Here is a 57,671-nt window from a genome sequence, read left to right as displayed (position 1 = left end):
GAAGCCCGACCAGGCCACGGCGAAGTTCGGCGCCATGGAGTTGGTATAAATGACGGTGGCCACGGCGTTGGCGGTGTCGTGGAAACCGTTGACGAATTCGAAGCCAAGGGCAATCAGCAGCGCTACGCCCAACAGCAGGAACGGCGTCCAGGTGGTCACCACGGTGCCGAGTTCGTTCATGTCGTGCATCAGGCTGTAGGCGGTAAACAGCAAACCGCTGCCCAGTACGGCGAAAAACACCACCAGGGTGATGACGCTCGGCTTGCGGTTGAGTTGCGGTCTTGAACTGGGGGCGATGGTACTCGATGAGTCCATGACCAGGGTCTGGTTTGTCATGATGAAATCCGATTCAGTGAGCGGTGGAAGGGAGAGGCTCGGTGCCGGGCGTCCCTGCCTGGCTGGCCTTAATAGACCCGGGGCACGATGAGCTCCGGTGGCGTCGGACTGCGGGAGTAGTCTTGTTGTCGCACCCGCTGCGGCAGTTCGATGGCCGGCAGTTCCACCTCTTCATAGGGCATTTGCCCAAGCAGGTGATGGATGCAGTTGAGCCGGGCTTTTTTCTTGTCGTCGGCGTGCACCACCCACCAGGGGGCCTCGCTGATGTGCGTGCGTTCGAGCATGATTTCCTTGGCCTTGGTATAGGCCTCCCAGCGCCGACGGGACTCCAGGTCCATGGGGCTGAGCTTCCATTGCTTGAGCGGGTCATGGATGCGACTGAGAAAGCGCAGGTGCTGTTCCTGGTCGGAAATGGAGAACCAGTACTTGATCAACTGGATGCCGGAGCGGGCGAGCATCCGCTCGAATTCCGGCACGGTACGGAAGAACTCTTCGTACTGGTCGGCGGTGCAGAACCCCATGACTTGTTCGACGCCGGCGCGGTTGTACCAGCTGCGGTCGAACAGCACGATTTCACCTGCCGCCGGCAGATGCGAAACGTAGCGCTGGAAATACCATTGAGTCCGTTCGCGGTCGTTGGGAGCGGGCAGGGCGGCGACGCGGCAGACCCGCGGATTGAGTCGCTGGGTGATGCGCTTGATCACGCCACCCTTGCCGGCGGCGTCGCGTCCTTCGAACAGGATCACGACCTTGTGCCCGGTCTTGACCACCCAGCTTTGCAGCTTCACCAATTCGCCTTGCAGGCGGAACAGTTCGCTGAAATACCGTCGGCGGATTTCCTTCTCGCTGCTATCCGGGGCGTGTTCATCGAACAAGGCGTTCAGGTCATACCCGTCTTCGGATAACTCCAGCTCCAGTTCTTCGTCACTGTGATCGAGCAGTTCGCGGTGGATGCGCTGTACCAAGGTGTCCTGGGTTGAAAACATGATGGAAAACTCGGTCGTGGAGGCGCCATCCACGCTAGTTGCATTTTGTTACATAGTAGTGACGGTCATCTGTGCTTCATGGGCCCGTCGTAGGCTAAAACAGGGAGTGTCATCCAGGTGTCATCGACGCCATGGCAGGATCCTCGCAAACCATCGTGGGAAGTCCGGCAGCGCTTGTGCCTGCTGGCAGATGAATCAAGGAACACCGCTATGAAAGGCGACGCCCCCCTGTTCGCGGCCATTGACCTGGGCTCTAACGCCTTCCGCTTGATGATCGGCCAGTCGGTCAAGCGCAATCGACAGTTGGTGATCCAGGAAGTGAAGACCCTGCGTGAGCCGGTCCGATTGGCCGAGGGCCTGCAGGCCGGGGCTTTGGACGAGCTGGCGCTGGATCGGGGCTGGCAGGCGCTCGCCCGATTCGGCAAGAAACTGCGTGGCTTTGAAGCTGGAAGGGTGCGGGCGGTGGCGACCAGTGCCGTACGCGAAGCGGCGAATGCCCAACTGTTCCTGGCCAGTGCCGAGCGGCACCTGGGGTTTCGGATCGACGTGCTGTCCGGGCATGAAGAAGCCCGGCTGGTGTATGCCGGTGTTGCCCATACGGTGCCCGGTGTCGAGCACACGCGGCTGGTGGTGGACATCGGCGGCGGCTCGACCGAACTGATCCTGGGGCAGGGCGCTCAACCGCTGCTGACGGAAAGCATTGCCATCGGCAGTGGCACCTTTGGTGCGCGTTACTTTCGGGGCGGATGCATCACCGCCCAGGCGCTATTGGAGGCGGAGCGAGTGGCTGTGCTGCAGTTTGAAAAAGTCGCGGCAGGTTATCGCGCCCAGGGCTGGCAGCAGGCGATCGGTTCTTCCGGTACGGCGCGGATGTTGGCCAAAGTGCTCAAGGCCAATGGTTTCAACGATGCTGGGCAAGGCGGCATTACCTACGGTGGATTGTTGCGTCTGTCGCTGCGGTTGCTGGAAGTCGGCCATGTCGACCAGCTCAGGCTGGCCGGCTTGCAAAGCCATCGCCTGGGCATCCTGCCCGGTGGCCTGGCGATCATGCTGGCGGCATTCAAGGTCTTTGGTATCTCGCAGATGATTGCTTCCGAGCCGGGCCTGAGGTTCGGCGTTCTGCATGGCCTGATGCATCAGCACTGATCACGGACGGTTGTTGCCCATTGCCGTCCATCAGCAACGGCTCGATTTCGAGCATCGACGCCTCTTCGGCGACCCCTTCTTTATCCGATCATCCTGCATTTCATCGCCTGGGCAGTCGGTACGTCCGGTTATCGCAAAGCGTGGGCCTGGATCAGGGTGATTGCGTGAACGGGGCTTTTCGCTCTTTCGATATGCAGTGAGTGAAGGCACAATGCGCATCCTTTTTTGGCTCGCCTTGCCCGGAGGCCTCGAAAATGATCAAAACGCCGTACTACCTCATCGACAAACAAAAGCTGCTGGCGAACATGCAGAAGATCGCCTATGTGCGTGAGCAGTCCGGGGCCAAGGCCTTGCTGGCGCTCAAGTGCTTCGCCACCTGGTCGGTGTTCGACCTGATGCAGCAGTACATGGACGGCACCACGTCGTCGTCGCTCTATGAGCTCAAGCTCGGCCGGCAGAAGTTCGCTGGCGAGACCCATGCCTACAGCGTCGCCTGGGCTGACGATGAGATCGAGGAGATGCTCGCCAACTGCGACAAGATCATCTTCAACTCCATCGGCCAGTTGCAGCGCTACACCGAGGCGTCGGCCGGCAAGGTCCGCGGCCTGCGGGTCAATCCGCAAGTGAGCAGCTCCGATTACCTGCTGGCCGACCCGGCGCGACCGTTCAGCCGCTTGGGCGAATGGGATCCGGTGAAAATCGAGCAAGTCATCGAGCATATCTCCGGCTTCATGTTCCACAACAACTGCGAGAACGGCGATTTCGGTTTGTTCGACCAGATGCTGGGCACTATCGAAGAGCGCTTTGGTCACTTGCTGCATAAGGTCGAGTGGGTCAGCCTCGGTGGTGGCATTCACTTCACCGGCGAGGGCTACGCCCTGGACGCCTTCTGCGCACGGCTCAAGGCCTTCTCGCAAAAATATGGCGTGCAGGTCTACCTGGAGCCGGGCGAGGCCGCGATCACCCAGAGTGCATCGCTGGAAGTCACCGTGCTCGACACGCTCTACAACGGCAAGCACCTGGCCGTGGTGGACAGCTCCATCGAGGCGCACATGCTCGATCTGCTGATCTATCGCCTGGACGCCAAGCTGGCACCGAGCGAGGGCGAACACACCTACATGGTGTGCGGCAAGTCCTGCCTGGCCGGAGACATTTTCGGCGAGTACCAATTCGATCGTCCGCTGTCCATCGGCGATCGGCTGTCGTTCATCGACGCAGCGGGCTACACCATGGTCAAGAAAAACTGGTTCAACGGCCTGAAAATGCCGTCCATCGTAGTGAAGCAGCTCGACGGCAGCGTCGAGGTGGTTCGCGAGTTTGTCTACGACGACTATCTGTCCAGCCTGTCTTGAGCTGGCGGAAGGAGAAATGAAGAAATTGAAGAAGAACGTACTTATCATTGGTGCAGGAGGTGTCGCCAAGGTGGTGGCCCACAAGTGCGCGCAGCACAACGACGAACTCGGTCGTATTGCTATCGCGTCGCGCAACATCTCCAAATGCCAGGCCATCATCGACAGCGTCAAGGCCAAGGGTAGCCTCAAGCAACCCGCCGACATCAAGGCCTTTGCACTGAACGCTCTGGATGTCGAAGCGACCAAGTCGCTGATTCGCGAAACCGAGTCGCAGATCGTCATCAACGTCGGCTCTGCCTTTCTCAACATGTCGGTGCTGCGTGCCTGCATCGATACCGGCGTGGCCTACCTGGACACCGCCATCCACGAAGAACCGGGCAAGGTCTGCGAAACGCCGCCCTGGTACGGCAACTACGAGTGGAACCACCTCCAGGAGTGCCAGGAAAAGAACGTCACCGCCATTCTCGGTGTGGGCTTCGACCCGGGTGTGGTCAATGCCTATGCGGCACTGGCGCAGCAACAGCATTTCGACCGCATTGATTCGATCGATATTCTCGACGTCAATGCCGGCTCCCATGGCAAATATTTCGCCACCAATTTCGACCCGGAAATCAATTTCCGCGAATTTACCGGACAGGTGTGGAGCTGGCAGGACAGCCAGTGGACCAGCAACACCATGTTCGAGGTCAAGCGCACCGACGACCTGCCGGTCGTGGGCTCGCAGAACCTGTACCTGACCGGCCACGACGAAGTGCACTCGCTGTCGAAGAACCTCGACGTGCCCAACGTGCGTTTCTGGATGAGTTTCGGCGAGCACTACATCAACGTGTTCACCGTACTGAAGAACCTCGGCCTGCTCTCCGAGCAACCGGTCAAGACTGCTGAAGGCCTGGAAGTCGTGCCGCTGAAAGTGGTCAAGGCCGTGCTGCCTGATCCGAGTTCGCTGGCGCCGGGCTACACCGGCAAGACCTGCATCGGCGACCTGGTCAAGGGCGTCAAGGATGGCCAGCCGCGCGAGATGTTCATCTACAACGTGGCCGACCACGAGGACGCCTACGCCGAAACTGACAGCCAGGGTATTTCCTATACCGCAGGCGTGCCACCCGTGGCCGCAGCCTTGCTGGTAGCCCGTGGCGAGTGGGATGTGCAGCGCATGGTCAACGTCGAGGAGCTGCCTGCCGAGGCGTTCCTCGAGGCGCTGGATGTGATGGGCTTGCCGACGCGCATCAAGGACGAACATGGAGACCGTCCCTGGAACCAGAACGCCTGAAGGACGCCAGGCAGGTTCCGTTCCGACTCCCCGATAGGAACTGCAGAATCCCTCTGAATTCTGCAGGCGATTGAACCAGGAGACTCACCGTCGCGTGAATACCTGGCAATCCGTGGAAGTCTTGAAGAAATGCTCCGTATCGAAAGGTACGGAGCATTTTTCGTTTAGGGTCCCCATCAAAATGAACCCTGTGGCGAGGGAGCTTGCTCCCGCTGGGGCGCGCAGCGGCCCTGAAGCTTGGCCCTGTGGCGTTTCAGGCAGACCGCATTGAGCTTTTTGGGGCTGCTGCGCAGCCCAGCGGGAGCAAGCTCCCTCGCCACGGAGTTGTGTTTGGCTGCGGAAGGAGTGAATCATTCAACTCCCCCGCATGAACCAAACTGTGGCGAGGGGATTTAGCGAAACGTCGCGCCGCCCCGCTGGGGCGCGCAGCGGCCCTGAAGCTTGGCCCTGTGCGTTCCAGGCAGACCGCATTGAGCTTTTTGGGGCTGCTGCGCCGCCCAGCGGGGATGAATCCCCTCGCCACAAAAACCTTTCGGATTTCCCCATCTATCTGTTCTCTCGGACGCATCTGTGTCGCTTTTTGTGGCGAGGGAGCTTGCTCCCGCTGGGCTGCGCAGCGGCCCCAACACAAGACCGCTCAAGCAGAAATCCTCGCCATGAACCATCACTCGACCTTACGATTGCGCTTCAGCCCCGGGAGAAGCAATCAGTGACACCATTCAGGATTCGCGAGCTGGAGAATACCGACGTCGAAGCGTTGCTGGCCTTCGAGATCCAAAACCGTGAATGGTTCGAGTCGCATATCGACGCCCGCGCCCCAGCCTTTTATTCACGGACGGGCGTCACCGATCACATTGAAAGCTATCTGGCCGATTTTGCCGAGGGCGCCTGGCACCCGTTTGTGATCGAAGATTCCAGCGGGAGAATCATCGGGCGAGCGAACCTGAAAAGCATCCACTCACCACTCGGTTGCGCCGAGGTGGGCTATCGCATTGATCAACGTGTTTGTGGGCAGGGGCTGGCAACGCAGGCCCTGAAACACCTGATCGAGGCGGCACGGATGCGTTGGGAGCTTACGCAACTGGTGGCTTATGTCTATGAGAGCAACGTCGGCTCAAGGAAGGTCCTTGAACGGTGCGGGTTTGTGCCTGACGCGCTGTGGGGTAGCGAGGAAATCGAAGGTGGAGGCCGCTTTGTGCTGTCGATCTAGAAATTTGATTCGCGCAGGGCAGTGTTAGGTCAGCGTGATGATAAATCGACGCCCGGCCAAGGCCAGGCGCCAATCCATCTAGCGCTTACATCCAGTACCGCAAACCGAGCATCAAGGACTGGGCGTTGTATTCGGTTTCCACATCAGCCGGGGGCAGGCCCTGGATCTTGCCGAAGTTCGCTTCGCCGGTCTTGAAGTAGCGATAATCCAGGGACATGGACCAATGCTCGCTGAGCTCGTAAGCGACGCCGGCGCCGAGTTGCCAGGCCGTGACGGTATCGCGATGGGTGCCGCCGAACTCGACGCCGCCCGCTTCCAGGCCCTTGATGGTCAGCACCGCGTAGCCCAGGCCACCGCCTACATAAGGTGTGAAGCGGCTGAAGGGGGCAGGCAGGTTCGAGATGTCATACCAGAGGTTGGCCATGAGGCTGCTGGCTTCCTCTTCGCCTTTGCCCTCGATGCTGCTTCCGCCCTCGTAGATCCGGTTATTGAACTGGTCCATGGTGTTGCGGCGGTAGCTCAGCTCCAACTCGGGTCGTAGCCCGACCGGGAACCGCCAGCCCATTGCCAGCCCGGTGGCGTAGCCCGAGTGCAGCGGTTGATTGTATTCCATCTCGACGAATTCGTTGTTGTTCTGGGTCAGGTCCTGATTAGAGACCCAGTTCAGGCCACCCATGCCACTGACATAGGGGCCGAGGTTGTCGGCGAAACTCGATGCTGGGGCAATGGCCCCCAGGCCAACGATTGCCATGAGCAGATACTGGGTGTCTTTCTGTAGGTTCATGCTAGATCCGAAATGTACTGTTATCGATAAGTAAGCAAAGCGAGTCCGGGAAGGCGCGTTCTGCACGCGTGCTTCCGGGAGGCATTCACACGAGGTGCAAAGGCGTCGCGGTTTTCTCGTGTCCTGGGGCGCCGATGGCCCGTTGTTCAGCCAGCTTGCACAGGTTGTCCAGTGCCGTGGTCATCGCTGCGGTCAACGCTTTGCGCAGCAGTGCGCGATACAGGAAACTCAACGGCCCGGAAATTTTCGCGCTATGGATGACATGGGTTTCATCGGGAGAAATCCTGCGCATCTGATGATCGAATTCGAGGTCGATCCACAGCAGCCGTGCACTGTTGCGATAGCTTTCGTGCAGGCTCACGGCTTCCAGTTTCAGTGGCATGTTCAAACCGTTCTTGAGGACACATTTGCCGTGTGTCCCCGCCTGGAAAGGACCATCGAGTTGACACCGGCGAACGTCGGTATCCCATAGCGGCGCTTCTGCAAAATTGCTCCAGATCTTCCAGATTTCAGAAGGGGGCGATTTGACTATGACTTGCACTTTGACATCGTTCACGGCGACACCTTGGTTGTGGGGGGCACGGTCATGCTGGAGGGCAGATCCATTCAATGCTCAGGCCGCCGGTGCGGATTGACTCAGCACCTGGGCGGTAATGCTCGCTTGACCGATTTTTTCGCCCCGGTTGAACAGGTCGATATAGATGCGGTTGGTCTTGAAGGCCTGGAGCGCCGCATCAAAGCCGGCTTGCGGCGCCAATGACAGCGGGCTGTTCCTGGGGATGGGGCGATCCAGGGTGAAGCTCAAGGCCAGCAGATTCATCGGGGTATTGAGTGGAATCCGCAGATGGCTGTGGGCGATCTGCATGTAGCACTGGCGAGCGACTTCGAGGAAATACACCATCGAATAGTGCTCGGGATCACCGGCCTGGAAGAAGTGTTCCTGCGGCAGTTTCAACGTGTCCACGCTCAGGCCCTGGGCGACGCTGCTCATCTCGCTGACGATGACGTTCTCCTCCCTGGCCTTGTGCAACAGGGCCTTGTTACGGCAGGGCGTGGCGGTGAATTCGCTGGCTGGCAATGTCTCGAACGCCGAGCTGTAGCCCATCCCCAGGACGCAGGTGCACATCACTTTTCCACCTTGCATGACCTTGGCATTGAACACCTGGTGATCCTGGCCTTGCTCGACATGCAGATCGATCACGCCCTGCTTCTGCACGTATTGCTGGAACTTGATCGTCAGGCTCTTGATGTAGGCGACCCGTCCGCTCAGAGGCGGCATCGCCAGTTCGATCAGTTGCAGCACGCCCTCGAGCAGCAAAATGCCCGGGACGTGATCCAGGGGATGATCGAAGAAGTACGGGTGCGCTTCATCCACCACGAGCTGGGCGTACAGCGACTGTGGGCTGCGCTGGGCGTTGGCGATCACGATATGTTCCGCGCTGCGCTGCCAGTGCGTCGGGCGCTGGGTTGTGTCGCCACGGTGCAGGGCGAACAGGCTTTCCATGGCGCGAACTCGCACGCGAAGCCCGGAGAGCAAGGTGCTGGTGAGCATGTCGCTGAGTTGCTGCACGTCGACGCCATCGTTCTGCGGTTCGCGAACCACGCTGACAGGCCGGGCTGGCGTGATGACCTGCTGCAGTTCGTGGGATGACGAATGGGCAAAGCGCAACATGAAGGGATGCTTGATGGGCGAGCTGGCTTCGGCCGCCGCCGGGCTCCATTGGCGAAGCTTTTCGGTAAACAGCCACATCACCGTCTTGCCGGCGTCGCGCACCTCGATCACTGAATGGGTCGCGCCCTTCAACATCACCGCCAACAGGGTCTCGATGCCACTGGCTTCAGCCAGGAAGCCGGTCATCTCCTGCAGTGATCCGCTGGCAGGCGTCGCAGCAGGCTGCAACTCACAGACGTCAACGTTCGAATAGTCGCTCGGCGCTTTGCCCAGCCGTTGGCAAGCTTCTTCCAACGAGCCGGCAGCGTGGGCGAGGACCGCCGCGCGGATCACCAGCAGGGGTTTGTCAGCGGCATCCGGTTGATAGCGACGCAGCGCGATCAGCCCCAATCCTTCACCTTGCGTGATTGTGCTGCTCCGGGCGCGCTCGACCTCGATTTCACCGCTGACAAAACGCCCTGCGCCGAGCAGCAGCGTGGTGATGCCGTCGTTGAACCATTGCGGCGAGGCCAGCAAGGTTTGCCAGAACAGTCCGGCCGTGCCGACCAGGGTCTGATGGAAACCCTTGAAGTCAAAAATCTGCGCCGGGTAGCCGGACAACATGTTCGGCAGCATGGTTGCCACGTCCGTCACCTCGACGCCCGGTGCCGTACCTTGCGCCCGGGAGTAGAAGGTGTGGGCGCTGCTGTAGGCATTGCTGAAGCGCTCGCCGCCCATGTTGCAGCACATGACCATCGCTGTGCCGGGCGAACCGGCCACGCCTGGCAAGCGTCGCAGCAGATGATTGACGCGATCGGTGATCAACAGCTTGAACGGGTCGACATGAGCCAATGGCTTGGGACCCATGCCAAAGCCATCGATATCGATGACGTGGTCTTGTGCGAGGAATTTGCCCAGCAACGGTTGGCCGGGCGCCGGGGTGTAATCAACGAAGCGCCCATAAGGGAACATGACCGAGGGGGCGGCGGGTTGATCGAGTTGCTGCTGGAATGACTGCAAGGAACGGTGGCTGCCCAGCGCTGCTTCAGCCTCGACAATGGCAAGGTCGAGCATGACCACGCCACTGGCGCTCGCCGGGGGCGTGGCAGGGCGGTCGGCGGGAATGTATTCGTCCACCACCAGGTGCGCGTTGGCGCCGCCGAAACCAAAGCTGGAGATGCCAATGCGGATTGCAGACTGACGCTGCTCCAGCGGGTGTACCTGCTGGGTGGCGAGTCGCAGGCAGGTCTCGTCGACCTTCGTGCTGGGGCTGTAACCGGGCTGCGGGGGGATGCCTTTATGGCGCAGTATCATCAACGCCTTGGCGAGCGAAGCACCACCGGCAGCGGCCAGGGGATGGCCGATGACCGACTTGATCGAACCGATGGTGATTTTCTTGCCGTCCGGACGATGGGGGGCAAAGAAGCTGTTCAGCGAGGCCAGCTCCGTTGCGTCCCCCAGCGGTGTACCGGTGCCGTGGGTCTCGATGTAGTCCACGTCCCGTGGGTCGAGGCCGCGATAGGCACGTTGGTAGGCCGAGTACTGGGCCTGTTTGCCTGGCGCGAACACCGAGCCTTCGGCGCCGTCGGCGGACATGCCCAAGGCGCGCAGCACGCCCAGGGGACGGCGCTGCGCCGTCAGGGCCTGGGCAACCGGTTCGACCAGAAAGGCCACCGCACATTCGCCCGGCACGATGCCGTCGGCGTCCTGGCCGAACGCTTCCATCCGCGCGCGGGCGGAAAAAGCCGTCAATTGCGAGAAACCCAGAAACAGCGCGGGTGGCAGCACGGTGTTGAGGGCCATGACAATCGCGTTGTCCGCCTGGCCACTGTTGACCAGCGCCTGGGCCATATCCAGGGCATAGGGGAACGAGCTGCATGCGGTGTCTACCGATAACGCCGGCCCGCCCAAGGCAAAGGCCGCCGCCAGTTCCGCTACTTGTTCGCCCGGTGTAAAACCCTGCGGTGTGTCGGTTTTTCCGGACATGCCGGTGACGAAATAGCTCTCGTCACTCCAGGAGGTCGCGACCACCAGCGCGGTGCGCTCCCTGTTCAGCGCCGAGCCTTGTCCAGCGAGTTGGGTGAGCAGCGCCTGGAGCACTTTCTTGCCGATGGCGACCTGTCGTCCTTCGTGCCGTGATGGGGTCGAGGCGTCGTCGGTCAGGCAAAAAGCGCTGTCCAGGTAGATGCGATCCTTTTCCCCGGTCGTGCTTGAATAGATCGACGCCTTGTCCAGTTCCCAGCGTGCCGGCATGGATTCGATCGGTGCGATCTGCCCTTGCGAGAGCAACTGCCAAAGCGCATCCGTGGACGGCGCCCCCGGAAACTCGCCCGCCATCGCGCTGAAGCAAAAATCGCCCGTTGTTGTGACTGCGCCACTCATACCCTGTCTCCCTGATCGCAAAAAAAGCTGGGTGACCTGTTCGATCACCCGGATTCCATTCCTGTCGCTCGTTACCGGTCAGCTCAGCCTGGCGAGCAACGACAGGGCATCTTGGGGCGTGCGACGGGACATCAGCGCTTCACCGGCAAACTCGCTGGCAGAGCACTGTTGCGCCATGGATTGGCAGAGCGCTTCTCGGGCAAAGCCGTTGAGGCCCAGTTGTGCGAACGGCGTCTGGATATCGATTGACTGCGCGGTGTCCGGGATCAACGGAGACAGGGCGTTGAGCAGCAGGTTCTCTTCCTGCCCTTGAGTGTCCGTCGTGGCCGGTGAAGGCTCGTCGCCAGGCACCGCCTGCGGCTGGGGATCTGCCAGGGCGGCTTGAATCAGGGCGATGGTTGCCTGCGGGAACTTGGCGTTGGCCAGTTCGGAACTGTGGGCCTTGAGCTGAGGCCACATGGCGACTACCGACTCCAGGAAGTCCAGCTGCACCAGCGAATCCAGGCCCAGGCTTTCATAGCTTTGTGTCGGGTCGATCTGCTCGACCGTAAAGCCGGTGATGGTCGCCAATTGCTCGAATACCCACGCTTGGACGTCCACCGCTGGCGCCTGCGGATCGGCTTCAAGCCGCGCCAGCAAAGCGGTTGGGGTAGGGGCATCGAAGAGCTGCGAGGTCAGGTCTTTCTTTTCCGGGAAGTGCTGGGCCAGGGATTCGAAAATATCGACCAGCCCCAGCGAATCGATCCCCAGGCTCTCGAAGCTCTGATCGAAGTCGATCTGTTGTGCCTGGAAGCCGGTGACCTTGCTGATTTCCGCACGCAACCATTGCCCGTAGCTGAGTGCATTTGTCTCTTCGACGGCTGCGGCGGCTTCGACGACAGGCGTCGGCGCCAGTATGGTCGGGTTCGAATGAACCGGTTCCAGCACGGGAACACTCTTGTTGACGGCAGCTTCGGTCCCATTGGCATAAACGCCTTCAAGGACTTGTTGATGAGCATTGAAATAATGCGCAGTGACCGTTTCAGCCTGTTCCAGGAGTCGCAGTAATATCGACTCTTTGGCGATATTGGATTCGCACAGTGAATCAATGATCTTTTCGGAAAGAGAGAAATAGCTATGGGCTATTCTCCCATTGGACACAATGAATTCCTGTACAACATCGTTAAGTTGCAAGCGCATAAAGTTCTCCTAACCAAGTCGGTCGACATTTCTTTAAGTAAGAAAGATCAAAAATCATGGCCCAGGGCCGGGCCTTGTTTATATCAAATCATCAAACTGGCAGTAGCCATGGAGCGACTTAAAGTTGGAGTTCCACTGCTTCGGTCTCGCAAGACATTGTTTTTCTGGCGCCCTTGAGTAACCCGGACCTTACATTCAGATACGTCATCAGCGTTATTGCATCGGCGCCGAGGAAAGCGATATAGCCGTCAGGGCGAATCAGCATCATCGTGCCTTCCTTGGCGTGATAACGCTTATGCAGTCGCCAATCGGGGTCCAGCAACGTCGAGTGCCAAGCCGGCAGGCCGGCGCTGCTCAGGGCGTCGATCACGCAGTAGGCCTTGATGCCTGGGTAGTCCTTTTCCACCGACTTGGCCAGCGTGTAGTAGCCTGGCAACAACGGCGAAAACTGATCGGCCGCGCTGAAAATCAACAGCGTGAATGTCCCGTGGAACAAGTCGATCAAGCGTTTTGCTGGCATCCCTTGCAGTTGCCACAGTTCGACATCGGGCGCCAGTTGCCCGGCGCGAGGCGGTGCGTTCTGGAACTCGGGTTTTTTCCCTTTCTTGCTCCAGTTCTTGCGCTGCTTCTTCGTCAGCGATTCTTGAATGTAGTCACTTTTCTCATAGTGATATTGATGACCGGAAATCATCGATGGCAGTTTGCGCTGGGCCTTTTTGCGGTTGCTCAACAGCGGCAGGACGTTGTCGCGAAGCCACACCAGGGCGCGACGCTGGACTGTAATCAGCCCCGTCAGCCGGTGTGCGGTGTTCTCGACTTCCAGGGCAACCGGGTAGCGCTCTTCGTTGTAGCTGTCGAGCAAGGACGGATTCGCCAGGCCCTGATCGACATAGGCCATTTTCCAGGCCAGGTTGTAGGCCTCGGAAACCCCCAGGTTCATCCATTGGCCACCGATGGGGCTGCCGATATGCGCCGAGTCCCCCAGCAGAAACACGGAGCCTTGTTGCATCGATTGCACGCGGCGATGCTGGAAGGAGGCGATGGTGGTCGATGAAATGTTGGACAGCGTCATCTTTTGCCCGCGCCCTTCGCACAAGCGCTGGAAGTTTTCCAGGCTCAAGGATGGGCGCTCGCCTTCTGGCGGCAGGTTGTAGGGCATTTCGATGAACAACCGATAACGCGATTGAGCACTGATCGGTGCAACGGCTACATAACCGTCCTGCGCACCCAGGAAGAATGCGCCCTCATCCTTGCTTCCGGACCACTCGATATCGGCATCGGCGAGCATGAAGAAGCGGTCGTAGGACGAGCCTTCGAAGGTCATGCCCAGGCGTTTTCTGATGTTGCTGCGAGCACCGTCGCACGCGGCCACCCAACGACTGGTGAAGTGTTCGTCGGTGCCGTCGGCATGCTTGAGCGTCATGCTCACCGAGCCCGGCAGGTTTTCGATGTCCACCAGTTCGGTATTCCACTCCACCTCGGCACCCAGCGCCTTGAGCCGCTCCAGGAGAATTTTCTCCGTTTGCGGCTGTGGCAGGCTCAGCAGCAGGGGATAGGGCGCGTCCAGGTAGGAGAAGTTGTAGTTCAGTACCCGCTTGGCATTCGACTGCACCGAAAACTGGTTGATCGTGAAGCCGTCGCTGATGGCTTGCTCGGCAACGCCCAGGTCCCGAAAGATTTCCAGGGTCCGGGAATGGATGGCCATCGCCTTGGTCGCCGTCGAGGGACCGGCGTTCCTTTCAATGATGCGGAACGACACGCCCCATTTCTTCAACAGGATTGCCAGGGACAGGCCAACAGGACCGGCACCGACGATCATGACGGTCGGGGCGCTGCCAGGTCGCTTGAAATGCTTGGGGGCCAACGTGCTCAGAGTGTTCATCGATCAGTACCAGTTTCTGTAGAAGGGAGAGTTGGCAATGCTGAGCAGGGCATCGTCGCCTGATGAATCGCCGTAGGCATAAATGTAAAAATCATCAAGGTTGCTCAAGCAGCCCTTGAGCCGCGTGACTTTCTCTCGCTCTACACAGTTGGTACCGGATATTCCGCCGGTCAGCTTGTTCTTTGCCGTTGCCAGGCGTGTGCCGCACACATAGTCAAAACCTGCGGCCTGGCCCCAGGGGATCAGGTAGTTCTCCGGCGAATTGCTCACCAGTGCGGTGACGTGCCCCATGGACTGATGCCATTGCAGCCGCCGCATCGCCTCGGGCCTGAGCCAGAGCGGCAGCAGCTCGCTGATGAAATACTTGGCGTGCTCGCGCTCTTGCTCCACCGACAGGCCGCCCAGGTAGCAGGCAATGAACGCCAGCCGTGCTTGCATCAGCGGGGTGATGCCGATGATCACGCTGAGCATCTTGGGCAGCAGGGGAATGATCCGCAGCCAGAACGAGCGGGTGCCCACGATAAAGCGCATGTAGCGCCAGAACGTGTGCCGGTCGGTCAATGTGCCGTCGAAGTCGAAAACGGCCAGGACCGGTTGTGTGCTATTAGCGTGCATGTGCCTTTTCCTTGAGAGAAGTAATCTCGATGGTCTTGGGCAGCTTGAAGCCCGATAAGTAGCGCGAAAGCAGGGTGGACAGCGCGTTCTGGGTCAGCTCACCGGTCCCTTCGACGCACAGGTGCAGCACGTTGACTTCCTTGTGGTCCGGGACGATATAAGCCTTGGCGCGCACCACGTCGGGGTGCTTGAGGGCGACGGATTCGATTTCCACCAGGTCGACCATCTGCGCCTTGATCTTCGAGATTCGCAGGCGTTGGCAATAGAAAAACACATGCCCATCGTCGTCCTGCCAGACCAGGTCACCGCTGTGGAACCAACCATCGCGGAAGAACCGCGCATTGGTGTCCTCGGCATCGTTATAGCCGTCGATCACCATCGAGCCGCGTATCAGCAATTCGCCGATACGCCCAGGCGCTACGTCCTGGCCCTGGGCATCGACGATGCGCAGTTCCACACCGCTGATCGGCTGGCCCATGGCGCCACGGTGGACCGTGCCAATCGAACTCTGGACGATCACGGGCATGCTTTCGGTCAATCCATAGCCCTGCAGCACCGGATTGCAGCCCAGCAACTTCCCCAGTTTCTCGGCTTCATCGGCCGGCAGATGGCTGCCACCCGAGTAAATCATCAGTTGCGGATGCAGCGGCAACAGCGCGCCTTTGCGCTTGGCCAGGCGTGTATTGAAGTAGCGAATGACGTCGGGCACCAGGCAGGCGAAGGTGACCTGATGCTCGGACAGGACTTCAGCCAGGTCTCGATTGAGCAGGGTGTTGGTCATCAGCAGGGTGGCGCCAATGCTCAAGGGAAACACCATCATCACGGACAGGCCGAAGATGGCATACAGCGGCAGCGTCACCAGATGAACGGATCCAACGCCTTGCAGATGAAAGTGCTCATGCAGCCCGTCGCTTGATTGCGTCAGGTCGAGATAACGGTGGGAAACCGCCAGGGGCCGGCCGATGCCACGATAGGTGAATTGTACCGAGACGATCGGATTGCCCTCGGGCAACACCAAGGGTTCGATCTGGCAAGGCAGTTGAGAGAGGGTCGTTGCGTTGGCGGGCAGGGACGATGACGGCTCGCTCCCACCGTCCAGCACCAGGGAGTGCCTGACACCGTTGTCAGCCTGGAATACCTCACTGTGTTGCACCCATAGCGCTTCGGTTGTGACCACGAGCGTCGGCCTGGCGAGGCTGACGACATTGGCCATTTCGAAGGGGGTCAACTTGTAGTTGAGGATGACCGGAATGGCACCTCGCCCGATGATCGCCAAGTAGTAAGCGATGAATGCCACCCCATTGGGCAGCACCAGCGCTACTTTGTCGCCAGGCAATACACCAAGCGCTGTAAGAGCGCCATTGCATTGTTCAGCCTTGATGTGCAACTCTCGGTAAGTAACGGTATCTTCTTCCGTGTCCAGATGCCGAATAGCAACTTGCTCGGGGAACGATTCCGAAAAACCGACAAAACGATGCAGAAAACCTTCTTTATATGAAAGGCTTTTCATTTACCAACCTCTCTCAATCCTTGGATGTATGGCTAGTCAAAAAAAGTACTACAGAGGCAGGCTATATATGAATTGTTTCAATTAAGCATCTGTGTAGTTGTTAATCCGATACCAGTCCAGGGTATCGGTCAGGGTTTCAGCAACAGGGCGGAACTTGCACTCCAACTCCCGTGAACTTTTGTTATGGCTGAAATGAGTACGGCCTTGTTCCTGCTCCATGAGCTTGACCGTGGAGGTACTGATGAGCACCGGTTTTTTGGTGATCCGGTAGTAACCTTCATAGATAAGCGCGATGACTCGCAGCATGAACAGAGGTACTTTTCGCTCTGGGGCTTTTATGCCACTGACGCTGGACAGCGCCTGGAAAATGCTCTTCATGTCCATGTGATTGCCGGCCGCCAGGTAGCGCTCGCCGGACCTGCCACGGGTGATGGCTGCGATTTGATGCTCGGCCACATCCCGGGCATCGACAACGGAAAAGCTGCCGGGAAGTACACCGGGCAATTTTTGTCCGACAAAGTCGAGCAGGAACTGTCCTGAGGAAGTAGGGCCGATATCGCCGGGGCCGAACATCCACCCGGGCAGGACCATGGCGATAAACATGTCCGGGTGCTGGGCCAGGAATTGCTGGACCTTCTGTTCGGACAATATTTTGCTCAAGTAGTAATCGTCAGCCTCCAGTTCACTGCGAGACATGGTTTCATCGATTACTTGATCCCGATTGCCCTTCAATACGGCAATGGAAGAGGTGTGGACTGCACGACGGATACCGGCGTCATAAGCGGCTTGCAACAAGCGCTCGGTGCCGGTCACGTTGGTGTCATACAGTTTTTGCCAATGTTTCCCGCCTTTGTAACTGTCGCGGAAATAGGCCGCCGTATGAAACAGGGCATCACAGCCTTGCAGGGCGTGGGCGAAGGCCTCGACATTGAGCATGTCGCCTTCGACAAACTCCACGGGCAGGCTGCCGAACTGTTTCCTGGCTTTCTCTACGGAACGAACCAACGCTTTTACTTTGATGTTCCGCTTTAACAGCGCACGAACGACATTATTCCCGAGCAGGCCAGTAGCGCCTGTAACGAAGGCATATTCCATTAAAATCCCGCTCCTGTGAGGTGACCTGGCATTGCATCGAGAGTGGTGTCACTGACTCGATGCGCTGATCAGGCGTTGGGCTCCACCAACGGCGCAAGTAAAAACCATTCGGTATCTGAAAATCAAGTGGTATTTCGTCGGATCGACGAGCTGATGGCTCTGAATCGGGCTTCGCGCACGTTTTTTCAGGCTCCGGTGCATGGTCGAGGGCAGGAAAATTTCCGGTTTGGCCGCTCAAAGGGACGGCAAGGACTCATCAAAGAGAGCGAAACGAAGACTGTGATTCACTCCTGTCCCGGCAAAAACTGTGGCCGGCAGCCCATCTAGGGTGCCTTTGCGGCTGTTCCAACTACATGGCACATACATGGCATTTTTTGAAAGTTAAAATGTAAATGATTGAACAGGGCGCGTATAAGATATGATGGCGAAAACGGGTTCCGTACAGTGAGTAATCGATTCGTTGCATTCAGTTACACATAGCTATCTTGTTTGGCCAAAGGAGCCGAGGGCGTGATTAAAAAGAGACTAGGTCGAGAAGAGAGCCAGCAAGTAACAAGAGACAAATTGTTCGACACAGCCACTGAGCTGATGATCCGAAAGGGCTTTCATGCCGCCAGCGTCAACGTTATCGCCGAAGAGGCGGGCTTTTCCAAAGGCGCCTTTTTCTCAAATTTTTCAAGTAAATCGGACTTGCTGCTGCAATTGACTCAACGCTTCAAGCGAGTTGAGATCGACCGACTGAGTACGACCCTGGCATCGGGATATTCGGCGGAGCAGTTGAGCCACGGCTTGAATGCCTATATCGATACGCTGAAGAACAATACCCGCTGTGCGATCCTCGATGCCGAGTTGCAATTGATCGCCTTGCGCGATGAAGAATTCTCGCCGCATTACTACGACTTGCATGAGGAAAACAGCGAGGCCTTGGGCAAGTTGATTACCATCATATTCAATCACGCTGGCAAGAAGCCGCCGCTGGCCTACGCCGCGCTTGCCAAGACCTTCACCGCCCTGGCGGAAGGCCTGATATTGCAAGGGCATAAAGACCCGGCTATTGAAATCAAGCTGGTGTTGAACTCGCTCATCCAGACTGCAGAACCCCTGTAGTCCTCCGCTCTCCTTGCTGATAGGCCCGCGACGGGTGTCCAGCATCTGGTTCGCTAATACCGCTGCCTGGATCGACGGTCCCATGAATCGATATTGACCGTACAACCGTCATCGCGAGCAAGCTCGCTCCCACAATGGTCCAGCGCTGAATGCAACGTTCATAACCCCCCCCCAGATCCCCTGTGGGAGCGAGCTTGCTCGCGAAAGCGGTGGGTCAGCTTGCATCAATATTGACTGTGCCACCGTCATCGCGAGCAAGCTCGCTCCCACAATGGTCCAGCGCTGAATTCAATGTTCATAAACACCCCGGATCCCCTGTGGGAGCGAGCCTGCTCGCGATTGCGGTGGTCCAGCTGGCAGCGATGTTGGGTTAGGGCCAAACCTGATTTTTTTAACTGCTCGGATTCGATTTGAAAACACCGCTGAGAATGAAGGCATAGCGTTCCGGGCGGATGAAAAACGTCGTGCGGTCGCAGCAGCGGCCGTCGGCAAAATAGGACGTGCGCTCCATGACCAGCAGCGCGGCGCCGCGTTTGACCTGCAACGCACTGGCCAGGCTTTTGTCGGCTTCCTGCGCACGGATCGCCAGGTCGGCACGGGTGACCGCCAGGCCGGTGATCGACTCGAGAATGGAGTAGATCGGCTGATGTTCGACTTCAGCCCAGGCCACGCTGGCCAGCGCTGCCGGTAAGTGGCTGCGTCCCAACGCGATGGGTTCGTCATCGACGAAGTGCAGCCGCTCCAGGAGCAGGCAGTCGTCTGCTTCCTCAAACAAACCCCGCAGGGTCTCTGGAACGGGCTGCAGGGCATGGCTGACCACCTGCATGCTCGGTTGCAGCCCTTGCAGCAACAACGCCTCATGAAAACTGCGCAACGCATCCAGGCCGTGGCGTACCTGCTTGGCCGCCACGAAGGTGCCTTTGCCTTGTTTGCGCTCCACCACGCCGTCGTCGCTGAGCTTGCCCACCGCCAGGCGAACCGTGACGCGGCTCACCCCGAACCGTTCGCCCAACTGTGCCTCGGACGGCAGCTTGCCGCTGGGTTCGTAGTCGCCACGTTGGATTTCCTCCAACAACTGATGAGCGATCTGTTCGTAGAGCGAGGTGGTGCTGTCGCGAAGAATGGACGTGGACACAGTCAGCTTCCATGGCCTTGAGCGGGGCAGGGTGCCTTCACTTCTAAGGTTATAAAAATAGGTTATTGGGACTACTTGTATTAATACGTATTATGTCAGGCATTCCCATTGTAAACGACCTGACGACACTTGCCATGCTCAAAACCTTTCCTTACGCACAGCCGCAAGCCGATGCCCTGAGGGTCGATGACATCAGCTTCAGTTACCCCAATGGGCACCCCGTGTTTTCCGCTTTCAGCCTGAATGCCAAGCCTGGCGAGTTCGTCGCGATCCTGGGGCCATCGGGTTGTGGCAAAACCACCTTGCTGAACTTGTTGTCGGGGTTCGTGCAACCGCAAAGCGGCCGTATCACGATCAACCAGACAGCGGTACGTCCGGAGCGTTCGGAATTGGGCTATGTGTTCCAGGCACCGCAACTGTTTCCCTGGTTGAGCGCGTTGGAAAACGTCCGTTTCGGTCTGCGGATGAGTGCCCGCACCGACGCATCCCAGCAGCGCGCCCAGGCGTTGCAGTACCTGCGCCTGGTCGGTCTGGAGAATGCGGCGCATCGGCTGCCGCACCAGCTGTCCGGCGGCATGCAACAGCGCGTTTCCCTGGCCAGGACCCTGGCACTGGAGCCTAGCGTGTTGCTGATGGACGAACCGTTCGCCGCGCTCGATGCGATCAGCCGCAACAGCATGAACGAAGAGACGTTGCGCATCTGGGCCGAACTGGGCCAGACGGTGTTGTTCATCACCCACGACATCGACGAAGCGGTGTTCCTGGCCGATCGGGTCGTTGTGCTCAACATCGCGCCGGGCGGTATTCATAGCGAGCTGGAGATCCACCTGCCGCGCCCCCGCAGCAACCTGCAAACCCGCCGCCTGCCGGCCTTCCTGGATTACCGCAATGAACTGATGACGCGCATTGCCCAGGTGATGGACGCGTCCCAGGCCATTGCTCACCCCACCCCTCGACTTGAGCTGACAGCATGATCAAACGTTCGCTGCTTGCCTTTACATTGTCTGCTGCCACGTTGGCAGGCAGCGCATTCACCGTGGCGGGCGAGGAGAAACCCTTGCGTGTGGGGTACGTCTTCGCCATGGCCAACGCCCCGGCGCTGATCGCCGACAAACAGGGTTACTACCGCGAGGAAGGCTTGAACATCGACCTCAAGGCGTTGGGCGATGGCCCGGTGATCCAGCAGGCACTGGCCGCCGGTGAACTGGATGTGGCCTACGTCGGTACGCCGCCGGTGTACCAGTGGTTTTCCCGCGGTCTGCAAAGCCGGATCCTGGCGAAGGTCAACTACGGTCAGGCTGCAGTGATTGTCGACGCCAAGAGTCCGATCACCAGCCTGGATGCGCTCAAGGGGAAGAAACTGGCCGGGGTCAAGAAGGGCAGCGGCATGGATGTGCTGCTGCGCGGTTATGTCCTGAAGGAGAAGGCCGGGCTCGATCCTGACAAGGACCTGGACATCATCGACATGCCGCCGGGCAACATGAACGCGGCCCTGGAACGCGGTGTCGTCGACGCGGCATTTTCCTGGGAGCCCTTCGTCAGCCAATCGGTGTTGCGTGGCTCGAGCCGGATCCTGCTGGACGTCAACCAGGCGCTGCCCCAGTACCCGTGGTACGTGGTGATCGCCCTGCCGAAAACCTTGCAGGAGCGCCCGGATGATGTGGTGAAGCTGCTGCGGGCCCATCGCAAGGCCATCGCCTTCCTCAATGAGCATCCCGCCGAGTCCAACCGGCTCATCGCCGAGGCCTTCAAGCTTGAAGCGGTGCAAGGCACTGACGGCAAGACCATCGCCCCGGACGCCATCGTCGCCCAGGCCCGTACCCGGCTGGGCTGGTCGGCGGATTTGCAGGCGTCGGACATCCAGTTCATCCAACGTCTGATGGATTACTCCCACGACCTGGGCTTTATCGAGACCACGCTCAAGACTGATCAGATCGTGGATACCTCCTACCTGGAAAAAGCCGCGCACTGAGTCCGTCATGTCCTTGCCAAAACCGAATTGGGGATGGGCGTCGCTGCCATTCCTGCTGTTGATCTGGATCGCCCTGGCGAGCCGCTTTCCCACCTACATCCTGCCGCAGCCCTGGGACGTTGCCCGCGAGGCGGTGCGCTGGCTGGGCGACCGTTCGCTGTGGCAGCACCTGCAGGCCAGTGTGCTTGAAGAGGTGGGCGGCTTTTGCGCGGCGGTGATCGTTGCGATTGCCCTGGGCACTGGCGCTGGCCTGTCCTCGCGTTTTCGCGACTTTATCTCGCCGCTCAACAGCCTGTTCATGGCCATCCCGCCGATTGCCTGGGCGCCGCTGATCATGATCATTTTCGGCCTGGGTTATGTGTCCATCGTGCTGGTGATTTTCATTGCTGCGATGTTCCCCATGGCGGTGACCATCCAGGAGGGCGTGCAGAGTATTCGCGGCGGTGAAGTCCGCGCGGCACGCACCTTGGGTGCCAACGCCTGGCAACTGTTGGCCCACGTCTACCTGCCGGCCTCGTTGCCGTTCGTGACCGCCGCCTTGCGCATTGGCTTCAGCCAGGGCTGGCGGGCACTGGTCGCGGCGGAAATGATCGGCGCCTCCCAGGGCATCGGCTGGATGGTCTCCACGGGCGGCCAGATCGGCAACAGCAGCCAGGTGCTGCTGGGCATTGTCGTGATCGGCCTGATTGCCTGGCTGATGGAGAGCTTTGTATTCCGGCGCATCGAGCGTCACTACCAGAAATGGCGCGTGCAATAAGCGCTGCCTGCTTGTCTTCGTCCCCCTTTCAAACCTTCAGTGGACCACTGCACGAGGTGTCATGTGAGTAACGTTTTCGATCCCCGCGAAGCCGGGCATTACATCGCCCCGCAAGGCCTGTACGAGCGCAACAAGAAACGTCCGTTCCTGGGCAGCGTCCACTGTGACCGTGACACGCTGGTCGCCGGGCAGTGGGATGAGATCACCCTGGTCTACGAGGTCGGTGGCAGCGGCCTGGCCGACGGTGCCTGGCTCAAGCTGGCCTTCAAGTTCTACTCCGACTGGGCCTTGTTCCAGACCTCGAACCCGGCTGGCCCCAACTACGTCAGCGCCGAATACCAGGCCGGTGAACGGGTGCCCGGCCAGAGCCAGGCCACGGTGCAGCACTTGAAAGTGCGCTTCGACCAGAAGGGCCATGAACGGCCGTTCCAGAAAGCGATCATCATCGACATCATCGACGGTTACCTGAACCCCGGCGACAAAGTCATCATTCGTCTGGGCGACCGACGCCAGGGCGGGGCGGGGACGCGGGTGCAGAGTTTCGTCGAGAAGGACTTCCGTTTCCGTCTGTTCATCGACCCGTTGGGCAGCTCGAAATTTGCCGAGGTGCCGGGTGATCCCTTGCTGGACATCGTGCCGGGACCGGCGCGGAGCGTGCAGTTGATCGTGCCTCGATTGGTCAGTGCCGGTGAGGCGTTCGATGTCCTGTTGCGGGTGGACGATGCCTGGGGCAACACCTGCCGAAACTTGCCGCTCAACGGTGTCTTGACCCTTGTGGATCCTGAAGGCAACGAGCGCCAACAGCTGTTCACGTTGGCGACCGAAGGTTGGGCCACGGCCCGGCTCGAGGGGCTTGATCTTGGGGCCGTGGGCGAGTGGCGTTTGTCCGCCAAGGTGGCAGAGCCTTTTGTCGACGGCGCCCAGGCCTTTGTTACCGTCGACCCGGCCGGTACAGCGTTGCGCCCGCTCTACGCCGACCTGCATGTGCATTCCGATGACACGGTGGGCACCAACGACACCCTCTATAACCTCAGCTACGGTCGTGATGTCGCCGGGCTCGATGTACTCGGCTACACCGCCAACGACTTCAATATCACCGAGCAACGCTGGGACCAGGCGGTCAAGTTGATCCACGAGCTCAACGAGCCGGGTCGATTTGTTTGTTATCCCGGCACCGAATGGTGCGGCAATTCTTGCGCCGGCGGCGACCGCAACGTGGTGTTCCTGCATGACCGCAAGCCCGAGTTCCCCTTCGACAACCAGGGGCGGCTGGTGCGTTCCTTCGAATGGAACGAGTTCACCGCCGGCACCATCAAGCCGGGCGCCTGGCCGGTGGACGAGTTGTACGCCGCCTATGCCAAGGACCCCGAAGGGCATCTGATGATGCCCCACGTCGGCGGACGCCGTTGCAACCTCGACTGGCATCACCCGGAGCTCGAGCGGCTGATCGAGGTCGGTTCGGCCTGGGGCCAGTTCCATTGGGTCTACGCCGAAGCGCTGCAGCGTGGTTATCGGGTGGGCGCCGCGGCGAACAGCGATGAACACCAGGGCCGCTGCGGTGGCGGCGTGCCGGCCACGGCGGTGTTCGGTTCCCGTGGCGGGCTGACCGGCGTTGTCGCCGAGGCTTTCGACCGCGCCAGTGTTGGCAAGGCCTTGCGCGCCCGCCGCACGTTTGCCACGACAGGCGAACGTTCGTTCGCCAGCTTGCGTCAGGGCAGGCACTTCATGGGTGAAGTCTTCACTGCTGATTCGAATGCAACCTTGGACTATCGACTGCTGGGCGAGGCGGGCTGGGAGCAGGTCGATCTGTTCGATGGCGACAAGCTGATCTGGTCGCGCAACCTGCATCAGGAACTGGGTTTTTGCACGCAACGCATTCGCTTGCGCCTGGGGGGCGCACGGATCAAGGACCGTTATCGCGGCGCCTACTGGACCGGCGAAATCCGCATCACGGGCGCGGTCATCAATGGCTTCCGCGCGTTGGGCCTCGACCATCCCGAGCAGACCGTATGGCGCAAGGATGCGACGGTCCTGGCGTTTCGCACCGACACCAACGGCGATACCGACAGCATCGAAATCGACCTGTCGCAACTGGCCGGCGCGACGTTGCAGGTCCACAGCCGTATCGACAATTACGTCAAGGTCGGCGACCCGTCCGAACCGCAACCTTACGTACACGCGCCGACGGTGTTGATGGCGCTGTCCGGCGAACAGTTGCTGGCGCAATCGCAAGTGGTCGAAGAGTTGCCGGGCGCGGAGTTGAAGGTGTCCCTGGAACGGGTGACCGCCGCAGCGCTGCCCCGTGAGTTGCAGGGGACAATCGAACTGGCCCGGTTGGGTCTTGAGCCAGGTCGTGAACACCCGTTGTTCATCTGCGCCCGCCAGCGGGATCAATCACGGGTCTGGACCTCGGCACTGTTCCTGACTCTGTAGGAGCTGTGTTGAGCTGTGTAGGAGCTGTCGAGTGCAACGAGGCTGCGATCTTTCCCCAGCCACTTGAATCTCAAGCGAAAGATCAAGATCAAAAGATCGCAGGCTTCGCCAGCTCCTACAGGGCCCAGCGGGGGCGACCCCTGGCCACGTTTCGCGCAAAACCCCGACAGTCCCAGCAAGCCTGGGGAAGCCCGGCAATCGCCGTTGCTGCCCCCGGCCGGTGTTTTTGTCAGAGCTGCACTCGACGAAGTCTGCCGCGTAACGGCACCGCGCTTCCATCTGGCGTAGGCAGTGGCCGCCCGACCAGCCCCATGCCTTCGCTGACCAGTACCGCGTCCGGTAACAGGCACAGGTTGGAAGGGGTATCCAGGTCGCGGGCGAGCACGGTGACCTGGGCTGTTTGCAAGTCGCAGCTCAGCAGCCGCCCACTGAACCGGGTAAAGCCGCCATGCAGGGGTTCGCCGTTCCAGTCGGGGAGTAGCGGTTGTTGCAGGCGCTCACAGAGTTCCAGCACCAGCAGCTGGCCGTTGGGGCGCAGCGCCAGCCCGGTGGGCAGTTGCAGGCCGCGAATCAGGATGTCGATCCTGGCGCTGGCAGGCCAGACCCGGATCACCTGGCCGGCCTTCTCGGCGAAGTCGATGCCCTTGCGGCTCGGGTCGCCGTGCAGCTCGCCCGAGAACAGGCTGATCAGCACGGCGTCTGTCGCCGGTTCGTACACCAAGGTCACGGGAACGGCCTCCTGGCCTTGATCCAGTTCGGGCAGTTGGGCCAGCACGCGCTCTTCCTGGCCTGTGACGAACTCCACCAACTGATTGGTATCGGGCTTGACGGCCAGCCAACTGCGGCGGGTCGGGTGGTAGCACAGCGCATTCAGGTTGCCACGGCTATGAAAGACCGGTTCGGGCGGTGTGAATTGCAGGTCCAGCAGTTTGGAACCGGCGACGTAATCGGTCTGGCTGACCAGACAGCGTCCATCACCACAGGCGATGTCCGACACCCCCATGATTTCATCGCGCAGCATGCGCGCCTGCATGTTCATGGCGCGAAACCCTTGCGCCAGGGTTTCGCGGGGCAGGTAGGTGCCGGGCCGCTGCGGATCCGGTCGCAGTCGACTGATACGACCGCTGAAGGGTTGGTCGGGCAACCCCGAGCCTGCTTCGGTCAGCAGCAGGCTGCCATCGGCTTGCAGGCAAAGGCCGCGAGGGTTCAGCAAGTCCTCGGCGACCAGGGTGCTGGGGCGCAGGCTTTCCCCAGGGTGTGCGGGGATCTGAAGGGGAACGGGCATAGGCTCTCTCCGTGAATGAGAAGGGGATACGGTCATTGCGGCGGCTGCCACGGTTCACCGGTGAGATAGGCCCGCAGCAACGCCCGTTGGCAGGGCGACATCGAGCGCACCACGGGCATGAACAGCGTGGTGCCTTTGTAGACGTCCGAGGTGCGGGCGAGGATGGGGTTCTTGGCGCCCATGACGGCGTCGGGCTGATTCAGCGGGATATAGCGCGACATGGCGGGGAACGCGAGGTAGTGAAAACGCAGCACGTTGGGGTACATCAGCGGCCAGGTGATGGTGGTGCCCTGGGGAATGCCGAAGTCGGTCTGGGCGTACTTGCGAAAGTTGGTGAAGTAAGCGCTGCTGTCGAGGCCATTGGCCGTGCAGGTCAGGGCGACGAAACCGGCCTGGGGGGCGCTGCCCGGCTTGACGGTGACGGGGAAGCTGACTGAAAGCTGGCCGGCGCTGACCGTCAGCGAGTCAGGGTAGTCGAGGAAGTCCCAGTACTGCGGTTCTTTGTACGTGGGAGGATCAGCTGCCGGGATTGCCTGCAGGCCGATTTCGGTCGTACTGGGGACCGCCCCGCCCAGGTACCTGACCTGCAGGGTGATCGACAGGCCGTTGGGGTAGTCCTCCAGGTAGACGTTGCGCTGGTCGGCATAGATCCGATAGGTCGACTCGGTGGCTTGCAACGTGGTACCGGCGACCTTGCCCGGTGCGTTGATCGCCAAGGCAGAGGTGCGTACTGCCTGTAGCTGGTCGGCGGTCAGGGGCAGGTCGACGATGCCGCCATACACGTAGTAGTCGAATAAAAAGCGGCTGGTCGGCTCCAGGGTCGTCAGGGTGGTGGCGCCGGCGCTGATGGTCACGGTGCCGTAATCGGCGTTGGGGCCGATCGGGCTGGTGATGTCGTCCCTGACGGCGCGGAAGGTTTCCTTCGGAATGACGTTCACCATGTCGATGCTCAGGTAACCGGTGTTGTCCAGGTCGGCATAGCCGGCATTGCCGGTACTCTGGTTGACCAGTTGCCGGCCCGGCTGGCAGTTCAGCGGCTCGTCGGCGAAGGCCGGGGCCAGTGTGCCGATGACCCGGCCGATGCTCGGGTTGGGCGTGTACTTGCCGGCGGCGTAGTCGGCGTCCAGTTGTTCGGTGGTCATCGTCGGGCACATTTCGAACATGACGAAACGCAGGACGATGCCTGTCGCGCCCGGTGCCTGGATGATCGAGCGCAGGCCGCTGCTGTTCTGGTTCCAACTGACAACGCTGCTCAAGGGGAAGGTCAGTTGAAACGTGCCGCTGGCGTGGAAAGAACCCGGCGCGTCCATTTTTTTCGGCAGCAGCACACGTCCCGCCACGTCGAAACTGCTGCACACGGTGTTGCTGCGGATCAGCAATTGGATGTTGTCGTTGCCACCGATTTGCAGGCCGCCGACGAAGATTTGGGTGGTCGTCGAGGCGGTGGGGTCCAGGTCCACCATCATCGGGCCGGAAACGGGTCCCTGGCCGGTCACCGGGTCCACCGAACCGAGCAAATAGACGGCCTGGCCCACCAGGTCGCCGGTGGTGTTGATGCTGCCGGGGATGCCCTGGGAGCTGATCAGGGCGTTCTGCATGTCGACGACATGCTGCCCGTAGTGATTCCAGCCACCGGCGGTGTAGTAGTCGCCGGTGGGGGCATTGATCATGTTGTTCAACTGGTCGTCGGAGTAGGACTCGGCGCTCGGTGCCAGGGTCGAGGTGGTCAGGTCGAAGAGCGGCCAGTCATCGTTGCCATCGTAAGGAATGGTCGGGGAGTTGTTCGGCAGGCTGACGTCTGTGCGGATACCGCCCCAGAAGTTCAGCCGTGGTCCGTTCAGGATACTCATGAGTTATTCCTCGTCCTTGATGGTTTTGCCGACAGGCGAATTGGCGAATTTGAACAGGTAGGAGTAGTCGGATTTGTAGGGACTCTTGACCGGTGTCGCCATGGAGTGGCAATTCATGCAACTGCTGTTGGGCTGGATGTAGCTTTCCATGGTCACGTTGGCCGAAAGGGCGGGGGTCGGCTGGCCCAGCGGGTTGCTGGGGTTGTCCGGCATCAGCGGGCGTTGGGTGGTGATGAGTTGGTAGTACTTCAATACGCTGCGTTGCAGGTCCGGGTCGCTGCGGTAACGGGCGTTGACCTCGTTGGTGATCTCGGCGATCGGCGTGAAGCGGTTCAACGGGTTCGGGGTCTGGAAGGTGGTGCCAGGCTTGGGCACGCAGACCAGGTGCGCGCCCTGGGTCTGCCAGTCGCAGGGCGACTGGTTGAGCGTGGCTGCCGGAGCGCTGGCGTTGAAGTAGGAATAGGCCGTGCCGGAGGTCGGCTGGTCGACCCATACACCGTTCACCCGTGTTTTGGGCGGAACGTTGTCGATCTGCTCGAAGGTCGACCAGATCCACTGCGAATAGCCGTTCACCTTGGTGATGACGTGCAGCCCCACCAGGCCCAGGTAGGCCTCGGTGACGCCGGTGCGCTGGCCTTGGTCGTCGAACGTGGCCACGCGCGCAAGCATGGTCAGGTAGTGGCTGGCATTGTCATTGGGGGTGAGGATGCGCCAGCTCGATTTGACCTCGATGACCCCATAGGGAAAGTTGATGTTGTTGGCTTTGGAAACCACATCGGCGTTATAGAACTGGTTGGCGACGATGTAGTTGTAGGAGGTCTCGTTGGCCGAGATATCGTAGTAGGTCGGGTTGCCGGCCTGGTCGATCAGCCAACCGCCGACGGCCTGGTCGACGGCATTCACCTGGGAGCTGTTCTTCAGCGCGGCGATGTTGATGATGCCCAGGCTCTTGGCAAGCTGCGGGGTGTTCCAGGGGCCTGGATCGGCCCCCCGTGGCAGGAAGGTTTCTTCCACGGTCTTGTAGGTCTGCCAAACGGTGTAGCCGGGGTCCCCCGGCTGTTTGCTGCAGTCGGGATCACCGCGCTGCCCCGCCTGGGCGGGCCAGTTCACGGCGATGAACAGCTGCCAGCTGTATTGATCGAACAGGTCCTGGCTGGCGTTGGCCGCTGGCGCGGTGCTGGGGGGCTGGCAATTCAGGCTGGTGGCCTGCGCCTGTCGCAAGGCTTGCTCCTGGGATTGCTCCAAGGCCTGGGCTGGAAGGTTCGCCAAGCCCAGTAGTACCACGGTGAGGCGGATTGAAATGTTCATGGCGATCCTTCGTCATTGGTCAGGGTTTGCGCTGCATGAGTTTGTTCCACTGCGCCTTTTGCCCGTTACTCTGTGAAGCCGGTGGCTCGAACAATTGGCAGGGCGGTGGGTTCGCCGGGCACATCGCGGCCACTTGCGCCCAGGTCTGGGCAGGGTCCGGTTTGGCGATGCGGAAGTTGATGTAGTTCTGGCTGACGATGGGGGCATTGGCGACGCTGGTGTCACCGGAGAAAAAGAACGATTGGGGCTGCCGGTAGGGCGGTTGCCCCGGCATCTTTTTGTAGAAGGCATAGCCGAACAGGATCGGACCCTGCGGCGATTGAAGGTCCAGCGCGTAGGCCTGCACGCTACCGTCGAGGTTCTTGCTGCGCTCGGCGCTGTAGGGCAGATGCTGGATGAAGTCTTGCCGCGGCGGATGATTCATCGGCGAAAACATGCAGCAGGCCGGCATGTCCTTGGGGCGATCCTGCGGGTAGGTCAGGAAGTAGGCCTTGTTGCCCAGGGACACGAAGGAGCAGGTGTAGTTGTTGTTCTTGATCGGGAAGATCGGCAGGCAGTACTTCTCATAGTGCTCCATCATCGCACCGAAACCGTCGCCATCGGCCGGGATATAGGCCGTGTCGTAGTAGCTGGTTCCTCGAGAGACGGTGTAGTCCGCCGGGGTCAGGGTGGAGGGCGGATTGCTGTAGGGCGGCGGGTTTTTTTCATAATTGTGCATCACCCGGTACATGGTCCAATCGCTGATCCAGAACGCCGGGAAAAACGGATCGGAAGGCTCGCCTGGGAGGCGTTTGGCGATGCAGTTGCCGTTCTGTTCGTCGCAGCCCTCGGTGTTGTGCACGCCCATGGTGAAGTACACGGCACCGCTGTCCTGGGCGAACAGAGGCGGGCTGAACAGCAGGATCAACAGCAACAACCGGTTCAAGAGACTGGTTTTCATAGGTCATTCCTTTGAAAAGTACCGGGTGACACTGTGGGAGCCTGTGGGAGCTGAGCTTGCTCGCGATGAACGATAACGCGGTCATTCGAAAGACCGAGGTGCCTTCATCGCGAACAAGCTCAGCTCCCACACAAGCTCGCTCCCACAGTGCTTTATCCTCCTTGGGTGAACAGCGTTACGGTCAGAGGTTGTCGTAATCGCTCATCTTGAGTTGTTGTGGCGGATAGTTGCGCTTCACCAGCTTCTGGGCCCACAGCTCCAATACCGCGCGGCGGCTCTGGGACATGTCACGGGTGATGGGCATCGAGAGCGTGCTTTCCTCCTGGTAGGGCTTGCTGATCAGCACAATCAACTGGTCGATGGCGCCCTCGACGCGCGCCTGGGAGTTGAGCGGCATGTACTTGTTCATGATGGGGTACAGGTAATAGAAGGTCTGCAGGATGCGTGGGTAGAGGAAGCCCTCCCACAGCTGCGTGGCGGCGTTCTGATCCTTGTAGACAGTGTTCCAGTAGTTGATGAAGTCCCTTTGCAGCTGCATGTCCAAGGGCAGGACGCGGAGCGGGGCGAGGAAGTCGATGTAGGCTTGGGGCAGCGGGAAGCTGAAGGGAATGACCGGATCGCTGTCGCCTTCCTTGACGAAAAAGCGCAAGGTCGGAAAGCCCGGGGCCACAGCCCTGAAGCTCACCTGGGCGATGCCGTTGGCGTCGGTGGTGGTGGTGACATAAGAGTAATCCACCGGCGTGGCGTGGACATCGTCGCTCAGGGTTCCGGTGGCGTAGACGCCGGCATCGAATGCCAGGCAAGGGTGCAAGTCGATCGTGACCGGTTTGCCGTCGCCCTGCAGGAATTGCTGATAACCGATCGGGTCTCCACTGGACAGGTCAGTATTGCGCAGCGCGGTCAGTCGGCGGCCGCTGCCTTCGGCCAGATAGTTTTGTACGGGCGGCGCGTTATTGAAATTCGGCAGATTGGCCTTGTTCAGGTTGGGGTCGTCTGGGTGGTCGAAGAACAGCGTGAAATTGGCCGCGTTGCTGGAGGCCAGGTAGTAGTCACTGGTGGTCACCATGTAGGGGTTGCCATATTCCGCCACCCACAGCGTGGTATTGGCCGCCGGCTGACCATTTTTCTGCACCATGATGGTCAGTGTCTTGTGGTCGCCCACGTCGATGAAACTGCCGCTCTCCACCACTTCGGCGGTCCAGGTCTGTTGGGTGGCGGCGATCACCGGTGTCGGGGCGGCTGTGGGCTTCAGTCGCAGCTCCAATGGATGACCTGGTTGTAGTTTCGTCAGGTCCGCGTCGCTGAGGGGGAAGTCCTGCAGGCCGGAGCGTTTGTCGAAGGCTGCCTGGTTATATCGGTCGAAACCGAAGTCCACGACCGGCGTGAATTGATCACCCTCGCGTACACCCAGTTGATAGTCGCCGGCCTGGAATTTTTCGGCGGTCAGGATGGGGGCATCGGGCTCTACCGGATAGAACGGGAACGTGTTGGCCAGATCCAGCGACAGGGTGTTGCCGGTAATCTGCACCGAAGTCACGCCCAGTGTGGCGTTTTGGGGAGCCCCGCCTGGTTGAACAACAGATACGGCCTTCGCGGGCACCAGGCGCAGGCCGGCGGGGGCGGTCGGGTATTCGTCGGCGAACCAGAGGCCCAGGGTCGCGGCGGTGCGGCTGTAGGCGGGGTTGAAGAAAATGCCGGAAACGTTGTCCAGGCCTTTCTGATACATCGCTTGCAGACGAGCCGTATCCGAGGGGGCATTGGAACGGGTGTTGACGTACGGGAAGTCGTTGAAAACACCGTTCCTGTCGTAGCAGGTCAGGTAGGTGGAGAACCTGAACATCAGGCCCTTCGCCCCTTGCAGCTTCATCTGCTGCTGGAGGTTACTCAGCAGCGCCGAATCGCCGATGACCCATTCCAGGTTTTCCTGGGGAAAGCAGGACTGCCAGGTGGTGGTGACATACACCAGGCCACCGAAGGCGCCCCAATTGAAATTCAGGAACCGGTCCATCATCCGATACTGGCGATTGAGGGTCAGGCCACAGGTGGTATCCCCCAGCATCAGCTTGTCGAAGTACAACGCGGTGAAGGTGTTCTGCCACGGGCTGACGTCCACGAAGCGCGCGGCAGTCGGAGCGTTGCTGCCAAAGGGATTGCCGAGCAGCTGGTAGTCCCTGCCAACCAACGCATCCTCGGTGATGTAGGTGTTGGCCTGCAGCTCGCCGCCAATGATCGTCGAGCGAGTACCTTTGTAGCTCACCGTGCCGCAGGCGTTGTCGCCAAACAGATCCCATTCGGCGGGCATGTACGGGTAGGTTTTCGGGTTGGCATTGGTCGGTACCTGCAGCATATAGGCCGGCAGCTCGGCCATTGTCAGGGGCTTGATGGCCCAGGGCATCAGTAGGGTGGGGGCGTTCGCGGCGTTGATGTCGAAGTGGCTCATGAACGGCCAGTTGATGTCCGCGTTGACCGCGTCATACAGCGGATACACGTCATTGTTATTGGCCGTTGGCGGGTTCCAGAACATATGGCCGTTGAGGTAGATACGGGGGAAATTCAATACGCTCATGTCATGCTCCTTAGCGTTGCCACTGGGCGCGTTTCAGCGACCAGACAAAGTCCAGTTTTTTGTAGCCATCGAATGCCGAGGGCGGCAGCGGGGTGGTGGGATAGACGATGCCGCCCCCCTGGTTCAGAGCGAAATTGAAGTAGCCTTTGTCGTTCGAGTAAGCGGCGGTGCCGTGGCAGGCCAGGCAGGACGAGGTGTTCTGGAACGCCGATTCCAGTTGTGAGTTGGCCAGTACCTGGGTGATGGGTTGGAACTCGACCCCGATCAACTCGTACTTCGACAGGTTCCGATTGTTGGCCTGGAAGCTGGCATTCACCGGCTTGGCGGCCGGGGTCGGCCCCGTGGTGTTGGTCATCGGCGCAGGCGGGGCGGCATTGGTGACGGTGTATTTACTGTTGTTGATGTTTTCGAAGGTGGTCCAGACCCAGTCGGCATTCAGTTTGTTGACGACATGCAGGCCGCTCAATGCCACATAGCCGACCTGGTAAGTACCGTCGTCCTGCCGGTAGTAGGCCTGGGCAATGTAGTAGCCGTCGTTCACCAGGGTTTGTCGGTAGGTCGTGTCCGTGCCGATCCACAGCCACGCGGCTTTCAACTCCCAGGCGGTGGGGGGGAAGTCCAGGTCGTTGGCCAGGGCGGCCTGGCCATTCATGTTGTAGACCTGCTTCTTCACGACGTAATCGAACGTGTCCTTGCCCATCAGCAACTGAAAGCGTACCGGGTGGCCTTGTTGGGGATCGGGCACGGCACCGCCCATTTGCAGGATCAGGCCATCGACCTGTTGGGTGGCATTGATGTTATGGAAGGATCGGGACAGGTCCATGCCTTGTGCCTTGGCTTGCGTCACCACCGCGTCCGGGAGCGGCGCGGAGCTGTCATAGGTGCCCGGTGGAGCGCCGTTGGGCAGGTAGACCTGGTCCGAGGGCTTCATCATCTCCCACACGAGATTGCTGCTTTGCGCGGTACTGGGTTGGTTCAAGCAGACGAACCAGTTCCAGGCCATGGTCTCGGGGCTCTGGGCAAACGCGGTCCGAGTCTGGTTGATGTCTGCTCCAAACTGCAGGAAGTTGCTGCAATCGAAGTTGTTGGTGTTCTGTGCCTGGGCCAAACCGGCCAGGGCACTGAGAACAGTTATGGAAATGGCTCGCCGCATGGAAGCTCCTTGGCATTCGCCGTATCGGCATGAGGGCGCCCCTGGAAGTGTTCCAGGAGCAGTTGCTTCACCGCCGTGGCCGCAAGGTGCTGTGGCAACGACAGATCACAATTGGTGATGAGCAGCGGGCCGGTCTTCTCGCTCGCGGGCAGCCGTCCGTGGCTGCCGCGGACCAGGCGGGTGTCCAGCGGAATCAGGTCCATGTAGTAGCGAAAGCCGAGCTTTTTCTGGAGCAGGCGGCGCGCCACTTTCAATTTCGGGAAGCGAATGGCCGGGTCGATGAACAGCTCGAGCGGGTCGTAACCTGGCTTGCGATGAATGTCCACGGTGCGGGCAAAGTCGGGAGCCTTGCGCTCGTCGAACCAGTAGTAGTAATCGAACCAGTAACCGGGCGCGGCCACGGCCACCAGCTCGCCGCTGCGCGGATGGTCCAGTTGCCAGGCCTGTTGTTCGGTTTTATCCAGTACCTGTTCGATGCCGGCCTGGCGTTGCAACAGCGCCTTGACGCGGGGGATGTCGCGCGCTTGCTTCACGTAGATGTGCGCGACCTGATGATCGGCCACGGCAAACGCTGCACTGGCGCCGGGATCGAGCAACTCCCAGGTCAGCGATTGGCGTACCTGCAACAAGCCCTCGGCACGTAACAACCGGTTGATGGAAACGGATTGGGTGACGGCTTCGATCCCGTATTCGGACAGCAGCATCACCGCAGCGCCTTGGGCTTGGGCAAAGTCCAGCAGACGCCCGACTTCGCTGTCGATGGCCCGTACCTCGTCGGCAATCGCCGGGTGATCGGGCCCCAGGCGTTGCAGGCTGTAGTCGAGGTGGGGCAGGTAGATCAATTGCAGGTCGGGACGGTTGAGCTGGAATTCGGCGATGGCACAATCGACGATCCAGCGACTTGAGGCGATGCCGGCCGCCGGTCCCCAGAAGCTCGGAAAGGGAAACTCGCCAATCTGCTGTTCGATACGCTCATGCAACGAGGCCGGTGCCGAATACAGGCCGAACATCTTGCGGCCATCAGCCGGGTAATGCGGCCGTGGGGTAATGGCGGCGTCCACGTCGGCATACATGTTGTACCACCAGAACAACTGGCTGCAACGAAACCCGGGGTACTGACGCTTGAGGGTCTGCCAGACCTTTTCCCCCTGGATCAGTGCATTGGGTTGCAGCCAGAAACGTACCTCGGCCTGATCGCGAAAATACCAGCCGTTGCCGACGATGCCGTGTTCCGATGGTGGTTGTCCGGTGAGGATCGAGGCCTGCACGGTCGAGGTGACCGCCGGGAACACCGGCTGCAGCGTGGCCATCTTGGCCGTTTTCAACAGGGCATTGATGCAGGGCGTCGCGGCACCCAACAGCGCGGGCGTCAGGCCGACCACGTTGATCAGCAGCAGCGGCTGGCGCGCAGGATCAGAGCGCATGGGCATGGGCCTCCAGCGCTTGAGGTTGCAGCAAGCGGCGCTGTAGCAACTGATCCTCGACCCAATGCAACTCCGCCGCGATGCCCTGGAGTTGGGCGTGCTCGGTCGTGGGCCGCAATTGGCTGGGCAGGACGCCCCAGCTGTAGGTTTCCACTTCCAGTACGGGGCGAAAATCCTCGTGGTCGGCCAAAAAGTCGAACGTCTGCGACAGGGCAACCTGGCTGCCGCTGAGTTCGGGCAGCAGCAACTGCTCGCTGAACAGCGGAATGTGGAAGTGAATCCTCAGTTCGGGATGAGAGACGCGGTTCTGCTCACAATCATCCAGGGCCGCGGGGAGGTCGGCCCAGGCCGATAGCTGATCGTGCCCAGCGCGGGCCTTCACTTGATGCAGGTAGGTGGGCTCGGCAAAACCGCTCAATGTCTTGAGCACCTGTTCGCGCCGATGCTCGTCCTCAGGCAGGCGACAAATCAGCGCATTGGATAACTGGATCTTGCCGATGGGGACCCGGGCCTGACGCAATCGGTCCAGTGATTGATAGCAGTCTTCGAACATCACGGCCTGGTGGCAAACGTCAAAGCACAGCGCCAGGTGTTCATGGTGCGGGTCCGTGGCTTGCCAGTGGCGGAAGAAGGCGATGGCCTGGTCGGTTTTTTCCAGCACGCAATCGGGCTCCATCTCCAGGCAGACCACGATCTTCTTGCCCGTTTCCCGTTGCAGCCGGGCCAGCCCGGCAGTGAGCTCGCGCAGTTGCTGCTCGGCACATTGCTGTAGCGTCGGGCTCCAGTGGGCGGCATAGCCCAGCGGCAGGCTGGAGATCACCCCCTGGGCACAGTCCGCTGGCAAGGCCTGGGCGAGAAATCGAGCCAGGTCCAGGCTGTACGCCAGCCGCTGCGGATCGGCCCAGCTGGGCAGGTAGACGTCGGCTTTCACCGCGCCCTGGTGAAATTGGCCATAGGGAAACCCATTGAGTGAGGTCAGGCGTAGCCCGCTGCGTTGCAGCAGGTCGAGGAAATCCGCACGGGTCGGCGCTTGTTGGAGTTCGGCGGCGGCGAGGGCGCTGATCCACAATCCACTGTCCTGCGTGTCGAGCCCGCGCAGTGTGCGTACGGTGTGGAAATGCCGTTCGACGGAAGCGCGCAGCCCACCTAGGTCATGGGTCGGGTGCACGTTGCTGCAATAGCCGATCTGCGTGGCCGTCCAACCCGTGCGGGCACTCATTTGATCACCGGTTCCTGGCCGCGCAGGGCGGAGTTTTCCTGCCACTGCCGTCGCTGATCGATGGGCAGGGGCGTGCTGACCAGGGCTTTGTCCAACTGGCCGCTCTGGGCAAAAAAGTCCACCGGGTTGTGGAACAGCACTTGTTCGACCTGGGCTTCACTGAAACCTGCGGCCAACATTGCCTGGCCGGTCTTGGGCACCTTGAGCGGGTCGCTGATGCCCCAGTCGGCGGCGCTGTTGACCACCATTTTTTCCGTGCCGTACTGCTGCAGCAGCGCGACCATGCGCTGTTCCGACATCTTGGTGTTGGGGTAGATGGAGTGGCCGCGCCAGCAGTCGCTGTCCAGCACCAGGGGCAGGGTCAGTTCGTTGAGGTGGTCAATGATCACCAGGTGTTCGGCAATACCGACCTCGCGAATGACCGCGAGCGTGCGTTTGGTGCCGCCGATCTTGTCACGGTGCGGCGTGTGTACCAGCACCGGCAGATTGAATTGCTTGGCCAGCTCCAGTTGCGCGGCGAGAAAGCGATCCTCTTCCGGGGTGATGTCGTCGTAGCCGATTTCACCCACCGCCACCACGCCGTCTTTCACCAGGTAGCGCGGCAGAATCTCCAGCACCTCATTGGCCACCGACAGGTCATTGGCCTCCTTGGGGTTCAGGCCAATGGTGCAGAAATGATGGATGCCAAACATGCTGGCGCGAAAACGCTCCCAGCCCAACAACGTGTCGAAGTAGTCGATGAAACTGCCGACACTGGTCCTGGCCTGGCCCTGCCAGAAGGCCGGCTCGATCACCCCGGTAATGCCGGCGGCCGCCATGTTCTGGTAATCGTCGGTGGTGCGGCTGACCATGTGGATATGCGGGTCGAAGTACTTGAGCATGGTGAATCCTCGTCAAAAAAAGGGGGCGGTGGGGAATCAGTTCGGCGAAACGCCGCCCAGGTGCTCGTGCCATTGCGCCGGCAAGCGTCGTTGCTGGCCCAGGCCGGCCAGGCGCTGGCGTTGCGCCGGGCTCAGCAGGGCGAAGGCAATCACGTGGGGCAGTCCGGCGGACACCGTTCGTTCGGCGGCGAGTTGTTCGTCCAGCAGGTCGAGGGCCAACTGGTTGAGGGTGACGCTGTGTCGTTGGGCCAGGCCGATCAGGCGTCGTACGTCGAGGCCCATGCCCAGCGCTTTCAACACCAGTTGGTTGAAGGCCTGTTCGTTGTAGTGATGCGACGGGTAGGCAGTGTCCAGGGCGAGGGCGGCGAACACCTGGCTGTTGCTGGTGCGCCCGGCCTGGCGTGCAAGCTCCACGCACGCCCCGCGGCTATCGAGCCAATCAAGGGCTTTCAAGGTGGCGACCTTTTCCTGGTCGTCGCCCCACAGGAACAACTGGTGCAGCAGGGTGACTTGCCCGGCGGCGGGCTGCTGTTCCAGCACCTGGGCCAGCAGCAACGCCCGTGCCATTTGGACGTTACTCCAGCCGTCGATATCGGGCAGTGCTCGCTCCTTGAGGTTGCGCTTGCACTGGCTGCTCAAGAGCGCCGAGGTATTGGCGTCCGGGTGTTGGGCAAGTTGCTCCTGTGCCTGGCGCCACCATTGCCGCTCGGGTTCTTCGAGCTGACGAATGAAATTTTGCCGTTGTTCGTTCAGGCAGTCGTGGCGCAGGTCGAGGGCCGCCGATGCCGCTGCAGTAACGTCCGTGTTCATGTGGGTTTGATCCAGCGCTGGAAATGAGGAAGCAGGAAAAACACCAGGACACATAACAGGCTGCCCAAGGGCTGGTTAGCCACGGCCAGCACCAGGGCATCGAACAGCGGCAGGGCTGCCAGGCCAGCGCCGATAAAGGCGCGGACCTGCCGTTGCCGAGGGTTGGCCAGGTTGTGCCAGTAATGCCAGCCCAACCAGCCAAGCCATAACAGCAGCACCGGCCAGAACCAGGCGCTGCCTGCGTAGATCGCCAAGGCCAGTGGGCTCAGCATCAGGAGCAGGGGGAGACGGCTGATCAGTTGGTTGCGGTGTTCCTGGCGGGCCAGGTAGGTCAGGCCGCTGATGTAGACACCGAGCAAAATGGCGCAGAGCCAGATCGGTCCCGGTGGCAGCGCCAGGCTGGCCGCTGCGGTGAGGTAGAGCGCCGAGCGGCAGGCCCCCATCAGCCAGACGCTGTGGGCGTATTTCTTGTGCAGCAGGTTGTAACCGAGAATGCAGCCCACCAACAGGGTGGCGCTTCCCAGCAGCCAGTGCGGCTGCTCGATCATCCGGCTCAGGCCCAGCAGCGAGGCCGCGGCCAGCAGCAGCAACAACGCAGTGGCCAGTCGCACTTGCTGGCGGCTGACCAGGCCCAGGGTAATGGGGCGGGGGTTGTGGTGTTGCTGGTCCCAGTCGGCGTCCAACAGGTCATTCAACAACATGCCGGCCAGGTACAGCAGCGACAGTGCCGCCAGCAGCAGGAGCCACACCAGGGAAGACGGCGGTGCCAGGGCCCCGGCGCTGCTGGCGAGCAGGGCGGCGGCCAAGGTGTTGGTCCATACCGTGGGCAGGTTGGAGACACGGCCGAGGGTCAGCCAGGTCTTGAGGTTCGGCGCCGTCTGGTTCATTGCGCACAGCTCTGGTTCAGGGGCAGGGCAAGCTCGACCTGGGTTGCCAGCCGCTGCAACGCCTGCTCCATTCGCGCGGTATCGATTTCATGCAAGTCCACCGACTCGCCGATCCGGCTGAGCATGGGAATGGAGAGTTGCCCGCCCAGATGCTGGCGGAACTCCTCCAACCCCAGCAAAACCTGCGAGCGCCCCAGTGGATCTTTCAAGGTCAGTTCCGGCGGGTTCAGGCAGAAGCCGAGCTTGAGCAGCAGGTTCAGCACCCGTTCGGTGTCGCTGTCGCTCAACAACCCCAGGGCATTGGCATAAAGCCCATCCAGGGCCATGCCCACCGCGACGGCTTCACCATGGCGCAGTCGATGCTGACTGAGATTTTCCAGTTTGTGAGCGGCCCAGTGGCCGTAGTCCAAGGGCCGCCCGTTACCGCGTTCGAAGGGGTCGCCGGCACCGGTGATGTGCGCCAGATGCAATTCGGCGCAGCGACGGATCGCATAGCGGCTGGCCCCATGTTCGAAGTGGGCGAGGGCGTCGGCCTGTTGCTCCATCCACTGGAAGAACGCCTGGTCCTTGATCAGCGCCACCTTGACCGCCTCGGCCAGCCCGGCGATCTGGTCGCGTCGGGTCAGGCTGGTCAGCAATTGAAAGTCGTTGATGACTGCGGTGGCGGGATAGAAGGCGCCCAGCAGGTTCTTCTGGCCGAAGGCGTTGATGCCGTTTTTTACACCGATGCCGGCGTCGTTTTGGGCGAGCACGGTGCTGGGGATGCGAATCAGGCGAATGCCGCGGTGGAAGGTGGCGCAGGCGTAGCCCACCGCATCCAGCACCGCGCCGCCACCGAGGGCCAGCACATGGCAATGCCGGTCCAGGCCATGTTTCAGCATGTCGGTGTACAGCCGCTGCAACACCTGTGAATCCTTGCTCGACTCGCCGGCCGGGACCGCGATCGGCGGCGCTTGCAGATGCAGGTCTGGAAAATGGCTGGCGAAGTAGGCGTTGATCTGTTCCAGCAGGTGCGGGGCGCTGTGCAGCAGTTGTTCATCGGCGAATATCAATACCGTGACCGGGCCCCTGTGGCCGGCTATGAGCTGACGGTGCAGGCAGGGATTGAGCGGGTCGAATACATGATCGGTGAACACCACCGGGTAGTCGTAGCTGACCTTGAAGCGCCCGTGCAACGGTTGCTCCGCGTCGTGCCGGCGAAGGCTCTTGAACAGGCTGTACCCAGCGATGAACAGCCCGGGCAATACCGTGCTGGCGAGCAGGGTCACCAACAGCGCGTTCTGCTCGACGAGAAAGGTGCCAATGGCGCTGTAGGCCAATGCGAGGCCGGCGTTGGCCAGGGTGGTGACCAGGATGAACGCGCGCAGCGGGTAGCGTTGCATACCGGCGGCGACGACCGACGTTTCCGCCAATACCGGGACCCCGCGCAGGCAGATCAACGACAGTGTGCCCAACCGGTACGCCAGTTGCCCCGGCTGGCGCTGATGCAGGCCGAGGCGGCCGGACAACAGACGCAAATAGCCGGCTCCCAGGGCATAGCCCAGCCCGGCGCCCAGGCACAGACCGACGAAAATCACCAGGTAACCCCCCACGCTGCCGAGCATGGCCACGGCCAGCAGCGCGACCATGCTCGACGGCACTGGCAGCACCACGTCCAGCGCCAGCAGGGCGATCAGCAGCAACGCCAGGTAGAGTTTCTGCGCGGGCGTCGAGGGCTGGTACAGGTTGAGATGGGTCAGGAAGTCCTGGATCTGTTGTTCGAACAACAGGAAGCTGGCGATCACCAGGGCTGAAAAGCAAACCAATGACAGCCAGAAATGTCCGGCTGCTCCTTTTTGCGAGAGCAAACGATACCCACGGCCATGCTTCATCAAGCATCCCTCTTGTTGTTATTGACTGATTCCGTGTCAGTAATTGAAAGCAACGCCAAGTGTGTGTTTTAGGCCAATAGACGCTCTCGCCCGAGGGGCTGTTATGGGTGGTGGGTGATGTGGTCGGAGACAGGTTTGAATCTAGACGGCCCGGGTGTTTTTGCAAGGCGATCTGATGGCAATTTGATTTAGGGTGCCACTTCGCGTTTCAGGTACCCGTACCCGCGGCTTGTCCCGCCCGTTCAGGGCCTCGAGTACCCGCGCAACTGCGCCGGACTGACGCCAAGGCGTTGCTTGAACAGCGTGGTCATGTGCGCCTGGGAGTTGAAGCCGCAAGTGTGGGCGATATCGGTCAGGCGGGCGGTTGAATCGCGCATCAGCGCCCGTGCCTTGGCCAGGCGCCGGTCGATCAGGTAGCTGTGTGGGCTCTTGCCGGTGGCATTCTTGAATGCCCGCATGAAATACCCTTCGGACAAGCCAAGCAGGCCGGCCATTTCCTTGACCCCCAGCGGACCGTCGAGACCGGCATCGATGAACTCGTCGAGCAGGCGCATTCGCCCGCCGGTGATGGACCCTTGTACGGGAGCCGAAAACGTCTTGTGCGCCTTCACCCGTTCAGCCAATCCCAGCGTCCAGGCCTCCCAGTCATCCTCTGCGGTGGCATGCAGCAATGCGCTGCGCATTCTCAGGGCGAGGGTGATGGCCTGCGGGTCCATACGATTGTTGAACGCCTGTTCCCCCGGCAACGCCATACCGTCGGTGCGCACGACCCGCAGGTATTCACCGCCCCTGGGGGATTCGGAGAACACGTCGCATTCGGCGGGGACGAATGCCAGGCCGTTGGGGATCGCTTCGAAGGGCTGTACGCGGTCGCTGCCGATGGCGTGCAGGCCGCGCTGGCTGTCGAAGGCAAAGCCGATCGCCGACTGGGTGGCGACATAGCGGGTGGCGTAGGCGCAGCCGGGCAGCAATTCGATCGCCCACGGTCCTGCCTCGATGCGACGGACCGGTTCGGACTGGGGCGGCTGTTGGCGGTTTCGAGGGTTCATGAACAGCATAGTAGTGAAGAGAGGACCAGAAAGTCAGGTCAGTTTTCTGAAAGCCCGTCGGTGGTGCCCTGATTAGACTGGGCAAAACCCGGAGGCCCATCATGCACACACTGACTCGCGACGATATCGAACAAGCTGCCCGTCACTTATACGAAGTCATGCCCGCCACCGCCCAGTACGCCTGGCCCTTGTTGGCTGAACGGCTGGGTTGCACGGTGTGGGTCAAGCACGAGAATCACACCCCGACGGGGGCCTTCAAGGTACGCGGCGGCCTGACCTTCGTGCGCTGGCTCAAGCGCGAGCATCCCGAGGCAAAAGGCATCGTCACGGCGACTCGCGGCAACCACGGCCAGAGCCTGGCGTTGGCGGCCACTGCCTTGGGTTTGAAGGCGTTGATCGTCGTGCCGCACGGTAACTCGGCGGAGAAGAACAACGCCATGCGCGGTTTTGGCGGTGAGGTGGTCGAATATGGCCGCGATTTCGATGAGGCCCGTGAAGAGGCCGCTCGCCTGGCCCAAGCGCATGGCCTCTTCCTGGTGCCGCCGTTCCATCCCGAGTTGGTCAAGGGCGTGGCGACCTATGGGCTTGAGCTGTTCAACGCGGTGCCGGACCTGGACACCGTCTATGTGCCGATAGGCTGTGGCTCGGGGATCTGCGCGGTCATCGCCGCCCGCGATGCCTTGGGCCTGAAGACCCACGTGGTGGGCGTGGTGTCCACCGAGGCCGTCGCGGCGAAGTTGTCGTTTGAAGCGGGCAGGCTATGCGAGACCGCTTCGGCGAATACCTTTGCCGACGGCCTGGCGGTGCGCAGACCCGTTCCCGAGGCCTTTGCCATCTATGGGGCCGGGGCGGCGCGAATCGTAGCGGTCAGCGATGCTGAAATTGCCGGGGCCATGCGGGCGTATTACACCGACACCCATAACCTCGCTGAAGGTGCCGGCGCGGCCGCCTTGGCAGCGCTGATGCAGGAGCGTGAAGCGATGCGGGGGAAAAGGGTGGCGGTGATTCTGTCCGGTGGGAATATCGACCGGCCGGTGTACGCGAATCTGATTGGCTGAATCCAGGCTTGCCGTTGTGGCAGGCGTTTCCATGCGACAAGTTTAGATCGATTATTTCTTACGGTTATTTATATAGGTTTGGATGGCATATCCATGACCGGAGAATCGAAGCTGTCGTGGGGGAAGCGTCTGCAATGAAAGCGCAGGGCATGCAGCAGCAGACGACTCTGCGCGCGTCACTCCGGTAAGCCTGCTTGAACGTTCATTCCTGCTGTTCGACCGTCATCTTGTCGGGCCGGGGCCAATCCTTAGAATCCGCCCCATCAGCCTCTTCCGACTCTCGAACCTACAGGGAACACCACCATGATGAATGCCATGCAGATGCCGATGAACGCCAACATGCCGATGATGCCAATGATGGGCATGCCGATGATGATGGCGACCATGACCTGCGAAATGATGGATGACGGCATGCTGTGCAAAATGATGCCCGCTGCCGGCATGGACATGGCCATGTTCAAGAACAGCGCCGACATGATGCAGATGATGATGAACTGCGGCATGCCGATGATGATGCATTGCGGCAACATGAGCATGATGTGCATGTCCCCGGCGAGCATGGCCATGCCGATGGCGAGCATGATGATGCCAATGCCGATGATGGGCATGCCGATGCCGTCGATGAAGTGTGTGATGGAATGTACGGTGATGGCTGACTGCATGATGTGCAAAGTCATGCCGATGGCCGGCATGAACATGGACATGATGAAAAGCTGCTGCGCCTTGATGATGAAGATGATGAACGACTGCAGCATGCCGATGATGATGAGCTGCAACGGTATGCCGATGATGTGCTGCACCTGCTGATTCGTTGCTACGGTCAGTGGGGAAGCCTGGCAGTGCGGTGATGTTGTTTACTTTGTCGTTAGTGGGGATTTTGGTATTCCGTTCTGAGGTTTTTTTCAGGCGGTGTGTATATCCGTTTCTTCGGTAACGGCCACTGACGGTTCCGCTCTTACAGCGGCTCACTTTTGAGAAGCGCAAAAGTAAGCAAAACGCTACATGCCCCACCACTTGGCACCTCGCCTAGGCTCGGTGTGCCCTCACTCCGGCATTGCTCCGTGGGCCGCCGCGAAGGGCCATCCATGGCCCAGCGCGGCTACCTCGGCATCCATGCCGAGGTGCCCACTGCGCAACGCCTGCGTTCGGCCATCGTGGTTAACGGGGCGCCCGAGATCAACGTCCACCCCGAGGCGGCCTTATAGCCGACCTGGCTCTCCCGGTCATACCCCGTCAGTTCTGTGGGAGCAAAGCTTGCTCGCGATGAGGCCGGCACATTCAACATCTTCATTGACTGTGACACCGCCATCGCGAGCAGGCTCGCTCCCACATTCAACCCTCGGTGGACACAAAATTTATATCCAACACAGGATCCCTGTGGGAGCGAGCCTGCTCGCGAAGAGGCCGGCCCATCCAATATCTTCATCGATTGTGACACCGCCTTCGCGAGCAAGCCCGCTCCCACAGGAGGAACGCGGTCACCCAGAGCCAGGTCGGCTATCAGGCCGCCTCGCGGTGGACGTTGATCTGGGGCGCCCCGTTAACCACGATGGCTGAACGAAGGTGTTGCGCAGTGGGCACCTCGGCATGGATGCCGAGGTAGCCGCGCTGGGCCATGGATGGCCCTTCGCGGCGGCCCACGGAGCAATACCTTCGTTCAGGCATGCCGAGCCTAAGCGAGGCACCGAGTGGTGGGGCAAAGCGCTTTTGGTTACTTTTGGCTGGTCCGGCTCCCGGCTCTTCCAAAAGTGACCCGCTGTAAGAGCGGAACCGTCAGTGGCCGTTACCGCAGCAACGGATATACACACCACCCTGCCTTTCAGTCCAGGCGTTCCGGATAGGTAACCACCAGATACGCCACCGCTTCACTGTCAGCCGGGTTGCGATAGCGGTGAGGCTGGTCGGCATAGAACAGAATCGAATCGCCCGTGGAGAGCAGGTAGCGCTCGTCGTTGACGCTGATCTCCAGCACACCTTGGGACACCACCAGGTTTTCCTGGACGCCGGGCCCGTGCCCTTCGGACTGGTCCTCGCCCAAGGGGCTCAGGCGCAGCTCGTAGAATTCCGACTGGCGTGCCACATCGAACGGAAACAAGGCGCGGCTGACGAACGCACCATTGGCGCTGACCAGGCGTTTGCTCTGGCTGGCCGACAGCACGGCCACCCCTTCGAAAGCCCGGTGTTCCAGAAACGCGGCCACCGACACCTTCAAGCCCTTGGCGATTTTGCACAGCACCTTGATCGACGGCACGCTGCGTCCGGATTCGATCTGCGCCAGCATGGCCCGGCTTACCCCGCACTGGCGGGCGAGGGCGTCGAGGGACAGGTGTCGCTTGCCGCGCAGGCGTTGCAGGTTCTGCGCAACCCGTTCGCAGATAGGATCCTCATCCAAGGCTTCCAGGTGATTGAGGTCCACTTCGGGTTCATCGGTACTCGCCAAAAAGCGCGAGGGTTCCTGGGCGCTCACGCCTGGTACGTCCTGGTCGGCTCGGACGCCTGGATCCACTGGAACGCCTGGTAACCGGCATTACGCGCGTACATTTCCCACATGGCCCGGGCCAGCTGCTGGGCCTGCTTGCGTTTGCGGAATTGGACGAAGTCGATAACGTTGTCAGTCGGTTTCATAAGGCACTTCACTGTCGTGACCAATGGGACGGGATGAGCTGAGAGTACGTGGTTATGTTTATAACTATAAATACTAATTGTTTATTTATTAATGCTTTTGTGTTCTTAGCGAGACGCCTGATCAAATCACGTGGGCGCGGTGCAATTCGGTCAGGGCCAGCGCCTTGAGTCGGGCCAGCAACGGGTCGCGCCGGTCACGCGGGTGGTCCAGTTGCACCGCCAATTCTTGGCGAATGCGGCTGGGGCGGTTATCCATCACCAACACCCGGTCGCTCAGGTACAGCGCCTCGTCGACATCATGTGTCACCAGCAACAGGGCGATGGCGTGCCGCTCGGCCAGTTGCAGCAACAGGTCCTGCAGTTTCATCCGGGTGAAGGCATCCACGGCGCTGAAGGGCTCGTCCAGCAACAGCACCTGTGGTCGCGAGTACAGGCCGCGGGCCATCGCCACCCGTTGCGCCATACCGCCGGACAACGCCTTGGGCAAGGCATCGGCAAAACCCGTGAGGCCGACTTCCTCGATCAACTGCGCGACCCAGGCCTGGTCGTAATGGTCGTCATCGCTGAAGCCTATGTTCTGCTGCACCGTCAGCCAGGGCATCAACCGCGGTTCCTGGAACACAAAGGCCAATTGTTCGGTGTGGCTGAGCAGTTGCCCTTCAAAGTCCTTTTCCAGGCCGGCGACGATGCGTAGCAAGGTGCTTTTGCCGCAGCCGCTGGGGCCCAACAGGCTCACGGTTTCCCGTGGCTGCAATTGCAGGTGGATGTGATTGAGTACGGTGGTGGCGGCGAAGGTCTTGCGCTCGACGTGGATCTCCAGCAGGGCTTGGGTCATGGCTCACTCCTCGGTGCCGTTAAAGGTGTCGCGCCAGGCCAGGAAGCGTTTCTCCAGGCCGGCAAGCAGGCCGTCGCTGAGCTTGCCCAGCAGCGCGAGCACGATGATCGCCGCCAGCACAATGTCTGGGCGCGAGGTTTCGCGGCCATCGCTGAGCAGGTAGCCCAGGCCTTTGGTCGCGGCGATCAGTTCGGCTGCCACCAGGAACATCCAGGCCAGGCTCATGCCGCTGCGCAAGCCGGTGAACAGGCCGGGCAGGGCGGCCGGCAGGAGAATTCGCCGCACCAGACGGCGGCGGCTGAAGCCGTACATGTGGCCGACCTCCACCAGTTTGCGGTCGATGTTGCGAATCGCCGCCACGCCATTGAGGTAAACGGGAAAGAACGCGCCGATGGCGATCAGTACCACTTTCGAGGTTTCGTCGATGCCCAGCCACAGCAGGAGCAATGGCACCCAGGCCAGGCTGGGGATCGAGCGCAGGCCGGCGAAGGTCGGCTCCAGATAGGCTTCGGCTTCCCGGCTCAAGCCCACCCAGGCGGCGAAGACCAAGGCCAGGCCAGCGCCAATGACAAAGCCCAACAACACTCGCAAGAGGCTGGCGCTGATGTGTTTCCACAGCGCACCTTCGGCCAGGTCGCCGAGGGTCAGGGCGATCTCGCTGGGGGCCGGCATCTGGTAGGCGGGCAGCCAACCGATGCGCACGATGATCTCCAGGAACACGATGATCAGCACCGGCAGGGCCAACCCCTTGAGGCGCAGCCGCCAATGGTCGGAATTGAACAGCGGCGCTTTGCCTGGTGTGGACAGAGCCAGGCGCGGGCTGGAGAGGTCTTTGCTGTTGCTGCTCATGGCGGTTCTCCGGCAACGCCGAATCCGCGCCAGGCGCGGATCGGTTGTCGCTTGGGCAAGGGGTTATTGGCGGGCCACGGCCTGCTGGCGGCCGGTGTCGAGCAATTGATCGATCACCTGGTCGACATTAACCCCGCGACGTACCAACTCTTCGGAGACCAGGATCGGCGCGGCAGCCTTGGAGGCCAGCACATCCTTGGCACTCAACTGCGGACTGCCCAGATCGGTGCGCGACAGCTGCAGCTTGGCCACTTCCAGCGGCAGGCCGGATTCGTCGGCCAATAATTCAGCCAGTTCTTGCGGATGCTCCACCGACCACGCCCGGGCCTGTTCGTAGGCCGCGAGCACGGTGTTGATGGTCTGCGGATGCTCCTGGGCATATTTCTCCGTGACGCTGACCACGCCGTAGCTGTTGAAGGCGGGGTTGCGATACAGCAGGCGCGATCCAGCCTGCACTTCGCTGGCAGCCATGTGCGGGTCAAGACCGGCCCAGGCATCGACGTCGCCTTTTTCCAGGGCGGTGCGTCCGTCCGGGTGCTGCAGGTGCACCAGCTCCACATCGTCTTTTTTCAGCCCGGCCTGTTGCAGGCTGCGCAGGGTGAACAGATAAGGATCGGTGCCTTTGGTGGCGGCGATTTTCTTGCCCTTGAGGTCGGCGATCGTCTGGTACGGCGAATCCTTGCGCACCACCAGGGCGGTCCATTCGGCGCGGCTGTAGACATACACCGACTTGATCGGGCTGCCGTTGGCCCGGCTCAGCACCGCGGCGAGGCTGGCAGACGAAGCGAAGTCGACGCCGCCACTGTTGAGGTATTCCAGGGAACGGTTGCTGCCCTGGCTCAGGACCCAGCTGACCTTGGTCTGGGGCAGGGCTTTTTCCAGATAACCGAAGTGCTTGAGCACCAGGCTGACCGGTGAGTAATAGGCGTAGTCCAGGTGCACTTCGGCCGGAGGGCTTTCTGCGGCCAGGACCAGGGACGGCAGGCCCAGCGCCAGGGCGCAGGCGCTGATCAAGTATCTGGCGCGGGCCAGGGAGAAGCGGACGTCGGGTTTCATGGAACAGCTCCAGACAAGGCGGCGAGAAGGCAATGTTCTTATTTCCGAAAGATCGGACAGCGGAAGAAAATACCGCCTGAAAGGAATATTGCAGGCTCTGTGCCATAGCCGGCGAAAGGGCGTTTTTCGGGGCGCGCCATGGGGTAAAGGCTTCAAGGCGATGTTGCCCAGCCAACAGTCTGTTGCGGCACTGTTGCGCCCTGGACATTGGCTGCCTGTGACTATGAGCTTATGCTTTAAAAGAATTTCTAATGTGAATTCCAAGAGCGTTATGTTCTATGAAATTCACTCAGGAATGTCTTCATGAAGTTCGCCCGATCCCTGCGCCGTCTGTTCCTCAGCACATTGTTCACCGCACCTTTGGCCCAGGCCAGCGAGCCCTTGGTACTGCACGTCGGTGACCAGAACTATTACAACGTACGGGCGTCGGTGGAGGCTTCGGGTGTGCTTGAGGGCGCACCTTACCAAGTCGACTGGAAACACTTCCAGGCCGCAGCGCCCTTGGCCGAGGCGCTGAGTACCGGCGACCTGGACCTGGGTTTTCTCGGTGATTCGGGTTTTCTGTTCCTGGCTGCCAAACAGGCACCGGTGAAATTGATCGGTGTCTCGCGACAGAACCCGGACACTATCGCGCTGCTGGTGCCCAAGGACTCACCGGTCAAGACCATCGCCGACCTCAAGGGCAAGAAGGTCGCCTATTGGCCGGGCGCCTGGAGCCAGCAACTGACCTTGCGCGCCCTGGAACAGGCTGGCCTGCCGGAGAACCATGTGGCATTCATCAAGCTGATGCCGATCGACGCGGCGGCGGCCTTGCCCCAGGGCAGCATCGATGCGTTTCCGGTGTGGGAGCCCTACATCTCGCAACAGATCCTGTTCTCCGGCGCCCGGCCGATCCTGACGGCGAAAAACCTCATGCCCGGCCTCAGCGCCATTGCCGCTTCGACGCCGGCCATCGACAGTAAGCGTGAAGCCATCGCCGATTTCCTCGGGCGTGTGAAACAAGCCCGCGCCTGGGTCGACAACCACACCGACCAATACGCGGACCTGTGGGCGAAAAAGGCCAACCTCGACCAGAACGTCTCGCGTCATTGGTTGCGTCAGGCACACATGAGTGTCGGCCCGGTGGACCAACAGGCTGCCGCCGATCTGCAAAGCACGGCGGACTTCCTGTTCAAGGTCAAGGCGCTGCCGGCACCGCTGGCCACTGCGGGGATTATCGACACGTCCTTCAACCAGGCCTTGAGCGAATAAACCGAGCCCCGCCCGCAGGCCTTTGTGGGAGCGAGCCTGCTCGCGATAGCGGAGGGTCAGCTTGCAAGGATGTTGAACGTGCCGCCGCCATCGCGAACAAGCTCAGCTCACACAGTTTTCCGGGGTGATCATGAAATTCGAGCTACACCCCGAATCCCTGTGGGAGCGAGCTTGCTCGCGATAGCGGAGGGTCAGCTTGCAAGGAGGTTGAATGTGCCGCCGCCATCGCGAGCAAGCTCAGCTCCCACAGTTTTCCGGGGTGATCATGAAATTCGAGCTACACCCCGAATCCCCTGTGGGAGCGAGCTTGCTCGCGATAGCGACAGGTCAGGTTGCACTAGGGTTGAATGTGCCGCCGATGGCTACGCCGCCTCCGCAGCCATGGCCGCCCGGACGCTGGGGCGTGCGGCGATTCGCGCCATGAACGCCGCCAGCGTCGGCCAGTCCTCGATCTGGATCTTGAACAACGGCAGCCAGTTCAGGACGGTAAACAAATAGCCGTCGGCCAGGCCAAAGGTGCCCATCAGGTAATCCTGTTGTTCAAGGGCCTGGCTGAGGTAATCCAGGCGCCTGAACAGTTTTGCCCTGAAGATGGCCTTGGTCGGCTCTGCAATATCGGCGTTGAACAGCGGCGCACATCCGCTATGAATCTCGGAGGCAATGAAGTTCAACCATTCCTGCAGGCGAACCCGCTCCCAGGTGCCATTGGCCGGCGCCAGCGTGTTTGCGGGGACCAGGTCGGCCAGGTACTGGACGATGGCGGGTCCCTCGGTCAGGACATCACCGTTATCCAGCACCAAGGCTGCCACGTAGCCCTTGGGGTTGATGGTCAGGAAATCGAGCCCATCGGCAGTTCGCTTGGTCTTGTTGTCGACCCGAATCAATTCAAAGGGCAAGCCCAGTTCCCGCAACACGATGTGCGGGGACAATGAGCAGGTCATAGGGGCGAAGTACAGTTTCATGGTTTCCTCAAGGTCGGGGACGTGCCGCCAGAATCCGCGAGGGCCGGAACATTTTCAAAGGACATCTTCAGTGCTAGCGTATGACAAAATCTCATGAGCAAGCCAAACCCAATGGCCACAAGAATCCCTTCCCTCAATGGCCTTAAAACATTCGAGTCGGCCGCTCGACACATGAGTTTTACCAAAGCTGCGCAAGAGCTGAACGTCACTCAAACAGCCATCAGCCATCAAATTCGCCGGCTCGAAGAGGAACTGGGCGTGCGCCTGTTCTTGCGGCTCAAGGACGGCCTGGCCCTGACAGACGAAGGCCATGCCTATTTTCCAGGCGTTCGTGCGGCGTTCCATGAGTTGCGCTATTGCACCGAGACGTTCCTGGAGAGCCGCAACAACAGCGTCCTGACGATCAGTACCCTGGTTTCATTTGCCTCCAAATGGTTGTTGCCGCGACTGGCGTCATTCCAGCAGGCGTTTCCCAACATTGACGTGCGCGTTACGGCATCCACCGAACGGGTGGATTTTCGTAAGGGCGGCGTCGATGCGGCCATTCGTTACGGTTCCGGGGACTGGAAGGGGTTGCGGGCCGACTGGCTGATGGCCGATGAGATCTTTCCGGTGTGCAGCCCCAGGCTGCTGCAAGGTCCGAAAGCCCTGGGGAATCCGGGCGATCTGGCCCGGCACACCTTATTGCAGGTCAGTGGAGTGACTCACAACGACTGGAGTGCCTGGTTGAGTGCCGCCGGCCAACCGAAAGAACTGGCCGAAGGCAGCCGGTTGACATTCGACCTTGCCATGATGGCCGTTCAGGCTGCGGTTGACGGTCTGGGTGTCTGTATCGGGCGTTCCACCTTTGTCGAGGATGACCTGAAGGCCGGGCGATTGGTTGCCCCCTTTGATCTGCGATTGAAGTCTGATCTCGGCTTTTATTTCGTCAGCCCGCATGAAACAGCCGACGCTCCAAAAGTGCAGGCTTTTAGAACCTGGTTGATGGATTCAATGGGTTTTGGCGCCAAAACATAATTACAGCGTACCGTTCAGCCCCCAGCCAGCGAGCCGATATGAACAGAAGGTCCGCTTACTTTCAGGGTTCATCGAGGGTACGTCATGTTTAATAAAACACTAAAAAATGAACTGACGGCTAGGACGGCCGAATTGGCAACATACAGAGGACTGGTCGGCTCCCTGGAGCGGTCAATGGCTGTCATCGAGTTCAGCCCCGATGGCAAGGTCCTTCGGGCGAACGAAAATTTTCTTGGCACGATGGGCTACCGTGCGGATCAATTGGCCGGTCTGTCCCATCGGGATTTTTGCACCCCAGCGCTGGTGGGCAGCGCCGAGTACCGTGAATTCTGGAACCAGTTGCGCGCCGGTCAATTCGTTTCCGGCACGTTTCAGCGCCGCAGCGCGCAAGGGCAGAACGTGTGGCTGGAAGCCAGCTATAACCCGGTAGTGGACGAGCAAGGTCGCGTCGTGAAGGTGGTCAAGTACGCACTCGATGTCACCGCCAAGGTTGCCGCCGAGGCAGAAACTCGTGGTCGGCTGGCGGCACTTGATCGTGCCATGGCGGTGATCGAGTTCGACTTGGGCGGCAACATCCTGACTGCCAACGACAACTTCATGAATGTCATGAATTACTCGCTGGCAGAGCTCAAGGGCAAACACCACCGGATGTTTTGCGAAGCGAGCCTGGTAGGTAGCTCGGAGTACAGTGATTTCTGGCGGCGTCTCAATGCGGGTGAGTTTTTCAGCGGCCAGTTCAAGCGCCTCGGCAAAAACGGCAAAGTCGTCTGGCTGGAAGCCAGCTACAACCCGGTCTACGACGCCGAAGGCAAGTTGTGCAAGATCGTGAAGTTCGCCAGTGACATCACTGAACGGGTGGAGAAATTCGAAGAGGATTCGCGTGGCGCTTCCCGTGCGTACCATATCTCCGCCGAGACCGAGCGAGTGGCCGAACAGGGCGCCCAGGTGATCCACCAGACTGCCAAGGAGATGCGCGAGATCGCCGACAACATTGGCTCTTCCGCGCGTCTGGTTGGGCAGTTGGGGGCGCGTTCGGAAGAGATCACGGCCATCGTCAACACCATTCGCGGCATTGCCGACCAGACCAACCTGTTGGCCCTCAACGCGGCCATCGAGGCCGCGCGGGCCGGAGACCAGGGGAGGGGATTCGCGGTGGTGGCCGACGAGGTCCGGCAACTGGCCGGGCGCACCAGTCGCTCCACCTCGGAGATTGCCGAAATGATCGGCATGATTCTCTCCGAGACCCGCGATGCCGTCGCCAGCATGAACGTGACCCATGAAGGCGCATTGCGCGGCGTCACCCTGGCAGACCAGGCCGGCTCGGTCATCGTGCAAATCAGGAACGGGACCACGGATGCCCTCGATGCGGTGAGCATGTTTGCGTCCAAGCTCGACGAGTCCGAGGTGATTCCCAAGACGGCTATCGGCTGGGTGGGTTGAGGTGAGTTGAGTCCTCGCCCTTGCGACCGCCGGAGTTGCGGGCGCCCTTGCTCGAGCTGACCAAGAACTTTGCCAGCGTCAGGACCTGACCTTCGTTCGGGCCATTCCTCGTGCATCCACCGTTCCATTTTATGAAACGGTGGATTGCAGTTTGTGCGTATTCCAGCGCCGCCGCTTTGGGCAGAAGATAACCCCCAGCCACTTGTACAACCGTGCAAACGATGGCGGAGAATCCCCAACCGTAGCGCACTGGCGCAGGCGTTCAGGCTGCGAGCGCGAGGAGTAGCTGATGGACGAAGCCTTGCAAGCAAAAAACTCGCCCTGGCACGAAGGAGAGCTGGCCTTGCAGCGCTCCGTCGGGGCAGTCGACATGATGGCCGGTGTCGGTCAACGGCAACTGGCGCGTACCTGGATGCCGGACCAGCATCGGGAGTTCTACGCCCAACTGCCTTTCGTGGTGCTGGGGGCGGTGGATCGGCAAGGCGATGTCTGGGCGACCCTGCGCGCGGGGCAACCGGGCTTCATGACCTCGCCCGATCCGCAGACCCTGCACATCAACCTCGAGCCTGAGCCTGACGACCCGGCCCAGGCGGGCATGGGCGAGGGCGATGCCATCGGGATGCTGGGGATCGAGTTGCACACCCGCCGGCGCAACCGCATGAACGGTGTCGTACGTCGTCAGCTCGACCCGGGGCTCGAGATTTCAGTGAGCCAGGCGTATGGCAACTGCCCTCGCTACATCAACCTGCGCCAGTATCACTTTGTTGACGCGCAGGCCGTTGCGCCGCGTCAACTGACCGTGTCCGACCCTCTGGTGCGGCGCCTGGTGACGGCGGCCGATTCGTTCTATATCGCCACCTACGTAGTACGTGATGGCGAGCGGCAGGTCGATGCTTCCCACCGTGGCGGCAAGCCGGGGTTTGTGCGCCTGGATGAAGACGGATCGCTGACCATCCCGGACTTTTCCGGCAACCTGTTTTTCAACACACTGGGCAACATCCTGCTCAATCCACGGGCCGGGCTGGTGTTCGTCGATTTCCAGACGGGCGATCTGCTGCAAATGAGCGGCTCGGCGCAAGTGCTGTTGGACGACCCCGAGATCAGCGCGTTCCAGGGCGCCGAGCGGCTGTTGCGCTTTACCCCGCAACGCATCGTGTATCGCCCGGCGGCCATTGCGCTGCGCTGGAAAGACCAGGACGAAGGCGACTCACCCAATTCAATGATGACCGGCAGTTGGGAGCAGGCCGCCGAGCGCTTGCAGGCCGAGGCGCTGCGTAGCCGCTGGCGTGCATTGCGGGTCGCGCGGGTGGTGGATGAGAGCCCCGACATTCGTTCGTTCTACTTGCAGGCGAGCGATGGCTTGGGTTTGCCCCGGTTTGAAGCGGGGCAACATTTGCCGGTGCGGATCTTGTTGGAAGGGCAGAACGCGCCATCGATCCGGACCTACAGCGTATCCAGTGCGCCGTCGGATGATTTCCTGCGTATCAGCGTCAAGCGCGATGGCTCGGTGTCGTCCCACTTGCATGATCAGGTGCAGGCGCTGCACGAGATTGAGGCGCGGGCGCCCCAGGGCCACTTCACCGTCCAGGCCACCGAGCGGCGTCCGTTGGTCTTGCTGGCAGCGGGGGTAGGCATCACGCCGCTGTTGTCGATGTTGCGCGAGGTGGTTTACCAGGGCCAACGCATCAGCCGCATGCGCCCGGTCTGGCTGGTGCAAAGCGCTCGTTCGGTGGCCGACCTGGCTTTCCGTGACGAGATCGACGAACTGGCCGCCCGTGCCGGCGACAAGCTGCAGGTTCTGCGCATGGTCAGCCAGCCGCCCACTGATGGAGGGGGCGCTGAGGGCTATGACCTGGCCGGCAGGATCGATGTGGAACTGCTCAAGAAGCTGCTGCCGCTCAACGACTACGACTTCTATTTGTGCGGGCCGGGCAGCTTTACCCAGGCGCTGTACGACGGGTTGCGCAAACTGCGCATCCCTGACGATCGTATCCACGCGGAAACCTTCGGGCCCTCGACGCTTGTGCGGGATCTCGAAGTGAGCATGCCGGGGCCAGAGCAAGTGCCGGCCGCGAATGAAGCGGTGAAGGTCTTGTTCGCCAGCTCTGGCAAGGAGGCACGTTGGGAGCCAGGCAGTGGGACGCTGCTGGAGCTGGCCGAAGCGCGCGGCCTTAACCCGGAATTCAGTTGCCGCGGCGGTTCCTGTGGCACCTGCAAAACTCGCTTGAGCCGCGGCCAGGTGCATTACCTGAGCCAGCCGGCCGAACCGGTTGGCGAAGGTGAGGTGCTGATCTGTTGCGCGGTGCCGGCCCAGGGGAGCGAGCCGTTGGTGCTTGAGGTCTAGATCCCTCGACGCACCCGTCCTGGCGCCTCACCGTAGATTTCCTTGAATTTCTTGCTGAACGCAGCCTGGGATTGGTAGCCGACCTGCACGGCGATATCGCTCAGCCCCAGGTGCGAGTGGCTGAGCAGGCTGAAGGCCAACTCCATGCGTACTTGCGTCAACAGCACCCACGGCGAGACGCCGGCCACCTTGACGAATGCGCGCATGAAATTGGCCCGGGACATGCTCGCGATGTCCGCCAGGCCTTGAATGGTCCAGTCGTGGGCAGGGTCCGCCAACATGGCCTGCCAGGCCCGACCCAGACGTTTATCGCCGAGCAGGGCCAGCGAGCTGCTGTCCTGCCCCTGGCTGGCCAGATGCGCACGCAGAATCAGGGTGAACAGCGCCTGTGACAGGGCATCGAGCAAGAAGCGCGCGCCGACCTTGTCCCCATCCGCTTCTGCGCGCATGACTTCCACCAGCGCCGGCAACGGCCCATTGGCCGGTAATGCGCCGCTGGGAATCACCAGGTATTCGGGCAAGGCACCGAACAGCAACGAAGCCCGGTTGAAGTGAAAGCCCCCACAAAGCATGTCCAGCTCCGCGCTGGCGCCGCCAATGCGATGAATCGGCAAGGTGCCCCCGGTCACGACCCGGGGTGAGATCGGCGTTACCGTTTTGCCAGGGCTGTGCATGACGTGAGGGGCACCGCGCGGCAACAGCAGGATGTCACCGGCACGCATGGGCAAGCGCTGCCCATCGGCAAGCTCGACGCGGCATTCGCCGGCCAGCACGATGTGATAGGGCGCTGTGCCCAGGGCTTGCTGTCCGTGATCCAGGGCCCAGTCACCCTGGAACTGACAGCGCAGGTCCAGGCTGCCGCGCACGTTGGCCAGGCTGATGAGTTTATCGATCGCATTCATTTGAGCGTTTCGCCAAAAAACCTGAGCGCATTGAGCAAACCCGAGTGGCGCCAGGGTGAAAAACTGAGGGCGTCAAAACAGTACACCCAACCCACTCAGGAGTTAATGCCATGTTCAATAACTGGTCCGAATTGTTGCCCACCATTCAGAAAGCCTTTGGCGCGCTGGGCCGCAGCAACCCGAAAATGGTCAAGGCCTATATGGCGCTAGGGGAGGCTGCCAGTGAAAACAATGTACTCGATGCCAAGACCCGCGAGCTGATCTCGATCGCCATCGCCGTCACCACCCGCTGCGACGGTTGCATCGCCGCCCACACGGACGCGGCGATCAAGGCCGGCGCGAGTCGCGAGGAGGTCGCGGCGGCCCTGGCAACTGCGATTTCGTTGAATGCGGGGGCGGCCTATATCTACTCGCTGCGGTCGCTTGAGGCGTATGACATGCTGAAAGCGCCGGTGTGATTTATATGGGGGCATATCCGTTGCTGCGGTAATGGCGGCTGGCGGTTCCGCTCTTGCAGCGGGTCACTTTCGAAAAGCCCGGAAGCCGGCCCAGTCGAAAGTAACCAAAGCGCTTTTGCCCCACCACTTGGTGCCTCGCCTAGGCTCGGCATCCATGCCGGGATGCTTACTGCGCAATACCTAGCGTGGTTTAACGGGGCGCCCGAGATCAACGTCCACCACGAGGCGGCCTGGTAGCCGACCTGGTTCTTGATGGGGACCGCGTTCCTCCTGTGGGAGCGGGCTTGCTCGCGAAGACGGTGTGTCAGTTTACGGTGATGTTGGATGTGCCGGCCTCATCGCGAGCAAGCTCGCTCCCACAGGTTTTTGTGTCGTGTGCAGATGCTATGAACACCCGCAAATCTATGTGGGAGCGAGCTTGCTCGCGAAAGCGGTGTATCAGTTTGCAGTGATGTTGAATGTGCCGACGCCTTCGCGAGCAGGCTCGCTCCCACAGGAGAAACGCGGCCCCCATCAAGAACCAGGTCGGCTACTAGGCCGCCTTCGGGCACACCGAGCCTAGGCGAGGTGCCGAGTGGTGGGGCAAAGCGTTTTTGGTTACTTTTGGCTGGTCCGGCTCCCGGCTCTTCCAAAAGTGACCCACTGTAAGAGCGGAACCGCTAGCCGCCATTACCGCAGCAACGGATATACACACCCAAAAAAACACCCCTCTCGGAACGAAATATCAAAACCTCGGTAAGCCTTTTTTGTTCAGTCAGCTGCGATTGTTTCAGATGACGCAATCAAGTCATGTAATTCCTGGGCATTCTCTAAAAACCGTCCGCCAGTG

Annotated in this window: 49 protein-coding genes and 1 pseudogene (1 of these 50 cut by a window edge); 18 read left to right on the top strand and 32 right to left on the bottom strand. The window is 60.7% G+C overall.

What is annotated here, in order from left to right; genetic code table 11:
• Together AB4Z20_RS02930 and ppk2 are read right to left on the bottom strand one after the other, a co-directional pair.
• Nucleotides 1–336: the 5' portion of an inorganic phosphate transporter gene (locus tag AB4Z20_RS02930; protein ID WP_258690986.1), read on the bottom strand. 1,284 nt of this gene lie to the left of the window's left edge; the window shows 336 of its 1,620 coding nt (coding positions 1–336); it begins with the start codon at nt 334–336; its stop codon lies beyond the left edge, outside the window.
• A gap of 68 nt (nt 337–404) precedes the next feature.
• Entirely contained in the window at nt 405–1,322 is a 918-nt protein-coding gene (gene ppk2 / locus AB4Z20_RS02925) for a polyphosphate kinase 2 (protein ID WP_214511831.1), read from the bottom strand.
• 210 nt (nt 1,323–1,532) lie between these two features.
• On the opposite strand from ppk2, the gene AB4Z20_RS02920 reads away from it, so the two are divergent.
• The 4 genes from AB4Z20_RS02920 (at nt 1,533) to AB4Z20_RS02905 (ending at nt 6,300) form a co-directional block, all read left to right on the top strand.
• On the top strand, nt 1,533–2,468 hold the full coding sequence (locus tag AB4Z20_RS02920; RefSeq protein WP_258690987.1) for a Ppx/GppA phosphatase family protein: 936 nt from the start codon (nt 1,533–1,535) through the stop codon (nt 2,466–2,468).
• A 254-nt stretch (nt 2,469–2,722) separates the two neighbouring features.
• On the top strand, nt 2,723–3,820 hold the full coding sequence (locus AB4Z20_RS02915; RefSeq protein ID WP_058545429.1) for a carboxynorspermidine decarboxylase: 1,098 nt from the start codon (nt 2,723–2,725) through the stop codon (nt 3,818–3,820).
• Between the two features lie 25 nt (nt 3,821–3,845).
• A complete protein-coding gene (locus AB4Z20_RS02910; RefSeq protein WP_253478505.1) occupies nt 3,846–5,090 on the top strand; it encodes a saccharopine dehydrogenase family protein in 1,245 nt (414 codons plus the stop codon).
• A 709-nt stretch (nt 5,091–5,799) separates the two neighbouring features.
• Nucleotides 5,800–6,300: a GNAT family N-acetyltransferase gene (locus AB4Z20_RS02905; RefSeq protein WP_442089296.1), complete on the top strand. Its 501-nt coding sequence runs from the start codon at nt 5,800–5,802 to the stop codon at nt 6,298–6,300.
• 85 nt (nt 6,301–6,385) lie between these two features.
• Here AB4Z20_RS02905 and AB4Z20_RS02900 read toward each other — a convergent pair whose 3' ends face one another.
• The 8 genes from AB4Z20_RS02900 to AB4Z20_RS02865 all read right to left on the bottom strand — a co-directional run bounded on the left by AB4Z20_RS02900 (nt 6,386) and on the right by AB4Z20_RS02865 (nt 17,398).
• Nucleotides 6,386–7,084 (bottom strand): outer membrane protein, encoded by a 699-nt coding sequence (locus AB4Z20_RS02900; protein WP_253473939.1) that lies wholly within the window; start codon nt 7,082–7,084, stop codon nt 6,386–6,388.
• A gap of 85 nt (nt 7,085–7,169) precedes the next feature.
• Entirely contained in the window at nt 7,170–7,625 is a 456-nt protein-coding gene (locus AB4Z20_RS02895) for an SRPBCC family protein (RefSeq protein WP_352161043.1), read from the bottom strand.
• 72 nt (nt 7,626–7,697) lie between these two features.
• The gene (locus tag AB4Z20_RS02890) at nt 7,698–11,117 is read right to left on the bottom strand and encodes a polyketide synthase family protein (protein WP_258690989.1); all 3,420 of its coding nucleotides are present in this window, start codon (nt 11,115–11,117) and stop codon (nt 7,698–7,700) included.
• A 78-nt stretch (nt 11,118–11,195) separates the two neighbouring features.
• Complete coding sequence (locus AB4Z20_RS02885; protein WP_214511824.1) at nt 11,196–12,296, bottom strand: phosphopantetheine-binding protein; 1,101 nt, start codon at nt 12,294–12,296, stop codon at nt 11,196–11,198.
• A gap of 118 nt (nt 12,297–12,414) precedes the next feature.
• Complete coding sequence (locus tag AB4Z20_RS02880; protein WP_442089295.1) at nt 12,415–14,178, bottom strand: FAD-dependent monooxygenase; 1,764 nt, start codon at nt 14,176–14,178, stop codon at nt 12,415–12,417.
• Between the two features lie 3 nt (nt 14,179–14,181).
• Nucleotides 14,182–14,793, bottom strand: a complete 612-nt coding sequence (locus AB4Z20_RS02875) for an HAD-IB family hydrolase (RefSeq protein ID WP_214511822.1) — start codon at nt 14,791–14,793, stop codon at nt 14,182–14,184.
• Nucleotides 14,783–16,303, bottom strand: a complete 1,521-nt coding sequence (locus tag AB4Z20_RS02870; RefSeq protein ID WP_442089294.1) for a class I adenylate-forming enzyme family protein — start codon at nt 16,301–16,303, stop codon at nt 14,783–14,785. The genes AB4Z20_RS02875 and AB4Z20_RS02870 overlap by 11 nt, the downstream gene beginning before the upstream one ends.
• Nucleotides 16,304–16,384: 81 nt before the next feature.
• Nucleotides 16,385–17,398, bottom strand: a complete 1,014-nt coding sequence (locus AB4Z20_RS02865) for an SDR family oxidoreductase (RefSeq protein WP_258690992.1) — start codon at nt 17,396–17,398, stop codon at nt 16,385–16,387.
• A 510-nt stretch (nt 17,399–17,908) separates the two neighbouring features.
• On the opposite strand from AB4Z20_RS02865, the gene AB4Z20_RS02860 reads away from it, so the two are divergent.
• Nucleotides 17,909–18,505 carry a TetR/AcrR family transcriptional regulator gene (locus AB4Z20_RS02860; protein ID WP_253473951.1) on the top strand — a complete coding sequence of 199 codons (597 nt, stop codon included), beginning with the start codon at nt 17,909–17,911 and terminating at the stop codon, nt 18,503–18,505.
• 391 nt (nt 18,506–18,896) lie between these two features.
• Here the strand turns inward: AB4Z20_RS02860 and AB4Z20_RS02855 are convergent, their stop codons facing one another.
• Nucleotides 18,897–19,640, bottom strand: a complete 744-nt coding sequence (locus AB4Z20_RS02855) for a GntR family transcriptional regulator (RefSeq protein ID WP_253473954.1) — start codon at nt 19,638–19,640, stop codon at nt 18,897–18,899.
• Between the two features lie 134 nt (nt 19,641–19,774).
• Between AB4Z20_RS02855 and AB4Z20_RS02850 the strand changes: the two genes are divergently transcribed.
• The 4 genes from AB4Z20_RS02850 (at nt 19,775) to AB4Z20_RS02835 (ending at nt 24,802) form a co-directional block, all read left to right on the top strand.
• Entirely contained in the window at nt 19,775–20,614 is an 840-nt protein-coding gene (locus tag AB4Z20_RS02850) for an ABC transporter ATP-binding protein (protein ID WP_442089293.1), read from the top strand.
• Nucleotides 20,611–21,612: an ABC transporter substrate-binding protein gene (locus AB4Z20_RS02845; protein WP_253473960.1), complete on the top strand. Its 1,002-nt coding sequence runs from the start codon at nt 20,611–20,613 to the stop codon at nt 21,610–21,612. The genes AB4Z20_RS02850 and AB4Z20_RS02845 overlap by 4 nt, the downstream gene beginning before the upstream one ends.
• Nucleotides 21,613–21,619: 7 nt before the next feature.
• Nucleotides 21,620–22,369: an ABC transporter permease gene (locus AB4Z20_RS02840; protein WP_053179194.1), complete on the top strand. Its 750-nt coding sequence runs from the start codon at nt 21,620–21,622 to the stop codon at nt 22,367–22,369.
• A 63-nt stretch (nt 22,370–22,432) separates the two neighbouring features.
• On the top strand, nt 22,433–24,802 hold the full coding sequence (locus tag AB4Z20_RS02835; RefSeq protein ID WP_442089292.1) for a hypothetical protein: 2,370 nt from the start codon (nt 22,433–22,435) through the stop codon (nt 24,800–24,802).
• 229 nt (nt 24,803–25,031) lie between these two features.
• On the opposite strand, the gene AB4Z20_RS02830 is transcribed toward AB4Z20_RS02835, so the two are convergent.
• From AB4Z20_RS02830 to AB4Z20_RS02770, 13 genes are all read right to left on the bottom strand, one after another.
• A complete protein-coding gene (locus AB4Z20_RS02830; RefSeq protein WP_253473970.1) occupies nt 25,032–26,087 on the bottom strand; it encodes a hypothetical protein in 1,056 nt (351 codons plus the stop codon).
• Between the two features lie 32 nt (nt 26,088–26,119).
• On the bottom strand, nt 26,120–27,937 hold the full coding sequence (locus AB4Z20_RS02825; protein WP_442089291.1) for a hypothetical protein: 1,818 nt from the start codon (nt 27,935–27,937) through the stop codon (nt 26,120–26,122).
• Between the two features lie 3 nt (nt 27,938–27,940).
• A complete protein-coding gene (locus tag AB4Z20_RS02820) occupies nt 27,941–29,245 on the bottom strand; it encodes a hypothetical protein (protein WP_442089290.1) in 1,305 nt (434 codons plus the stop codon).
• Nucleotides 29,246–29,264: 19 nt separating this feature from the next.
• Complete coding sequence (locus AB4Z20_RS02815) at nt 29,265–30,185, bottom strand: hypothetical protein (protein ID WP_442089289.1); 921 nt, start codon at nt 30,183–30,185, stop codon at nt 29,265–29,267.
• A gap of 181 nt (nt 30,186–30,366) precedes the next feature.
• Nucleotides 30,367–32,751, bottom strand: coding sequence for a hypothetical protein (locus tag AB4Z20_RS02810; RefSeq protein ID WP_442089288.1), 2,385 nt, complete (start codon nt 32,749–32,751; stop codon nt 30,367–30,369).
• 10 nt (nt 32,752–32,761) lie between these two features.
• Nucleotides 32,762–33,904 (bottom strand): hypothetical protein, encoded by a 1,143-nt coding sequence (locus AB4Z20_RS02805; RefSeq protein ID WP_442089287.1) that lies wholly within the window; start codon nt 33,902–33,904, stop codon nt 32,762–32,764.
• Nucleotides 33,883–35,328 carry an alkaline phosphatase family protein gene (locus tag AB4Z20_RS02800; protein ID WP_442089286.1) on the bottom strand — a complete coding sequence of 482 codons (1,446 nt, stop codon included), beginning with the start codon at nt 35,326–35,328 and terminating at the stop codon, nt 33,883–33,885. Before AB4Z20_RS02800 ends, AB4Z20_RS02805 begins: the two co-directional genes overlap by 22 nt.
• Entirely contained in the window at nt 35,318–36,547 is a 1,230-nt protein-coding gene (gene eboE / locus AB4Z20_RS02795) for a metabolite traffic protein EboE (protein ID WP_442089285.1), read from the bottom strand. The genes AB4Z20_RS02800 and eboE overlap by 11 nt, the downstream gene beginning before the upstream one ends.
• Complete coding sequence (locus tag AB4Z20_RS02790) at nt 36,544–37,428, bottom strand: TatD family hydrolase (protein WP_442089284.1); 885 nt, start codon at nt 37,426–37,428, stop codon at nt 36,544–36,546. The genes eboE and AB4Z20_RS02790 overlap by 4 nt, the downstream gene beginning before the upstream one ends.
• A gap of 36 nt (nt 37,429–37,464) precedes the next feature.
• The gene (locus AB4Z20_RS02785; RefSeq protein WP_442089283.1) at nt 37,465–38,238 is read right to left on the bottom strand and encodes an EboA domain-containing protein; all 774 of its coding nucleotides are present in this window, start codon (nt 38,236–38,238) and stop codon (nt 37,465–37,467) included.
• On the bottom strand, nt 38,235–39,125 hold the full coding sequence (locus AB4Z20_RS02780) for a UbiA family prenyltransferase (protein ID WP_320390342.1): 891 nt from the start codon (nt 39,123–39,125) through the stop codon (nt 38,235–38,237). The genes AB4Z20_RS02785 and AB4Z20_RS02780 overlap by 4 nt, the downstream gene beginning before the upstream one ends.
• Entirely contained in the window at nt 39,122–40,996 is a 1,875-nt protein-coding gene (locus tag AB4Z20_RS02775) for a 3-dehydroquinate synthase (RefSeq protein ID WP_442089282.1), read from the bottom strand. The genes AB4Z20_RS02780 and AB4Z20_RS02775 overlap by 4 nt, the downstream gene beginning before the upstream one ends.
• A 242-nt stretch (nt 40,997–41,238) precedes the next feature.
• Entirely contained in the window at nt 41,239–42,054 is an 816-nt protein-coding gene (locus AB4Z20_RS02770) for a helix-turn-helix transcriptional regulator (RefSeq protein WP_320390344.1), read from the bottom strand.
• Between the two features lie 92 nt (nt 42,055–42,146).
• On the opposite strand from AB4Z20_RS02770, the gene AB4Z20_RS02765 reads away from it, so the two are divergent.
• The 3 genes from AB4Z20_RS02765 to AB4Z20_RS02755 all read left to right on the top strand — a co-directional run bounded on the left by AB4Z20_RS02765 (nt 42,147) and on the right by AB4Z20_RS02755 (nt 44,308).
• Complete coding sequence (locus AB4Z20_RS02765; protein ID WP_320390345.1) at nt 42,147–43,103, top strand: threonine dehydratase; 957 nt, start codon at nt 42,147–42,149, stop codon at nt 43,101–43,103.
• A gap of 303 nt (nt 43,104–43,406) precedes the next feature.
• Nucleotides 43,407–43,910, top strand: a complete 504-nt coding sequence (locus AB4Z20_RS02760; RefSeq protein ID WP_077506097.1) for a hypothetical protein — start codon at nt 43,407–43,409, stop codon at nt 43,908–43,910.
• 254 nt (nt 43,911–44,164) lie between these two features.
• Nucleotides 44,165–44,308 (top strand): hypothetical protein, encoded by a 144-nt coding sequence (locus tag AB4Z20_RS02755; protein ID WP_258691302.1) that lies wholly within the window; start codon nt 44,165–44,167, stop codon nt 44,306–44,308.
• Between the two features lie 295 nt (nt 44,309–44,603).
• On the opposite strand, the gene AB4Z20_RS02750 is transcribed toward AB4Z20_RS02755, so the two are convergent.
• The 6 genes from AB4Z20_RS02750 to AB4Z20_RS02725 form a co-directional block, all read right to left on the bottom strand.
• Nucleotides 44,604–44,744 carry a hypothetical protein gene (locus AB4Z20_RS02750; protein WP_258691303.1) on the bottom strand — a complete coding sequence of 47 codons (141 nt, stop codon included), beginning with the start codon at nt 44,742–44,744 and terminating at the stop codon, nt 44,604–44,606.
• Nucleotides 44,745–44,922: 178 nt separating this feature from the next.
• Nucleotides 44,923–45,519, bottom strand: coding sequence for a helix-turn-helix domain-containing protein (locus AB4Z20_RS02745; protein ID WP_162493997.1), 597 nt, complete (start codon nt 45,517–45,519; stop codon nt 44,923–44,925).
• Nucleotides 45,520–45,566: 47 nt separating this feature from the next.
• Nucleotides 45,567–45,728, bottom strand: coding sequence for a hypothetical protein (locus AB4Z20_RS02740; RefSeq protein WP_442089281.1), 162 nt, complete (start codon nt 45,726–45,728; stop codon nt 45,567–45,569).
• A 121-nt stretch (nt 45,729–45,849) separates the two neighbouring features.
• A complete protein-coding gene (locus tag AB4Z20_RS02735; RefSeq protein ID WP_442089280.1) occupies nt 45,850–46,563 on the bottom strand; it encodes an ABC transporter ATP-binding protein in 714 nt (237 codons plus the stop codon).
• A 3-nt stretch (nt 46,564–46,566) separates the two neighbouring features.
• Nucleotides 46,567–47,412 carry an ABC transporter permease gene (locus AB4Z20_RS02730; RefSeq protein ID WP_442089279.1) on the bottom strand — a complete coding sequence of 282 codons (846 nt, stop codon included), beginning with the start codon at nt 47,410–47,412 and terminating at the stop codon, nt 46,567–46,569.
• Nucleotides 47,413–47,475: 63 nt separating this feature from the next.
• Nucleotides 47,476–48,468: an aliphatic sulfonate ABC transporter substrate-binding protein gene (locus AB4Z20_RS02725; RefSeq protein WP_253474015.1), complete on the bottom strand. Its 993-nt coding sequence runs from the start codon at nt 48,466–48,468 to the stop codon at nt 47,476–47,478.
• A gap of 303 nt (nt 48,469–48,771) precedes the next feature.
• Between AB4Z20_RS02725 and AB4Z20_RS02720 the strand changes: the two genes are divergently transcribed.
• Nucleotides 48,772–49,719: an ABC transporter substrate-binding protein gene (locus AB4Z20_RS02720; RefSeq protein ID WP_258691010.1), complete on the top strand. Its 948-nt coding sequence runs from the start codon at nt 48,772–48,774 to the stop codon at nt 49,717–49,719.
• Nucleotides 49,720–50,081: 362 nt separating this feature from the next.
• Here the strand turns inward: AB4Z20_RS02720 and gstA are convergent, their stop codons facing one another.
• A complete protein-coding gene (gstA, locus tag AB4Z20_RS02715; RefSeq protein ID WP_442089278.1) occupies nt 50,082–50,681 on the bottom strand; it encodes a glutathione transferase GstA in 600 nt (199 codons plus the stop codon).
• Nucleotides 50,682–50,792: 111 nt separating this feature from the next.
• On the opposite strand from gstA, the gene AB4Z20_RS02710 reads away from it, so the two are divergent.
• From AB4Z20_RS02710 to AB4Z20_RS02695, 4 genes and pseudogenes are all read left to right on the top strand, one after another.
• A complete protein-coding gene (locus tag AB4Z20_RS02710; protein WP_442089321.1) occupies nt 50,793–51,698 on the top strand; it encodes a transcriptional regulator GcvA in 906 nt (301 codons plus the stop codon).
• Nucleotides 51,699–51,782: 84 nt separating this feature from the next.
• Nucleotides 51,783–52,550: pseudogene (locus AB4Z20_RS02705) on the top strand (PAS domain-containing protein); the annotation flags it as partial.
• Nucleotides 52,524–53,138: a methyl-accepting chemotaxis protein gene (locus AB4Z20_RS02700; protein WP_442089320.1), complete on the top strand. Its 615-nt coding sequence runs from the start codon at nt 52,524–52,526 to the stop codon at nt 53,136–53,138. The pseudogene AB4Z20_RS02705 and the gene AB4Z20_RS02700, both read left to right, overlap by 27 nt.
• Before the next feature lie 289 nt (nt 53,139–53,427).
• The gene (locus AB4Z20_RS02695; RefSeq protein ID WP_442089277.1) at nt 53,428–55,482 is read left to right on the top strand and encodes a 2Fe-2S iron-sulfur cluster-binding protein; all 2,055 of its coding nucleotides are present in this window, start codon (nt 53,428–53,430) and stop codon (nt 55,480–55,482) included.
• On the opposite strand, the gene AB4Z20_RS02690 is transcribed toward AB4Z20_RS02695, so the two are convergent.
• Complete coding sequence (locus AB4Z20_RS02690) at nt 55,479–56,384, bottom strand: AraC family transcriptional regulator (RefSeq protein ID WP_442089276.1); 906 nt, start codon at nt 56,382–56,384, stop codon at nt 55,479–55,481. The two genes, AB4Z20_RS02695 and AB4Z20_RS02690, sit on opposite strands and share 4 nt — an antisense overlap.
• Before the next feature lie 110 nt (nt 56,385–56,494).
• Between AB4Z20_RS02690 and AB4Z20_RS02685 the strand changes: the two genes are divergently transcribed.
• The gene (locus AB4Z20_RS02685) at nt 56,495–56,842 is read left to right on the top strand and encodes a carboxymuconolactone decarboxylase family protein (protein WP_003201101.1); all 348 of its coding nucleotides are present in this window, start codon (nt 56,495–56,497) and stop codon (nt 56,840–56,842) included.
• The last annotated feature ends 829 nt before the right edge of the window (nt 56,843–57,671 follow it).

Origin of the sequence: Pseudomonas sp. KB_12 (genome assembly GCF_052114545.1) — a bacterium.
GTDB lineage: Bacteria > Pseudomonadota > Gammaproteobacteria > Pseudomonadales > Pseudomonadaceae > Aquipseudomonas > Aquipseudomonas brassicacearum.
The sequence above is the reverse complement of the archived record's forward strand: the minus strand, read 5'-3'. Positions and strand labels throughout refer to the sequence as shown.

Excerpts from the sequence above, each read along its gene's own strand:
- ppk2 (WP_214511831.1), bottom strand. The coding sequence starts at position 1,322 with ATGTTTTCAACCCAGGACACCTTGGTACAGCGCATCCACCGCGAACTG.
- AB4Z20_RS02920 (WP_258690987.1), top strand. The coding sequence starts at position 1,533 with ATGAAAGGCGACGCCCCCCTGTTCGCGGCCATTGACCTGGGCTCTAAC.
- AB4Z20_RS02915 (WP_058545429.1), top strand. The coding sequence starts at position 2,723 with ATGATCAAAACGCCGTACTACCTCATCGACAAACAAAAGCTGCTGGCG.
- AB4Z20_RS02900 (WP_253473939.1), bottom strand. The coding sequence starts at position 7,084 with ATGAACCTACAGAAAGACACCCAGTATCTGCTCATGGCAATCGTTGGC.
- AB4Z20_RS02890 (WP_258690989.1), bottom strand. The coding sequence starts at position 11,117 with ATGAGTGGCGCAGTCACAACAACGGGCGATTTTTGCTTCAGCGCGATG.
- AB4Z20_RS02885 (WP_214511824.1), bottom strand. The coding sequence starts at position 12,296 with ATGCGCTTGCAACTTAACGATGTTGTACAGGAATTCATTGTGTCCAAT.
- AB4Z20_RS02880 (WP_442089295.1), bottom strand. The coding sequence starts at position 14,178 with ATGAACACTCTGAGCACGTTGGCCCCCAAGCATTTCAAGCGACCTGGC.
- AB4Z20_RS02875 (WP_214511822.1), bottom strand. The coding sequence starts at position 14,793 with ATGCACGCTAATAGCACACAACCGGTCCTGGCCGTTTTCGACTTCGAC.
- AB4Z20_RS02870 (WP_442089294.1), bottom strand. The coding sequence starts at position 16,303 with ATGAAAAGCCTTTCATATAAAGAAGGTTTTCTGCATCGTTTTGTCGGT.
- AB4Z20_RS02865 (WP_258690992.1), bottom strand. The coding sequence starts at position 17,398 with ATGGAATATGCCTTCGTTACAGGCGCTACTGGCCTGCTCGGGAATAAT.
- AB4Z20_RS02850 (WP_442089293.1), top strand. The coding sequence starts at position 19,775 with ATGCTCAAAACCTTTCCTTACGCACAGCCGCAAGCCGATGCCCTGAGG.
- AB4Z20_RS02845 (WP_253473960.1), top strand. The coding sequence starts at position 20,611 with ATGATCAAACGTTCGCTGCTTGCCTTTACATTGTCTGCTGCCACGTTG.
- AB4Z20_RS02840 (WP_053179194.1), top strand. The coding sequence starts at position 21,620 with ATGTCCTTGCCAAAACCGAATTGGGGATGGGCGTCGCTGCCATTCCTG.
- AB4Z20_RS02830 (WP_253473970.1), bottom strand. The coding sequence starts at position 26,087 with ATGCCCGTTCCCCTTCAGATCCCCGCACACCCTGGGGAAAGCCTGCGC.
- AB4Z20_RS02825 (WP_442089291.1), bottom strand. The coding sequence starts at position 27,937 with ATGAGTATCCTGAACGGACCACGGCTGAACTTCTGGGGCGGTATCCGC.
- AB4Z20_RS02820 (WP_442089290.1), bottom strand. The coding sequence starts at position 29,245 with ATGAACATTTCAATCCGCCTCACCGTGGTACTACTGGGCTTGGCGAAC.
- AB4Z20_RS02815 (WP_442089289.1), bottom strand. The coding sequence starts at position 30,185 with ATGAAAACCAGTCTCTTGAACCGGTTGTTGCTGTTGATCCTGCTGTTC.
- AB4Z20_RS02810 (WP_442089288.1), bottom strand. The coding sequence starts at position 32,751 with ATGAGCGTATTGAATTTCCCCCGTATCTACCTCAACGGCCATATGTTC.
- AB4Z20_RS02805 (WP_442089287.1), bottom strand. The coding sequence starts at position 33,904 with ATGCGGCGAGCCATTTCCATAACTGTTCTCAGTGCCCTGGCCGGTTTG.
- AB4Z20_RS02800 (WP_442089286.1), bottom strand. The coding sequence starts at position 35,328 with ATGCGCTCTGATCCTGCGCGCCAGCCGCTGCTGCTGATCAACGTGGTC.
- eboE (WP_442089285.1), bottom strand. The coding sequence starts at position 36,547 with ATGAGTGCCCGCACGGGTTGGACGGCCACGCAGATCGGCTATTGCAGC.
- AB4Z20_RS02790 (WP_442089284.1), bottom strand. The coding sequence starts at position 37,428 with ATGCTCAAGTACTTCGACCCGCATATCCACATGGTCAGCCGCACCACC.
- AB4Z20_RS02785 (WP_442089283.1), bottom strand. The coding sequence starts at position 38,238 with ATGAACACGGACGTTACTGCAGCGGCATCGGCGGCCCTCGACCTGCGC.
- AB4Z20_RS02780 (WP_320390342.1), bottom strand. The coding sequence starts at position 39,125 with ATGAACCAGACGGCGCCGAACCTCAAGACCTGGCTGACCCTCGGCCGT.
- AB4Z20_RS02775 (WP_442089282.1), bottom strand. The coding sequence starts at position 40,996 with ATGAAGCATGGCCGTGGGTATCGTTTGCTCTCGCAAAAAGGAGCAGCC.
- AB4Z20_RS02770 (WP_320390344.1), bottom strand. The coding sequence starts at position 42,054 with ATGCTGTTCATGAACCCTCGAAACCGCCAACAGCCGCCCCAGTCCGAA.
- AB4Z20_RS02765 (WP_320390345.1), top strand. The coding sequence starts at position 42,147 with ATGCACACACTGACTCGCGACGATATCGAACAAGCTGCCCGTCACTTA.
- AB4Z20_RS02760 (WP_077506097.1), top strand. The coding sequence starts at position 43,407 with ATGATGAATGCCATGCAGATGCCGATGAACGCCAACATGCCGATGATG.
- AB4Z20_RS02740 (WP_442089281.1), bottom strand. The coding sequence starts at position 45,728 with ATGAAACCGACTGACAACGTTATCGACTTCGTCCAATTCCGCAAACGC.
- AB4Z20_RS02735 (WP_442089280.1), bottom strand. The coding sequence starts at position 46,563 with ATGACCCAAGCCCTGCTGGAGATCCACGTCGAGCGCAAGACCTTCGCC.
- AB4Z20_RS02730 (WP_442089279.1), bottom strand. The coding sequence starts at position 47,412 with ATGAGCAGCAACAGCAAAGACCTCTCCAGCCCGCGCCTGGCTCTGTCC.
- AB4Z20_RS02725 (WP_253474015.1), bottom strand. The coding sequence starts at position 48,468 with ATGAAACCCGACGTCCGCTTCTCCCTGGCCCGCGCCAGATACTTGATC.
- AB4Z20_RS02720 (WP_258691010.1), top strand. The coding sequence starts at position 48,772 with ATGAAGTTCGCCCGATCCCTGCGCCGTCTGTTCCTCAGCACATTGTTC.
- gstA (WP_442089278.1), bottom strand. The coding sequence starts at position 50,681 with ATGAAACTGTACTTCGCCCCTATGACCTGCTCATTGTCCCCGCACATC.
- AB4Z20_RS02710 (WP_442089321.1), top strand. The coding sequence starts at position 50,793 with ATGGCCACAAGAATCCCTTCCCTCAATGGCCTTAAAACATTCGAGTCG.
- AB4Z20_RS02695 (WP_442089277.1), top strand. The coding sequence starts at position 53,428 with ATGGACGAAGCCTTGCAAGCAAAAAACTCGCCCTGGCACGAAGGAGAG.
- AB4Z20_RS02690 (WP_442089276.1), bottom strand. The coding sequence starts at position 56,384 with ATGAATGCGATCGATAAACTCATCAGCCTGGCCAACGTGCGCGGCAGC.
- AB4Z20_RS02685 (WP_003201101.1), top strand. The coding sequence starts at position 56,495 with ATGTTCAATAACTGGTCCGAATTGTTGCCCACCATTCAGAAAGCCTTT.